Source organism: Celeribacter sp. ULVN23_4, assembly GCF_054788345.1.
The window spans coordinates 170,748-227,361 of sequence record NZ_JBTVYO010000004.1 but is presented as its reverse complement, the minus strand read 5'-3'; the positions used below and the strand labels follow the sequence as shown (position 1 = coordinate 227,361).

The following is a 56,614-nucleotide window of genomic DNA, read 5'->3' as shown; positions in this document are numbered from 1 at the left end:
ATCGTGCGGCGCGACATAGGGCGCGAATAGTGCGGCGGCGACAACGATTGTGATCCACACCAGCGGGAGCCAAAGTCGAAAGTTCGGCGCGTGCAATCTGCGGGAACGGGGGGCGGAAACAGAGGTGTCAGCCATGACGCAGCCTCGGGTTCAGAAGTGTGTAGGACAGATCAACCAAAAGGTTGATGACGATGAAGAGGGCCGCAAAGAGGATCACGATGCCCTGAATGAGAGGCAGGTCGCGGTTGATCACGGCGTCGATTGCCATGTTGCCGAGACCTTCGTAGGCAAAGATGCGCTCCACGATGACGGTGCCGCCGATCAGGAAGGTGAATTGGACTCCGATGAGCGTCAGCGTTGGCAAAGCGGCGTTTCGAAGCGCTTCGCGCAGGATCACGGCGGTTTCGGAGAAGCCACGGACACGCGCCAGCGTCGTGTAGTCGAGATGCAGAACTTCTTTGAGAGACTGTTTCAAAAGCTGTGCGATCATTGCGGCAAGGGGCAGGGCCAAAGACATGGCGGGCATCAGCATATGCGACAGGGTCGAGCCAATCACATCGAGGCGCCCGCGGAGAATGCCTTCGATCACATAGAAATTTGTGGAGAAGTCGAAATCTAGGCGTGGATCAATGCGACCGGAGATTGAAAGAACCGGCCAAAGCACGCCGAACAGCAGCACAAAGATCAGCCCCCAAAGGAAATCCGGGACAGAGAGCACGGCACCGTTGGCAAGATCGAGACCGACCTCCGTGCCTGTCCCGCGTTTGCGCGCGCCGATCACGGCGATTGCACCCCCGAGTGCCACGGCAATGATGAGCGCCAGGATCGAAAGCTCCAATGTTGCGGGAAGGCGCCCAAGCACCAACTCGACTACAGGCTGGCGCAACGTAATGGAGGTGCCGAAATCGCCCTGAATGATGCCGCCGATCCAGATGAAAAATTGTTCCGGTAGGCTTTTGTCAAAGCCATAAAGGCGGGTGAGATTGGCAATGTCTTCCTCGGTGGCACCGGGCGGCAGCATCATTGCGATCGGGTTGCCGGGGGCGACGCGCACAAGGGTGAACACCACGATCGCGACGCCAAAGAGCGTCACCAGCGTGGTCGCAAGCCGGGTCAGAACTGTCTTGAGAAGCATGGATGTCTCGCTGTCGGAAAAGCGTCCCGGCGCTCAGGGAACGAGAGCGCCGGAACAGGTGCGCGATCAGCTCGCGGGGGTCATGGCCTGCGGCAGAAGATCGCCGGAGGTATAGGGGGTCACTTCGATATCGCTCGAGAAAACGATGGGCATCACGTATTGCACAAGCGGGATGACATAGCCTTCTTCCGCGATGTAGCGGGAGACGTCTTTGTAGCCTTGAATGCGCGCCGCCTCGTCCGGCTCGGAGAAGAGCGGAGCGATTTTGGTGACGAGGTCTTCGCTGTCCCAGACTGCGTGCGGCGAGGGGCCGAACATGGAGAAACCGGTCGAGGTCGACGGGTCGCCGATCGAGTTGCCCCAGTTGTAAAAGGCCGCAGGCGCCAATTGGTCCGTCGCGCGCAATTCGTAGTGTTTGGCGATCTCGTAGACTTCGATCTCGGCTTCGATCCCGACTTTGCGCCACATGCCGACGATGGCCTGAACCATCTCGTAATCTTTCGGCTTCAGGCCGCGCGTGGTCTGGATTGTGAACTTCACCGGATTGTCGGTCGAGTAGCCAGAGGCGGCGAGCAATTCTTTCGACTTTTCAGGGTCATATTCCACGACGATACTGTCGTCATAGGCGGCGTAGCCCGGAGCTTCGAGGGTCGAGAGCGGCACGCCATAGCCGCGCAGAAGGTGGTCGATGATCAGTTGTTTGTCGATCGCGTGATGGGCTGCGAGGCGCACGTTCTTGTCGAGCATTACGTCGATGTCGTTCAGGAAGATCATGCCGATATCGGTGATCGGAACGGCCTCGCCGGAAAGACCATCTTTCGCAATCAGGCGGTCATATTCTTCGTAGGGGATGTTGACGGTGACATCGGAGTTGCCGCTTTCGACCTCTGCGACGCGGGACGCAGCATCCGTTACGAATTTAATCGTGACCGTCTCAAAAGCCGGGGCGCCGCCCCAGTAGTCAGGGAAGGCCTTCAGGCGGACATAGGCGCCTTGTTCGAAGGCGTCGACCATGTAGGGGCCGGTGCCGACGGGAGCTTTCTCAAAGCCTTCTGCGCCGACTTCTTCGTAATAGGCTTTCGGAAGAACGAAGGCGGTGAGGAACGCCATCCATTTGAACAGGGCTGGTTCGAATTCGAGGACATCTGCGGTGATGACCTGACCGTCGACGGAGAAATTGCCGATCTTACCCCAGACGAATTGCATCGGGTTGCCGGTGTCAGGGTTCGCCGCGCGCTCCAGCGACCAGACGATGTCTTCGGGTGTCAGTTCCGTTCCGATGTGCCATTTCACGCCCTCGCGGACGGTCATGGTAATTTTCGTCTTGTCTTCGCTAAATCCCCATTCGGTCAGAAGGCCCGGACCGAAGGACAGGTCCGGATTTTGGGCGATGTAACGGTCGAACACCGACAGGTACACGGCCTGAAGCACAGGGTTCACAGCGGCTGGACCGGTGGTCGGATCCCAGCTTTGAACAGGAATGTTGTATGCGATGGTCAGGCTGTTGACGTCTTGCGCCATCACGTCGGCGCCCGACGCGAGGAGCGTCGTGAGGGCCACAGAGGCTCCCATAAAACCGCGTCGTGTCAGATGTCCGTTTGCAGTCATTGTGTGTCTCTCCTGTTGACGATTTTTGACCCGATTTATGATCAGGGACTTTGTTGTTATCTTGAGTGTTATTATTTCATATTTAAAGCATTAAGGTGGGTGGTGGACAAGAGTCCTGACCTTTCGCCTGTTATTTGATCATTTTGGCGGCAAAATGGCCGGCAGCAGCACCCGTGCCTGCACCAGGCCATGCGGCAGCGCCGATCAGGGACAGTCCTTGGATCGGGGAGCGACCGTCTGCGAATCCGAGCACAGGTCGGAAGAGGAAATTCTGGGTGAGATGATGCGACCCACAAACCTGATCCCCGCCCACGAGATTGGGGTTTTCCGCTTCGAGATCGAGGGGGGAAACGATGCGACGGGCGAGAATGCGCGCGCGCAGGCCTGGTGCGTGTTCTTCGATCAGGTCGAGAACGCGTTCGGCCATGGCTTCTTTCACATCCTCCCAATTTTTTTCGGAAATTTTACCTTTTGCATCCCCCTTGATCTGAGCGGGGACGACCCGTGCCTGCACCCAAAGGGTGTGTTTCCCCTCCGGTGCGCGGCTCGGGTCAAAAAGGGAGGGCTGCCCCACAACGAGAAGGGGGGACTCTGGGAGCAGCCCTGCGACCGCTTGTGCGTAGGTCGCAGCAGCGGCATCCATGGACCGGCCAATGTGCACGTAGGCAAAGCCTTCGAGGGCGTCATTGAGCCAGGGCACCGGGGCGTCGAGGGCAAGGTGCACCATCATCGTGCCCGGTGCGTGTCTGAATTTTTCGAGGCCCCGATCATATCGCGGGTGGCCTGACGTTCCGCCAATCAAGCGTAGCAGGTGCTTCGGCGCGAGCGAAGCCATAATGGTTGAGGCTTCAATCTTATTTCCATTCGCGACGACGCCAGTGACACGGCCTTCGCTATGCAGGATTTCGGTCACTTCGGTGTCGCACTCGATGCGTCCTCCGTGGGCTTCGATCAAGGAAACGAGCGCGCGAGTCACCACGTCCGCGCCGCCTTTGCCGATGACCATTCCCATCGCTTGTCCGGCCATGCCTTCGAGATAGGGAAAGATCGCGCCGCCCGCGATGTCCGGCGCAAAGTCGATGTGGAGGCCCCATGTGGAGAGGGCGGTGCGAAGACGTGGGTCTTCGAATGTGTCCTCAAGCCACGCCCGTGGTGTCGAGAGCAGAAAGCGCGCAATCTCGAGCGATTTCGCGGTCCCAACGCGCCGCCATGTTTTCCAGAAGAATTTGAGCAGCGGACCTCGGCGCATCGGCGTGCCGAGAAGCCCGCCGATCACAGCGGCTTGCGCGGGAAACTCCGCGAGCATCTCTCTCCACGTCGCTTTGTCTGTGTCGGACGCGAATGTTGCAAGCGTCTCGTCGAGGTCTGTTGAAACCCCGACATAGTCGCCGGGTTCAAGCGCCTGTGCGAACGGGCGGGCGACCGGAACGAATTCCATGCCGTGTTCGGCCATCTCTGCGCCATGGGCGGCCATGAACGCAGATCCGGCAAACATCGAAAGGTTCATCGCGGCAACATCATGCCGGAAGCCGGGAAGGGTGAGTTCCTCGGTGCGCACGGCGCCACCGGGGGTCAGGCCACGTTCAAGAATGCGCACCTTTTTTCCGCGCAGGGACAGTTCCGCAGCTGCAACGAGACCGTTGATGCCGGCACCGATCAGGAGAATCTCACCCATAGGTTTAGCCTGCAAAGCTTTTGATGGTGGCCAGAGCCCCATCAAGCCCATCGCCCTTTTCATCATCGAGGGCGGCGGTGCGGAGGCGGCGCATCCAGTCGGCTGCGTCCTGACGGCCTTTCAACAGGTCGAGCGCGCCCATAACGCGGGCAAATTTCGACAGGCCGCGTGTGTGCGTATCGGAATAGCCTTTGATCAGGCGGTAGTTCGCGAGCAATTCGGACGCGAGCGCCGGATCGGCGGACGCAACGGATTTAACTGCGGAGAACCATGCCTCGACATGGGCCATTTCACTTTCGTGACGCAGCAATTTGCGGCGTATCGGGCGCAGGGACGAGACGATCCAGAGCATCATGAAGCCTTTGAGACTGTCCGTGCGGATGCGACGGCCTTTGTCGAAATACTTGGTGTAGAGGTTCTCGAAGCTTTTGCGTTTTTGAACCCACTTGCCCAAGCCTCTTGGAAGCGTGGTGGTGAATTCTTCAAAGCGCGGGTGTAAGTATTCGGTCAACATCATCAGCTGATCGTCTTTTACAACGACTTCGTCTTTGACGCGCGCCATGCGAGAGGCGCGCGTTTTGATGTCTGCGACACGCAGAAGATCATCATAGCAGAGGGCGCGCGCGACATACTTTGCGGCGTTCACGCTCATGTCAAAGGGGGCGCTATCGAGGGCAACAAGCTCTTCGACCATGTCGAGGTATTGCGCGCCGTAGTCGATGTCCTGATAGTCGACGACTTTTTTGAGGCCGAGACCTGCCATCTCCTGTACTTCGCTCGGGAGGGCGGTGAGGCGCGTTTCAAGGGACGCCCACTTGCTTTTAAGCTTCTCGGGGATGTGAAGCAGAGCAACCGGCGGCGCCGGTGTTTCTTCGAAAACGGGCGCGGGCTTTGTGCCTTTGGCAATGTCATAGGCCTCGCCGAAGGCGCGCAGGCTTGCCTCGACACCACGGCCGGATTTGCGAATGACCTCTTCATAGCTCTCGCGCGAAAACGGCAGGGCACCGGAGCCCGCGAGTGAGCCGAGAAGAGAGGACGAAATCACGGAGCCAGCCTTTTTTGCGACGGTTTCCATGTCGAATGCAACCACGTGGTCCGCTGCAATGCCCATGGCCTCAAGCACCTCGGGGCCATTCGCGCGGCCATCGCCGGGGACGATTTTTTCGGAAACAGCCGGAATGCGGTGGGTCGATGCGATGAGTGTCGTGCGCCCGGGGGTCACGAACCCGCGCATGATCGCGCGACCGCCTTCCATGAGCTCTGACGCCATCAGAATGTCAACGTCGCCAACGGCAGGTGACAGGGCGAAAACCGGTTGGCGACCCGTGTCGCGGCACATCTCGATGTAGTAGATCGTTGCGCCTGTCCTCTGGGCAACGCCTGCAACCGAGGTCGATTGAGCGTTGTATCCGTTGGACTCGGCGACATCGACGATCCAGTTTGTAAGAACGCCGCCACCTTGGCCACCCACAGCGAGGGCGGCGAGGGTGATAACCTTTTCCCCGTCAGGACCGGGAGAGCGGCGGGCAATAATCGGTTTGGCTTGCATGTTCATTGATTTTGTTCCTCGTATCCGGCTGCATCAGGCAAAGGCCACGCGTTTCGCGTCGCGGCGTGTTTGCAGCCAGGAGATGACTTTAGAAGCCCGTTTGGCGCGGCGTTTTTCGATCGAGGTCGGGTTGCTCACCACTTCGGCCTGATAGAAAGATGGGCAAAGCACGGCAGCATCCGCAACCTCGCCACAGTTGCCGCAGCCGACGCAGGTCTGGTCGATGGCAGCCACCGGGTCGTCGCGCAATGGATCGCCGGTGTCCTTTACAGACAGGGACGGGCAACCGGAGAGGCGCATACAGGCGTGATCCCCCGTGCAGACATCTTCGTCCACGCCAAAACGGGGTTTGACGACGCGCAGCCCTTCTTTTGCGGCTTTGGCCATCTCCGGTTTCACGCGGCGTTGTTTGTTGAGCATGCACTCGGACGAGGCAACGATGACCTTTGGCCCTTCCTCTTCCGTTGTCAGAGCTTCTTTGAGCGTGTCGCGCATTTTGGTGACGTCATAGGTGCGATCAATCTGGCGCACCCATTTCACCCCCATGCCTTTGCAGGCATCGACGATGGAGTTCTGTGTCTGCTTCGTCTTGTTGAAGGCGCGAGACGACAAGATGTCCTGACCGCCTGTCGCCGAGGAATAGAAGTTGTCCACGATGACGATAACATTGTCGGATTTGTTGAACACCGCATTGCCGACAGAAGACGTCAGGCCGTTGTGCCAGAATCCGCCATCACCCACGAAGGAGATCGAGCGGCGGCCTTTCTTGTTTTCGTTATGAAACGCTGCAGCCGAGGCCGGCCCAAGGCCATAACCCATAGTCGTCGCGCCAAGGTTGAACGGCGGCATGATGGAGAAAAGGTGACAGCCGATGTCCGAAGAAATGTGGTGCTCACCAAGTTCCTCTTCCACAAGTTTTGTTGCGGCAAAGATCGGGCGTTCCGGGCAGCCGGTGCAGAATCCCGGCGGACGAGCCGGGAGTGTTTTGGACAGATCGGGGATCGCGACCGGCTCTTCGTTGCTTGCCACTTTTGCCACCGGAAGCATGCCGGGGGCGTATTGGTTGAAGAAATCGCCGAGGCTGTCGACCATAACCTGACCGGTGTATTCCCCGCCCATGGGCAGGATGCCCTTGCCTTCGAGCTTGACCGTTTTGCTGCCCTTGTAGAGCATGGTGGCGATCTGTTGCTCGATGTAATTCGGATGGCCTTCTTCGATCACCAGAACGGCGTCTTTGCCCTCGCAGAAGTCCATGATCTGATCGTCAACCAGCGGGTAGATGCAGTTGAGCACCAGCATATCGACGTCTGTGTCGCCATAGAGATCGGCAAGGTCCAGACGGTTGAGGGCGCGGATGACCGTATTATAGCTACCGCCTTGCAGGATCAGGCCGACCTTGGCGTCTTTCTTGCCGAAACGCTCGTTGATCTCGCGGTCCATAATGAACTTTTGCGCGGCGGGCAGGCGTTTGGTGAGCTTTTCTTCTTCGTGCAGATAGGTGGCCGGTGGCAGAACGATCCGGCTGAGATCGCGTTTCGGATTTTCGAGCGCATCGGAGACAGTGACCGCGGGACGCTTGTTGTCCTTGGCGGTGAAGTGGCCATGGACGTGGCAGGAACGAATGCCGACCTGCAACATCACAGGTGTATTGGACGCCTCGGAAAGCTCGAAACCATCGCCGACTGCCTTGGTGATACAAGGGAGGTTCGGGCGCGGATCGAGCATCCAAACCTGCGATTTCATTGCAAATGCATAGGTGCGTTCCTGCATGATCGAGGAGCCTTCGCCGAAATCCTCGCCGACGATGATCAGCGCACCACCGGTCACGCCTCCCGAGGCGAGGTTGGACAAAGCGTCCGAGGCGACGTTGGTGCCGACCACGGATTTATAGGTCACAGCACCCCGGATCGGATAATGAACCGAAGCCGCGAGCATGGCCGTGGCGGTTGCTTCGTTGGCGGAGGCTTCAAAATGTACGCCGAGTTCGCCGAGGATCTCCTGTGCATCGGCCAGAACGTCCATGAGGTGCGAAATCGGCGAGCCTTGATAGCCGCCGACATAGCCGACGCCGTTTTCCAATAGCGCCTTGGTGATGCCGAGAATGCCTTCGCCGGTGAAGACCTCCCCGTCGCCTTTTTTGAGTTTCTGGACTTCCTTGGCGAAGGATCTTTCAGCCATGGGTGGTCTCCTTGGTGCGTGTGTCTGTGCTTTGCACAGGTGTTTTCAGAAATCGTGGTGGCGGATGTCGTGGAGCACCCGCGACAACAAAAGATTGAGGGTTGCGCGCTCTTCGTCTGAGAGCGTGGCCAGCATCGTGTCGCGCATACGTTCCATCGCCGGCCAGGCAACGGCGTGGGCTGCCTCGCCGGCCTCGCTCAGGGTGATCTTGCGGATGCGGTTGTCTGTCGTGTCGGCCTCTCTACGGATAAGCCCGGCGGCTTCCATCGCGTCCAATGTGCGCGAAAGCGTCGATTGCTTGATCACCGTCAACACCGACAACTCGTTGATCGTGCAGGGGCCGCCTTCTGCCAAAACGGTCAGGGCGCGCATCTGGGCAACCGAGACGCCGACCTCTTTGAGCGTCGTTTCGACACCCTTGTTGTAGCGCGCCATGATGCGGTTCATCAGGTAGGGGGTGAAATCCTCAAGTTCTTCCGGATTGTCGATCATGCGCCCAGCTCCTTCGCGGTGAGGAAGCCTGACCCGCCAGAAAGGCCGGGGCCGGGGTGGGTCGAGGCGCCGATGTGGTAGAGGTTCTTGATGCCGGTGTCGTGACGTTTGCTGTTGGCAAAAGGACGCCAGAGGAAGAACTGTTCGAGATTACAGGCCCCGCCATACGGATCTCCGCCCACGAGGTTCATGTTGTAGCCTTCGAGATCTGCGGGAGAGATCGCGCGGCGGGTCACGATCTGGTCGCTGAAACCTTCGATGTGGTCGGCGAGAATGGCGTCGACCCGATCGGCGTAGGCCTCGCGCAATGCTTCGGTCCATTGCCCGTCTGCGGGTGCCTCGATTTCACCTTTGGCGTCGCCTTTGACGATGCGAGGCGCTTCAGGGAGTTGCAGCCAGAGGACGGATTGTTCGGCGGGCGCGCGGGTCGGGTCTGCAACCGAGGGTTGGCCAACGCAGATGGTCGGAACTTCGGGCAATAGGCCGCGCTCGGCTTCGTTCCCGGCTTTCGACACCCCGTCGAGGCCGGGTGTGATGTGCAGAAGCTGGACGGCGTCGAGGCCTTCGGTTTTCCATTTTACCGGACCGTCGAGCAAATAGTGCAGCTGAAAGTTGCCCTTGCCGTAACGGTATTTGCGCAGGTCGTCCTTGCGCTCCGGCGCAGGGGCGAGTTTCTCGTAGAGTTGGTTGGGCGTGGTCGAGGCCAAAACTTTGCCGGCTTTTACAACGTCGCCCGACGTAAGCTTCACGCCTGTCGCCACGCCGTTCGCGACGACAATCTCGGCAACTTCGGCCCCGGTCGTGACCGTGCCGCCGTGCTCTTCTATGATAGCGATCAGCCCGCGAACCAGATTGGTTGATCCGCCTTTGATGACAGGCGCCCCGGCGAGTTCAAGCGCAAAACCGATCACCTGACCCATCTGGCCGGAAAAGGCAGCTTCGGGGCCGAGCCCGGCGTGCAGGCACCAAGGCGCCCAAAGCGCGCGGTTCAGATCACTTTCAAACGAGGTTTCCAGCCAGCTGCGCATGGATTGAAGGGCACCCCCCATGGTCGCGGCCAACCCGTGAGGTTTGCGTTTCCAGGCTTCTTTGGCGAGCAGTTTGGCGGTGGACTTGGACCAAGGGTCGCCGCCCATCAGGCCGAACAGCAGTTCGGCGTCGGCGGCAAACGCGTCCAGATCGGCGGCAAGTTGGTCGCCATCCCCGGAATGAGAGGCATTGAACGCAGCAACATTTGTCGCGCGGTCCATCTTGTAGGTGAGCGCCCTGCCATCAGGGAGCAGGACGCCCGTGGGGGTGTCGGTGGCGCAGAATTCGACGCCGTGCTTTGCAAGGTCCTCGCCCAAGGCCCCATGCGCTGCTCCGGTCACCCAAAGCACGAAAGTGGTGGCGAGGGGGTCGTATGTGACTCCCTCGGCCAATGTTTCCGTCCGCATGCAGCCACCCGCGACCGTTTCGCGCTCAAAGAGTTCGACTTTCTTGCCGGATTTGGCGAGCATCGCGCCTGCGGTCAGTGCGTTGATGCCAGAGCCAATGATCGCAATATCGAGGGGGGACGGCATGGGGCGTGCTCCTTATTCGGCCACGAGTGCGAGGGCGCGGACCGGCGAACCGGTTCCGTTCTCGATCTTCAGCGGTGCGGTGATCAGGATCGCGCCTTTCGGCGGCAACTTGTCGAGGTTGGTGAGAGAGGCCAGACCGTAACGGTTGTTCTTGTGCAGCAGGTTGTGTGCCGGGTAGGGCGGCTCAAAGCCGCCGGCTGCACCGGCGTCTGTGCCCACGCATTGTGTGCCCCAGCCAAGCGCCTTTTTCTCCATCAGATACTCGATGCAATCAACGGACGGCCCCGGCGTGTGGGGGCCGGTCTCATCGGCATTAAGGAACTTGTCAGTGTCGTTGTTATATTGGTCCCAATCGGTGCGCATCAGCACCCATTCGCCTTCCTTGATCTCGCCGTGTTCTTTTTCCCACGCGATCAACAAGTCTTTCGTCAAAAGGAAATCCACATCGGCGGCCGCCTCTTTCGAGCAGTCGATAACATTGGCGGGGGCGACGAAATATTGCGGATCGATCGTGTCGACGGCGCCGTCCGGGTAATCCTTGCCCGTGATCCAGTGGTGCGGTGCATCGTAATGTGTGCCGGAATGTTCGCCGAGTTTGAGCCAGTTCCATGCCCAGAACGGACCACGGTCACCATATTCGGAGATTTTGTGGATTTCGATCGGCGGTGTGTCGTCGGCGATCTCTGGCGGCAGTTTCAAAAGTGGGGTGTTCGGTCCGAGAACGGCCGCGCAGTCGATCACTTTGATCGATCCTGTGAGCAGGCCGGAGGCGAGTTGGGCGAGTGCATCCGTATTGGTCATCATGTGCTCCCTGTTGTTTTGGATTGGTTGCTACTTTCCAACATATGCAATCGCATATATTTTTTTGCTTCAAGGCTAAAGATTAATGAAGGTGCCATTTTTCTGAATTTAAATGATAAAACATATGCAAATGCATAAAAATGGGGCGACAGCCTAACGAAATCGCTTCATATTTTCGAGTATTATGGGAAACACTGGCCCTAAAACTGATTCTTTCCATCTTTCATTTTGTGGGGCCGTGTTCGGGCATGTCTCTGGAGGCTGCACAAAATGCTTGAGGTTTAAAATATAATGTGCATTCTCGACCTTGCGCTTCGCGTCTTGTTGGGCGCTTTTGTTACGACCGAACCTCAAAGGGAGGAATTTCCATGGCCGATCAAGTCGTCCCCGTTGTCACTCGGGCCGAAGAGCTCGACGACTCCACGCTGCAATCTGGTGAATGCGTCCGTAAGTCCGGCGTCAGCCCGCAGCATACGCCCGCAACTAAAATCTGGTTCGGTCGCGTCTCCAACGAACCCGGACATCGCTCGCCCCCGCACCACCACGAAGAATGTGAAACCGGCGGCTATGTTCTCAAAGGCCACGGTCGTATCTATTTTGGCGAAGGCTATAAGGAGTATATCGACATGTTCGCCGGCGATTTCGTTTTCGTGCCGCCTTTCATGCCCCATGTCGAAGTGAACATGTCGACCACCGAAGAACTCGTTTGGTTGACCTGCCGGACCCCGGACAACCTTGTGACCAATCTGCCCGATGTGCCGGACGAGTCTCTCGAAGGCTATCGGCGGGCCTGATCGATGAAACTAGTTCGATATGGTGCGGTCGGCTCCGAGAAGCCCGGCTTGATCGATGGGGAAGGCGCGATCCGCGACCTCTCCGCTCATGTGTCGGACATCGATGGGGCCGCGTTGGCGCCTGAGATGCTCGAAACTCTGGCAAAGCTTGACGCCTCCAGCCTGCAAAAGGTTGAAGGCACCCCGAGGATTGGCGCGGCGATCGCGCGTCCCGGTAAATTCATCTGCGTTGGTCTGAACTATGCCGATCATGCGAAAGAAACAGGCAAGGAACCTCCGGCGGAGCCGATCCTGTTCATGAAGGCACCGAATGCCATTTGCGGTCCGAATGATAATGTCGAAATTCCCCGCGGTTCGACGAAAGCCGACTGGGAAGTCGAACTGGGCGTCGTCATCGGTTCGCGGGCGAAATATGTTTCCGAGGACGAAGCGCTCGAATACGTCGCGGGCTACGCATTGGTCAACGATGTCTCTGAGCGTGCTTTCCAGTCGGAGCGCGGCGGTCAGTGGACCAAAGGTAAATCGCATGACACCTTTGGCCCTGTTGGCCCTTGGGTCGCAACCAAGGACGAGATCGCAGACATATCGAACATGGATATGTGGCTCGATGTCGATGGTGAACGTCGGCAAACGGGCAATACCAAAACGATGATCTTCGGTGTGGCCGAGCTGGTGAGCTATATCTCACAGTTCATGACCCTCGAACCCGGCGATATCATCGCGACAGGTACGCCTCCGGGCGTCGGGCTGGGGATGAAGCCTCCGACCTTCCTGAAAGAAGGTCAGGTGGTGACACTCGGGGTGACTGGCCTTGGGGAGCAACGTCAGCGGATGGTGCAAGCATGAGTGTGGATTTTGAAAAAGCAAAGAAGGCGCTGTCGGATTTGACAGGCAAGACGGCGATTGTCACAGGTGCAGCGCGTGGGCAAGGTGCCGTTGAGGCCGAAATGCTTGCCGTGGCCGGGGCGTCGGTCCTTCTGTGCGATGTGCTCGTTCCCGAAGGTGAAGCGCTGGTTGAACGACTTGCCGCCGAAGGTCATAACGTCCGATTCCTGGCGTTGGATGTGACCTCGGAAGCTGGTTGGAGTGAGGCCTTTTCCCTGATCCGGAGCTGGACGGGGCGCCTCGACATCCTTGTGAACAACGCTGGTATCATCAATCGGAAAACCATTTCTGATATGTCCGTGGATGAATGGAAGAGAGTGGTTGAGGTCAATGCGACCGGCTGCTTCATCGGTGTCAAACTCGCGGCTGAGATGATGGCGACAACCGGCGGTGGTTCGATCGTCAACATTTCGTCGAACAGTGGTTTTTCCGGTCACTATGATCCGGCCTATACCGCTTCGAAATGGGCGGTGCGCGGGCTGACGCGTACTGCGGCGATGGAATTCGCGGATGCCGGTATTCGCGTAAATGCGATCTGCCCGGGATTGATCGTGACAGATCTCAACCGAAATTCGCCGCATCTTGGGCCGATGATCGGAATGACCCCGATGCAGAGGGCTGGCGAAGCTGACGAAGTGGCGCAGCTCGTGCTGTTCTTGGCGTCAGATGCCTCGGGTTTCATTACGGGAGAAGACTTTGTCATCGATGGCGGCTTCACCGCCGGTGCCGGCTATCGGCGCGTGGCGAAGGAAACCGGGATTCTCTGAGAGCTTCAGAGTTGAAAGGAAAAATAAAGATGCTCTACGCGCCGATCCGGTGGTCGTGGGGCATGCTTATGATCAGCGGTTTGGCAGCCCCGGCCAGTTACTTTTAGCCGCGTGGCTTCCAATTTCTGACAGGACATGCTCGGCATTTTTCCATGACCGATCCACGCCAGATCCGCTTTGACCTGACCCTGATCAAGGTTTTTCTAACCATCTGGGATGTGCGCAGCCTTACAGTCGCGGCGAGGCGACTGGGGGCTTACACAATCGGCGATCAGCCTGCCCTCGATGCGAATAGGAGACGCGTTTCACGTAGTCCTCACACCGTTTGCGGCAAGACGCGGGCGAGGCATTGATCTATGCACATGCCCGCTTCCAACGGTTGCAGAGCGTCTTGGGTGGTCCGTGTTCCTTCGGTGCATCGCACCAGCGCAAGCCGATTAATGGGGCTTAAGCCTAGGGCTTATGACGAATGTCGAGCATGATCGAAATGCCGCGCGCAGCGTCGGCCTCGGACACGTTCTCGAACATGCCGTCGATCCAGTTCAAATGCTCTGCGGTCATCTCATCCATCAAGCGTTTGCCTGCATCGGTGATCCGGACTAGAAACGCACGACGGTCGGTTTCCATGGTTTGACGCTCTGCAAGGCCTTCGCTCACGAGCCGATCAACCACGCCTGTGACATTGCCGTTTGAGACAACGAGATGTTGGGAGAGTTCGCTCATTTTCATGCCCTCGGGCGTCGCGTGCAGGGCGGCGAGGACGTCAAAGCGTGGAAGTGTTGTGTCGTAGCCTTCGCGCAACCGCTCGCGCAGCGTGGCCTCGACATGGCGCACAGCCTTGAGCATTTGCAGCCAAAGCCGAAGTCTCTGACGGGCGAGGCTTTCGTTCTCTACTTTATGGATGTCTTCCGTCGGCATATGGCCTCCACTCGATAAGCTGATTATTTGTTTCATATATCGACTTTTCAGATTGACCGTAAAGCGGAAGCTTGACTGTCATGAAAAATCCCCCGCGCTCTGGTGCGGGGGGGACTCCTGTTTATGGGACAACAGGAATTGGATTATGTAACCAATTCAGGCAGCTTTCGGGGTTTTCCGGAGGCATCTACGGCGACCAGTGTCACATTGGCACGCATTACCGGGCGCGCCTCTGTGTGAGGTTCGGCAGTGGCGGATAGAGACAATGTAAAGGAGCTGTTGCCGCGCCGCGTGAGCTCTGCATGCATGACAAATTCCTCTCCGGGCGCCAGAGGGCCGAGGAAATCCATCTCCTTTACAGACACGATCATCACGTCGCCTTCGGCGATTTTGCGGCCAGCAAGCCCGGCTGCGTGGTCGATCTGTGCCATGATCCAGCCGCCAAAGATGTAACCGCGCGGGGTCACCTGATCGTAGGGGGCGACGGTAATGAGAACGGGAGGCTGTTCAGGAGATTTGGGCGTGTCACTCATGCGGGATCACGGCGGTGGCTTCGATTTCCACCTTTGCTTCGTCTTCCATCAGGGCGACGACCTGTACAACGGCCATCGATGGGAAGTGTCGACCGATCACGTCGCGATAGGCGGCGCCGAAGGCGCGCAGGTTCGAAACGTATTCTTGTTTGTCGGTGATGTACCACGTCAGTCGCACGAGGTGTTCGGGCTTTGCGCCGGCCTCGGCGAGCACGGCGACGATGTTTTCGAGCGTTTGGCGGAATTGACCCACCATGTCCTCATGTTCCCATTTCTGCTCGGCGTTCCAGCCAACGAGGCCGCCGGTGAAGATCAGTCGGCCTTCGGCAAGCATACCGTTGGCGTAGCCTTTTGCCGGAACCCATCCGTCGGGCTGCAAAAACATGTGAGGAGTGAGAGCAGTCATGCGCGTGTCTTTCGTTCTTCTTGGGAGGTCATAAGATATTTTGTCATTTTTGCGCGGACGCTGTCGGACCAGGGCAGGGAGCGTCCTTTGGGCACGGTGGCCTGAACGATGGTCGCCCGACAGGTAAAGCGGAGTTCATCGCCCTCGGTACAGGCGATCACAAGCGTGGCGGAGGCGCGTCCGATCCGCTGAACGCGCAAGGCAAAGGAGAGCCAGTCGCCAAGCCGCGAGGGCGCAGAAAACCGCACCTGAATATCACCCATCGGCGTGCCGATGCCCTGTTGGATCAAGTGGTCCCAGCTGGCCCCGAGCGCATCCGCAAAAAAGCGTTCCTGCACGGCAGAGATCATTTCGAAATAACGTGGGTAGAAGACAATGCCTGCGGGATCGCAATGGTTGAATTCAACCTGTCGCTTGAGCGTAAAAACTTCGCTCATGTTTCACCTCCGGAAATCGAAATAGATTGTCCGGTGACCATATCGGAGCCCTCACCGCAGAGCCAGAGTACGGCGCGGGCGACGTCTTCGGGTGGCACGAGGCGGTGCATCGGGTTCGTGGCCTCCAGAGAGGCGCGCGCCTCTTCGGGCGTGCGGCCGGTTTTTTCGACGATATTGGCGATGGAGCGTTCCGTCATCTCGGTGTCGAGAAAGCCGGGGCAGATAGCGTTGACGGTGATGCCCTTGCGCACCAGCTCGAGGGCGAGGGATTTCACCATGCCGACGACACCGTGTTTGGCGGCCGCGTATGGCGCGACATAGGGGTAGCCCTTGATCCCGGCGGTGGAGGCGATGGCGATCAGACGGCCCCATGGCTTGCCATGGAGTGCTTTCACACCTTCGCGCAGCGTCAGAAATGTGCCGGTCAGGTTTATATTCATCATGCGCTCGAAAGCGGCCAGTTCGGTTTTCGCAAACGGTGCGCTTTCGGATGCGCCTGCGTTGGCGACGACGATGTCGGGGGAGCAGGTCGCAATGGCGTCAGAGATCGCCGTCTCATCTGTGATGTCGGCGACGACAGCGGTGATATTCGGATGGGTGGCTGCGACAGCCTCCAGAGGTGCGCGGCGGCGGCCACAAATCGTGACCTCCGCTCCTGCGTCCGCAAGCATGGTGGCGATGACGGCCCCGACCCCGGAGCCGCCGCCCGTCACAAAGGCTTTTTTGCCCGCGAGGCTCATGAAGCCATCGCTTTCGCGCGTTCGGCCAAGGTGTTGGCCTGACGACGACCGCCCTCATAGGGGGCAGGCCATGCCTGTTCCTCGTCGCCCAGCTCGACCGCGGCGTGCAGGGTCCAGTAGGGATCGGCGAGGTGCGGGCGGGCAAGAAGGACAAGGTCCGCGCGCCCGGCCATCAGGATCGAGTTGACGTGATCGGGCTCGTAAATATTGCCAGCGACCAGTGTCGGCACATCAACGTCCTGACGAATGCGGTCGGCGAAGGGCACCTGGAACATGCGGCCATAGACCGGCTGTTCGGCCTTGTCGGTTTGTCCCGACGAGGTGTTGATTGCATCGGCGCCGGCGGCTTTGAACAGGGCCGCAATCTCGACGGCTTCCTCGGGGGTGATGCCCGCATCGCCCATCCAGTCGTGCGCGGAGATGCGGACGGTCATCGGTTTCTCGGCAGGCCAAGCCGCCCGCATCGCGTGGAACACTTCGAGCGGGTAGCGCATCCGGTTCTCAAGGCTGCCGCCATACTCATCGTCGCGCGTGTTCGTCACCGGAGAAATGAATGAGGCCAGGAGGTAGCCGTGAGCAGCGTGCATTTCGATCATGTCGAACCCGGCTTTGGCGGCGGCCTGCACGGCGTCAATGAACTGGGCTTTGACCATGTCCATATCGGCGCGGTCCATCGCCTTGGGCACCACGTTGCCCTCCATCAGCGGGATGGCGGAGGCGGAGAGAAGCGGCCAGTTTTCGCCCTCGGGCAGGGGTTTGTCGATGCCGTCCCAAGCGAGACGGGTGGAGCCTTTGCGGCCCGCGTGGCCAATCTGGGCGCAGAGTTTCGCGGGGGTTTCCGCGTGGATGAAATCCACGAGACGCGACCATGCCGGGACATGTTCCTCGCCGATGCAGGGGCAGCCGGGGGTGATCCGGCCTTCCATCGAGACGCAGAGCATTTCGGTGAACACGAGCCCGGCACCGCCCTTGGCGCGTTCCGCGTAATGGATCAGGTGCCAGTCGGTCGGCATTCCGCCTTTGGCCTTATATTGCGCCATAGGGGAGACGACGACGCGGTTCACCAGTTCCATGTCGCGCAGTTTGAACGGCGCGAACATCGGGCGGCGGGTGGAATTGCTTCCGGCCTGTTTCTGGAACCACGCTTCGGCGGAGCCCAGCCATTCGGGATCGCGCAGACGCAGGTTTTCATGGCTGATCCGCTGAGACCGGGTCAGAAGCGCATAGTTGAATTGCATGAGGTCGAGAGAGAGATAGCGTTCGACCTCCTCGAACCATGCGGTGGAGTTGCGTGCGGCGGAGGTGACGCGGATCACCTGCAATTTACGCTCGTCCTGATAGCTTTGAAGGGCCTCCTGCACCGGTTTGCCGGAGCTCAACTCGTCGGCCAGCATGATCGCGCTTTCCATCCCGAGCTTTGAGCCCGAACCGATGGAGAAGTGCGCGGTGGCCGAGGCATCGCCCAGAAGAACGACGTTGTCGAAATACCAGTTTTCACAGGTGACGCGTGGGAATTGAATCCAAGCCGAACCGCGAATGTGGTTGGCGTTGGTCATCAAGGGATGGCCGCCGAGATGTTTCGCAAAGATTTTCTCGCAGAGCGCGATGCTGTCCTGCTGTGACAGCGTGTCGAACCCGAAAGCTTTGTAGGTCTCCGGTCCGCACTCCACGATAAAGGTCGCGGTGTCATCGTCGAACTGATAGGCATGCGCCCAGATCCAGCCGTGTTCGGTTTCTTCAAAGATAAAGGTGAACGCGTCGTCAAATTTCTGATGCGTGCCGAGCCAGACGAAGTGGTTCTTGCGCATGTCGATCTCGGGCTGGAACTTGTCCTCGTAGATGCTGCGGGTTTTGGAGTTGAGACCGTCTGCGGCCACCAAAAGATCGTGGGAGGCTTTCAACTCTTCGATGCGCTCCGGGGTGATGTCCGATTCAAAGGCCAGATTTACGCCCAGCTCGCGAGCGCGATCCTGCAGCAGAAGCAACATTTGTTTGCGGCCGATCCCGCAGAAGCCGTGACCGCCGGAGGTCATGGCCTCATTGCCGCGGACGACTTTGACGTCATCCCAATAGGCAAAGTGATCGCGGATCATCTTTTCGGAAACAGGATCGTTGTCCTCGAAATTCGACATGGTTTCGTCTGACAGCACAACGCCCCAGCCGAAGGTGTCATCGAATTTGTTGCGTTCATAGACGGTGACGTCGTGCGATGCGTCGCGGAGTTTCATCGAGATGGCGAAGTAGAGGCCGGAGGGGCCGCCGCCGAGAATGGCGATTTTCATGGCGCAAACTTTCCCTGTTTGATTTCGGTTAGATTATCTAATCTCACAAATACTTCAAGCATAAAATAAATTCCCTTTCCAGAAGTTTTTCACATTAACGCCTTTAAAAGAATGAAAAAATCTACATTTATCGAAGTTTTACAAGAGCGCTTGACCGTATTTATACAAGCTTTATTGTTTATAGATGAAATAAATTTCGCGCACCGAATCGAGTTTGTGAGTGTGCGGAACTCATCTAAAGAGGACGACATCATGCCCTTCACTATTCAAAAACCTATGCGCTTTGGCGATTGTGATCTGACCGGCATTGCCTATCACCCGGCTTATCTTTCGATGCTCGTGGATGTGAACGAGGCGATGTTCGCCTCTTTTGGTGTCACATGGAAAGAGTTGATGTTCGAGCGCCATCTCGGTTTGCCGAGCGTCAAAATGAATATCGAATTCAAGAAGCCCGCCGTTTACGGCGATATTCTCGAATTCAACGTGCATGTTCGCAAAATCGGAAACGCGTCGCTCGATCTCTACACGGTGGTGACCGCCAACGGTGACGTGCTTTGGACCATTGAGCAGTTGATCGTGATGACCTCTACCAAGGATCATAAATCGCATCCCTGGCCCGATGACTGCCGCGCGGGACTTGAGCGGTATCTGCATCCCGAACTGGCCGCGTGATGACAGGACGAATGGAAAAAGGCCCCGAGCGGGGCCTTTTTTGTTTCAAGCTGTTTCAAGCCGTCTGAATTTCGACTGCGCATAGATGAGCGCCTCGCCCTCGCGGAGCGCCACATCTTCAAGCCGGCCGATGAACACCATGTGGCTGCCGTTTTCGCTTTGCGAGGTGACGCTGCAGGACAGGCTGACCAAGGCCGATTTCAGACGTGGCAAGCCGGCCGGACAATTTGTCCAATCCGCGGGATCGAATTTTTCGAGCCCCGTTGCGCCGCCCGCACCCGCGAAGCACAGCGCCAGATCGCTCTGATTGGCGTCGAGCAACTGAACTGAGAACCGGCCAGAGCGCATGATCTCCTGACAGGTGCCGGTCTTGCGGTTGACGCAGACCAGCAGCGAAGGCGGGCTATCCGTCACCGAACAGACGGCGGTTGCCGTGATCCCGCGCCGCAATTCACCTGTGCCGGTGGTGATCACTGTCACTGCGCCCGGGAAAAGCCCCATGGCTTGGCGGAAGGTGGTGACATCGACCATCTCAGGCCGCCTGCAAGCTTGAGAGATAGTCCTCTGCCGCATTCGGATCGGCAAACCACGGGAAAAAGTCGCGTGGATCGTCGAAGCCATTGGCAATGCGATGTGCGAGGCCGGGAAGAACCTGAGCGGATCCCATGATGTTGAGGACAAAGGGCGGTGGCGGCAGAAGCATCATATTGGTCCAGCGCACGACCCATTGAGCGTAGTCCCAGAACCGTTCGAACGTCGCAGTCATCCAAGCCTCGTCAAAGGGTTTGTCGCCCTGCGCGAGAATGGCGTCGAAATAGACCGCAGCGGCCTTGGCCGCATTGTTGGCCCCCTGTCCGGTGATCGGATCGTTGAGGCAGACGGCATCGCCCAAGCCCAGCACCTTGGCGCCGGAGGGCAGTGTGGCCACGGGTTTGCGCACGGTCGGGGGGAAGCGACCGGCCAGAATGCCGTTTTCGTCGGTCAGTTCGACGGTTTTGCAGCGCTCGTTTTCCCATGGGACGAATGTCTTGAGGAGATCGAGCGAGGTGTCGAGATGCGCCTGCGGGGTCGTGGCGTCTTTCCAGCAGTCCATCGGGCCACCCGGAACGCCTTCGAAGACCATGATCTCGCAGGGGCCGGTTTTGGTCAGGGCCGGGAAGACGAAATATTCGCCAACGCCGGGGATCAGGTTGAAATTCACCGCAGAGAAATTCTCGCGCGGGGTCATGCCGTGGACATAGGTGAGCGCCAAGGCCCGCTGCGGCGCATCAAAAGGCGATCTTTCGGCGTCACGGGTGAACAGCTTTCCGATCTCGCCCTTGCCCGAGGCAACGATGACGAGATCAGAGGTCTTTGCCTCGCGTTCGAGCATTGCGATATCTGCGGAGGCAATCACCAGATCACCGCCAAGGCGCGAGAATTCTTCGAGCCAGCGCGGCATTTTCACCCGCTGGTCAATGGATTGCCCCTTATCATCGAGCTTCGCGGCCCATTCGATCACTTTTCCGGGGCCTTCCGGGTTCGGCACGGAGAAGGAGATGCCTTCGACCGGCGGGCAGGCCTCTTCCCAGAAATTGATGCCAAGGGCGCGCTCGTGATCCAGAGCGGTGTCGAACTGGCATTGCGAAGACAGGACACGGCCTGCAGCGATCTGATCGCCGGTGCGGTCCTGAATGATTTTGACGTCATAGCCCTTTTGCAAAAGCCCAATCGCAAGTTGCAGGCCGGATTGGCCGCCGCCAATGATAGTGATGCGTTTCATGTGTTCTCTCCTGTTGTTTTTGTTTTTAAAGTTTGGTCAGTCCATGAGACGGGGAATTGCAGGGGCTTTGCCCTCGGGGCCCATCGCGGTGTAGCCGCCGTCGACGCGAATATCGGTGCCGGTGACAAAGGAGGCGTTGTCCGAGCACAGGAACATGATCGCCTCTGCCACTTCCTCGGGGTCGCCGACCCGTGGGAAAAGGTGGTAATCCGCGCCGACCATGTCGGTTTTTTCACGATCGCCACCCGTGAGGCTGTCCATGATGTTGGACCAGGTCCAGCCGGGGGAGACGGCGTTGACACGAATGCCGTCGGGGGCGAGATCCATCGCCTGATTGCGGGTCAGTTGTAGGATCGCCGCTTTTGACACCGGGTAGAGCCAGCGGCCGGTCTGCGCCACACGCGCCGAGATCGAGCCGAAATTGACGATCGCGCCCTTGTTTTTCGCAAGCTCTGCACGCGCCGCCTGCATTAGCATGACCGAGCCGACAATGTTCACATCCAAAGCTTCGAGCCATTCCGCTCGCGTGCTTTCCGCGCCGTTGTCGAGATAGGTGGCGGCGACATTCACCAGAAAGTCGATCCGGCCATAGGTCTCGATCGCCGCGGCAACAATTTTGGCGATGTCGTCATCGGAGCGAATGTCCGCTTTGACGAAGGTTACGCCATCTTCGACGAGGGCCTGACCGGATTCGGCGTCGATATCCGCGATCACCACCTTTGTGCCATTGTCGCGAAAGGTCTTGACCACAGCTGCGCCAATTTTTGTGGCTCCGCCGGGAACAATTGCGACTTTGTCCTTCAATCCACGCATGTGCGTCTCCCTGATTGTTATGAATTTGTAAAAAAATCTTGCCCAGCCCCCGATCCTTGGCGCTATCCTGTTTGCGTATGCGTTGTCCGAAATGCGCAAATATTGCTTTAAGTCCGAATGAATTTGGATGGCGATGTGGGGAAGGGCTGCGAGAGCAGAGCGAAAAAGATGATGGGCCAAATCCAGACACCGACCAGCACAGGGGCGCTACCGCTTGCGGCGCATCCGCTTTTTGCCAGCGATGATCTGGATGAGGCACGCAACGCCGTCGCGCGGGTCTATTGCGATCATCGGCTTGAAACCATCGGGTCGTCCCGCTTTGCTGCGCGGCACAATCGTCTGAGCGGGGGGTGCCTGTCGGTCAATGTGATGACCTACGGCACCAAGACCCTGATCGCCCCCGGTGCGCTTGAGCGTTTCTACCTATTTCAGTTTCCGTTGTCGGGACATGCCTCGGTCAGCAACGGGGACAACAGTCACGAGATCGGTGGCGGGCGCAGCGGGGTTTTGAACCCGGATGCGGAAACGCGGATGATCTGGGATGAAAACTGCGCGCAGCTTTTGGTTCAGATCGATCGCGATGCTCTGAATGCCGCCGCACAAGCGGAATATGGATTGCCAGCGGGCCATGTGTTGCGGTTTCAAGGCGCGAATGACATGCGTGGCTCTGAGGGGCGCGCGTTCTTGGGATTGCTTGATTTCGTGATGCGCGAGGCGGATCGGGGCGGGGTGATGCTCGGCTCGGAGACGCTTTTGGGCAAGCAGTTGGAGCGCACGCTCATGGTCGGGTTGCTTGAGACACAGGCCCACAATCTCTCACGTGCGTCCGATGATCAGACCGCGCCGATGCCACGTGTGATGCGTCTGGCGGAAAGCTATATGCGCGAAAACCTCTACGAGCCGATTATGATCGAAGATATCGCGCGGGCGGCGGGGACAAGTGTCCGTGGTCTCCAAGCGGCGTTTCGTGCACGTGGGCGTTCACCAATGTCGCGTTTGCGCGATCTGCGGCTTGAGCAGGCGTGGGAAGAGTTGTCGAACCCGGCACCAGAGACAAGCGTGACGGATGTTGCGACGGCACTTGGGTTTTTCCACCTTGGCCGTTTCGCCGAATACTATCGCAAGAAATTCGGCTGTAGCCCCGTCGAAACATTGCGCGTCGCGCGAAACTGAGGCGCGCGGCTCCCTTATAAAGGGTACAAAAGCAAGCGGCGCTGTCACGCGCGCCGCTTTCGAGAAGTATAGAGACATTCGGCCCTCATGCCGGATCGTGCATCGGGTGAAAGGCGCCGTCATGATAGGTGAGGACGCCCGCACCGGGCTGAGATTGCACTTCGGTGACCCGCCCAATCACGATGTCATGGCTGTCGCGCTCCACCATCTCGACGACCTCACAGGCAAGGGCCAACGGCGCATCTTCGAGCAGGAAGACACCTTCAGGCGTTTCGGTCCAAGAGGCACCAGTGAACCTGTCTGCACCCGTGATGCCACCAAACCCCGCAAAGCGACGCGCCACGTTTTCATGTGCCGCCCCGAGGGAGGACCAGCCAAAGGTGCCGCTGGAGCGCAGAACGGACCATGTCGATGATCCGCGATTTATGCAAAAGAGCACCTGAGGCGGCTCTGCGGTCAATGAGACGCCGGAGGTCACGACCATCCCGGTCTTGGCGCCCGCATGCGATGCCGTGATGACGGTGCAATGCCCCATCAGCCCCCGCATTGCCTGAGTAAACGCCTTCGGAGCGACGGCCATGGTCATTCCCGAATTCCGGCTTCGGTCAGAAGCGGCAGGACCGTATCGCGAAAATAGGGGAATTCCTCGACGTAATCGACGAAGGACAGCGTTGTCCCGGCAAAGCCTGTCTCATGGAGCGCAATGAGACCTTCGGCGACCTGTTCAGGTGTCCCGACCAGAGGGAAACCGCCATGGCCAAGCGCCATCAGGTTGCGGATTTGCGCCAGAAGATCATGCGGGAAAGATTGCGCATGGGCGAATTGGAGATTGACGAGATTGTCCACGGCGGGCCAGTCGATATTGGACATGATGTGATCGCGGACCTCGTTGGCTTCCTTTTCGGTCGGGCGGCAGATCACATGGCTGAAGGTGAGCACGCCTACATCGCGCCCCTTGCCTTCGGCTTTTGCCTTGAGCTCTTTGATTTCTTCGACAGACCGTGTGAGGTCAATCGCGGGGGTGAAAAGAAAGTTCGCATTCTGAGTGGCAAATTCGCGACCGAGCCCGGATCCGGCAGCGTTCAGGATCGGGACTTCGTCACGCAGCGGCCACGGATCGCCCTTGACGCCTTTGAGGTTGAAGTAGTCACCGGCCCAATCGAAATGCTCGCGGCTGGTCCAGAGCTTCTTGACGATGTCGAACCATTCCTGCGCATAGCCGTAGCGCGTTTCATGATCATCCGCCAGGGTCAGTCCGAGCGCTTCGTATTCGGGCTTGTTCCAACCAGCGACAATATTGAGCCCGGCGCGGCCTTCACCAATCTGATCCATGGTCGCGATCTGTTTCGCGATGACGACAGGATTGTTGGCGGCGGTGTGAACCGTGGCAAAGACGGAAATGTCCTTGGTGCGGGACAAAAGGGCCGTTGCCCATGTGACGGTTTCCAGGACACCGCCATGGAAATCCGTTTCACCGCCGTAGCCGATCCAGCGTGCAATCGGCAGCATAAAATCCATGCCCGCCGCATCGAGCATTTCGCCGAGCTTCAAATTGTTTTCCCAGCTATTTTCCCAGCGGTCGGGTAACGTGCTGACGGTCATGCCGGACGAGCAGTTGCTCGAAAACGTGCCGAGCTTGAAGCCTTTTTTCTCAAGCATCTTATTGGGTTTCATGCTTAGTCTCCTGTTGGTTATTTTAAATAGAATTTTAAGCTAAAAATGAGTTTTAAAATCTCATTGTGTCAAGAGAATTTTAAGTTCAAAATACTTTTTAAGTGAGGAGACGGGAGAGGTGGTGCAAATGGCCCAAGAGAAATCAGAACATCGGGCGCTTGATTTTAAATGGCATTTGGCGGGAGATGATCCGGCGGTGGCGACGACCGAGATGGAGTTCGCGCTGATGCGGACGTTCGAGAGCTTTGGGCGCTGGCAGTCCGAATGCCTCGTCGCTGCCTCGGGAATCACATTGAGCGGTCCGGAAAACGCGCTATTGCATGTGATCCGAATGAATGATCGCGCCAAGTCGATCAAAGAACTCGCACGATTGCTCAACCGCGATGACATCCCGAACATCCAGTATTCGCTGCGCAAGATGATCGCGGATGGATTTGTCGAAAAGCAAGGGAGCAGTCGGGCGGGCGTAACCTACGAAGCGACAGCTTTGGGGCGCGAAGTCACAGATCTCTATTCGGACATCCGGCGAAAGCTTTTAGTCGAAGAAATTCAGAGCCTTCCCGAATTCGTCGAGAGGCTGCAGTCTGCGGCCCGCACTTTGACGATCCTCTCGGGCATCTATGAAGAGGCGTCACGGATTGTCGCGACGCACAGATGAGGCTGTGAGCGCAAAGGTGAAGAGCGGCTCCTGTCGCTGTCGAGGGTAAGTGGGGCGTCCTATCCCCGCCAGCCTCCTCTCTCGGACGACCGCTGCGAGGGGCTTCCAGCCTAAGCATTTTCGGGACGTGTTGTTGGACTGGTTGCAAAGGGCTTGCAACTCGTAATCGGGAATCTTTGTGATTTCCCGCGTGTAGCATCCCGTTGCGGACGCGTCGGTTGGAGTTCTCGACGGTGTCTTTCAGCCAGGGCGAAGACGGGTAGCAGAACTATGTCTGGGTTCCAATCCGACATTTGTGGTCTGCCGGGGCCAACCTTGGCCCCGACATAAATTGGGGGAGTCGGATTATTCGGCCGTCAGTTTAGCCAGTTGTTCTGCGTAATAGGCAAGTGCAGCATCACCGTCGACACCGCGTTCCGCAGCCGCCTTGACCCAGTCCTCGCGCAGATAGGACAGCTTGTCTTTCAGTGTGAGAAGATCCTCGCCCTCAATGGTTTTCACGGTCATGCCTTGCTCGGCAAGGGTGGCGGAGCCTTCTTGCGCCTTGGCGTCCCAGACCTCGGCAAAATTACGCGATATGGTTTCGCCGGACAGGGCCTCGATCTTGGCCTGATCTTCAGGTGAAATCGCATCCCACTTGGCTTGGTTCATGATCAGCATCTGGCTGGAATGCGCGAAGCCACCCGGCACGTTGATCTGGGTTTTTACATAATCGGACAGACGGAAGGCGACGATGGAATCCGGTTGGAAGAAGGTGCCATCGACAGTCCCGCGCGACATCATTTCGTAGATATCAGAGGTCGATGCCGTGATCGGCGTGGTCCCGAGCGCGTCGGTGGCCGCTTCGAGGATCGGGCTGGTGATCCGGACTTTCTCGCCTTCGAGATCGGTCAGGTTGCTCACTTCGTTGGTCATGAAGAGTTGCTGCGGCGTGGTCGTCCAGAAGGACAAGAGCTTTACACCTTTGTGTTCATTCGCGCCCAGCATGAATTTCTGATAAGTGCGCCAATAGGCAACCGAGTTGGCCACGGCATCGTCAGAAGTGAACGGCAGCTCGCCCATTTCGGTCAGTTTGAACCGGGCGGGCGTGTAGCTGTGCGGCACAAAACCGAGATCGGCCACACCGGTGGATACCAGATCGAGATGCGCTGCGGGCGCGCCTAGGGCGGGCTGCATCTGGAAGGTCACCCGGCCGTCCGTGGCTTCCTCCACCTGATCCATCCACGGTTTGATCATTTCGGTGATGATGTAGTGGGTCGGAGGCAACCAGTTCGAAAACCGGATCGTGACATTCTCGGCAAAGGCCGATCCTGCGCTGAGACCGAAGGCCAGAACGGTGCCCGCGACGTGAGAGAGTTTCATGATAGTCTCCTTTCCCTGTTGGAGTTTTATGTTTTGGTTGGGGGTCAATAGAAGAGTTCGGGCAGGAAGGTTGCCAACCCAGGCAGCAAAATCACCAGTGCCAGACGCACGATATCGGCACCGACAAAGGGCAGTACGCCACGGAACATCGTCGAGAGTTTGATATCAGGGAATGCGGAATTCAGAACGAAGATGTTCAGGCCGACCGGCGGGGAAATCAGGCTGATTTCCACAAGGATGACGACGAAGATGCCGAACCAGACAAGGTCGAACCCAGCCCCTGCGATGATTGGATAGAACACCGGGATGGTGAGCAGGATCATCGACAGGCTTTCGAGAAAACAGCCGAGGATCAGATATACCACAACCAGCGCCAGAATGATCATCATCGGTGCGGGGTTGTACTGCGAGATCAGCGCGCTGATCGTCTGGGAAAATCCGGCGACGTTGATGAAATTGGTAAAGACGATGGCACCGATCACGAGAGTGAACATCACGCTGGTCGTCAGCACCGTGTCGATGACCGCGTCGCGGAACATTTTCCAGCTGAACTCTCCCGAGAACAGCGCGATGGCAAAGGCTCCGACCGCCCCGATCCCGGCGGCTTCGGTCGGAGTGAAAATCCCGCCATAGATGCCGACCATGATCACGGTGAACAACAGTCCGACGCCAAGCACTCCTTTGAGCGATTTGAACCGCACGGACCAGCTGCTGCGTTCGCCGGCCGGGGCTTTCTCCGGTACGATATGCGCGACGATCACAACTGCGGCACCATAAAGGAAAACGCCCAGAATACCCGGGACGATCCCGGCGGCGAACAGCGCGCCGATGTCCTGTTCGGTCAGCAGTCCGTAGACCACAAGCAACACGCTCGGCGGGATCAGAATGCCCAGCGTCCCGCCTGCTGCAACTGCGCCTGCGGCGATGCCGGGCGCGTAGCCATAGCTGCGCATGGTCGGAATGACGACCCGGCCCATGGTGGCTGCCGTTGCCATGCTGGACCCGCAGACCGCCGAAAACCCGCCGCAAGACAAAACAGAAGCCACCGCCAGCCCGCCCTTGAGATGGCCGACCCAGGCATAGGACGCTTCGAACAGCTTGCGCGACAGCCCCGCCTGCGACACGAAATGCCCCATCAGGATGAACAGCGGCAGGACCGAGAGATTGTAGCCGACGACCGCATCATAAGCCGTCTGGCTAAGCATGTTCAGCGCCGGATCGAGGCCGATCATCATGGCAAAGCCAATCGTTCCGACAAGGCCCATGCCGATGCCGATCGGCAGGCCGAGAAACAGCAGAAGAAACAGAACGGCAAAGGCGATCAGAGCGGAGGTCATGCCACGTCCTCCAGTTTGCCGGTCGCCATCTGATGCGGGGCGAGCACGATGCGTATGGCCCGGAACACACCTGCGACACCAGACGCAAGCGCCATAAAGCCGGCTACCGGGGCATAGGGAATGCCCGTATACATGGCGTAATCTCCATAAGAGGCCAGCCGCGCCGCATGATCGAAAAAGCGCCAGGCCAGAACGCAAAAGGCGATCGCTGTGACCACAGCCATGATGACGCGCAGGGCGCTCTGCACTGCCATCGGCAGGAATTTCATCAGCGACACCATGATATGTTCATTGCGCGCGGTGACTTCGGGCAGGGCTGCAAAGATCATCAGCGCCATTCCAATAGCCACCAGCTCGAACGCCCCACCCAGAGGCTTGTTAAAGACGTAGCGGCCGATCACGTCCACGAAGGTGATCAGAGCCATCGCGATCAGGATGGCGGCGGCCAGAAACAGGAACACCTGTTCGACCCTGTGCATGAGTTTCAAAAGGCGCAATGTGCGAATCTCCACTGTTGTATGTTGGCCCACCGCTCGTTGGTGTCGGAGGGTTCCAGTCGTTCAAAGGGCAGCGCTCTTGCGCGCTGCTCCGGGTCTTAGCCCGAGGCTTCAGAGGGCATATTCATTTCCTGCCATTGGGGGTCGTCCGTCGGGGCGTGATCCTTCGGTGCGGCATAGAGCACGGCTTGCCCGGCGCGGTCGAGACGCAGGGAGAGATCGACGGGCTGTCCAATGCCGGCCTTGGGGTGGGTGAATGCAAGAGCGGAGGGACCTGCCGCCATCGCAATCAATCCGACATGCCACTCAATTCCCGACTGACGAAAATAGGGCGCGACAGGGGCCATGACCGCGGTTTTGGCGAGAAGCCTACCTGCGCGCGGTGCCTCCGCAAGATCCAGATCGCCAAGGCAGTAGGGGCAAAGCTCGTGAACTGGCCATGAAAACCGGCCACAGTCCGCACAGCGCGGCAAGTCGAACGCACAGGCTTTCGCAACCGGGATCAGAGACCGGGCCGCGAGGCTGCGTGCGTGGGGCGGCAATTCGGCATATTCCATCATGCAGTCTCCAGAATGGCGGCGCCCGATCCGAGCCCGCGGTCGAAATTGATCATGCCGAACCCGGAGACCAGAGCCCGTTTTGCTCCTTCGACCTGCCCTGTCCCAGCGGTTCCGGTCAGTTGGCGCAGGGCTTCGACCATCCCGAGATGACCGCCCGCGCAGCCAGCTTGTCCAACAGAAAGTTGTCCGCCCGAGGTGTTATGTGGCAGGTCGCCCCCGGTGGTGAAATCGTGGTCGCTCAGGAAATCCGGCAATTCCTTTGGCGCGCAAAAGCCGAGATCGGCGAATTGCATTGCGGAAATGATCGGATAGTCGTCATAGGTTTCAATCAAATCTATCGCATCGGGGCGACAGCCTGCCATCTGCCAAAGCATCTCAACATCCCGCACCCAACCGCCCCGCAACATGACCGGATCCTCGGGAAACCCGTTATGCCGTTCGATCATCGAACTGATCCGCACATAGCGCAGCCCCTGTGCTCTGGCGGTGTCTTCGCGCATCACAAGAAATCCTTCGGCCCCGGCGCAGGGCATGACGCAGTCGAACAGGTGAATGGGCGGCGCAATCGGTCGGGCAGAAAGATAGTCCGCCTCCGTCAACGGCTTTTTCATCATCGCCCAGGGCGTTTGCAACGCGTTTTGACGCTGCGAGACCGCCAGATGCGCAAGATCCGCACGCGTCACCCCGGTCTCGGCCATATACGCTTGGGCAATGAGCGAAAAACTTACATTCGGGCCGCCTGTGCCGTAGGGGTAAACGGCATCCTGCGAAAAGCGCGAGAAATTTTCCAGTGCAGCGCGAAACCCGTCCGGCGCATTCGCATCAGCGGCAATACAGGCGACGACATCGACATCCCCCGCCTGAACCGCCCGCGCGGCGCGGCGTAGCGAGACGATCGCCGCTACACCGCCCAGAGGCACGAAATCGAGATGCCGAGGCGAGAGGCCGAAATGCTGCGTCAGGCCGATGGCGCTGTCGGGAGCGAGCGTAAAGCTGGCCACCGACAGGCCGTCGATCTCGCGATGATCGCAGCCTGCCGCTTGTGCCAGCGCCTTGAGCGCTTGCCCGGCCCACCATTGGGCGGGGCGCTCAGAATAGCGTGTGTAGGGTACGGTGACCGGCGCGGCGATCACCACATCGTCATATCCGCGCGGCGCGGCGACCGATGCAAAGCCCCCCGTCGTCATTGCGCCACCGCCTTACGCAGCCGTGATTTGAGAGCGCGCAAATCTTCCGCTCGGCCAAGCCTGACCGCAGCTTCGGCATCCGCCTTGATCTGGCCGCGTTGCAGTTTTTGCGTCGAGCTGACTGGCAGCGCCTCGCAGAATTGCAAGAAGCCCGGCAGCTTGTGATAGGACAGCCGCTCCGCCAGTCGGTGCATCAGCGCCAGGCTGTCGGCCTGACCTGGTTTGGCAACCACGAAGGCAAAGACCTCTTCTTCGCGGATCGTATCGGGCACCGGCGTCACGGCCACCTCCGCCACGGCGGGGTCCGCTCCAAGCACCGCTTCGACCTCCAGAGCAGAGATATTTTCACCTGAGCGGCGAATAATGCTTTTCTTGCGATCGAGGAAATAGAGCAGCCCGTCTGCATCGGCGCTCAGGATATCTCCGGTATGGAACCAGCCGTCTTGCCAAGCCGCTTCGGTGGCGGCGGCGTCGCCGAGATAGCCCGAAAAGAAGCCCTTGCGCGGATCATCGCCCGCGGCGCGGACCAAAAGCTCGCCCGCTTGCCCTGTCGGCACCGTTTGGCCCGCGTCATCGACCAGACGCCACTCCGTGCCCGCGCGCGGCCGCCCGACACAACGGCTTTCCACAGCGCCGCCCAATTCTGCCGTATCGGTAACACCCGACCCGCCGGTTTCTGTCATGGCCCAACCTTCGATGATCGGCAGGTTGAACCGTTCTTCGAACTGGCGTTTGTGATCGACGTCGACACCGGGGCCAAAGGTGAAACGCGCCTTGTGCCCCCTGTCATAAGGGGTTTCGGGCCGTTTGAGCAGAATGGCCGGGATGACGCCCAGAGAATGCACGATGGTCGCCCCGCTATCCGCAATGGTCTGCCACCAGCTGTCGGGATGGAAGCGGTCGAGCGGAACGATCGTCCCGCCGATCAGCATCATGCCGACGGCGGTGCAGCCCAACGCGTTCATGTGGAAAAATGGCAGAGGCGTCAGGGACACTTCCTCGAAAGGCGTCATCTTTGCCACCCCGCCCATGGACACGTACCACTCCGCCACGTTCATGAAATAGTAGTTCGACAAAATACAGGCTTTGGGCTTGCCGGAACTGCCGGACGTGAACAACAGGGCCGCCTCGTCATCGGGATGGCCACCGTCCGGAGCGCGGTGAATTTTGGCTTCGGGAATATCTGTGCCGAGTTCCGCAATCGAGATGCCGTCATGGGGCACCTTGCTAAGAAGGTCGCGGAAATTCTCAGCCGCGATCACGGTTTCGACCCCTGAAGTCACAAGCTGATGCTGTAGCTCTTCCGGGCGCATATCGCCATTCAAAGGGGCAATCGACGCACCGATGGCATTCAGTGCCAGCCAGTGCAGGATGAAGTCCGGTCGGTTTTCCAAAAGCAAGGCCACGCGGGACCCGCGTCCGTATCCGGCCCGGCCATAGTCATTGATCAGAGCCTCGATCCGTTGCGCCGCTTCGGCATAGCTAATTGCAAACCCCTCGGGCGCCCAAGGCAAATGGGCGCAGGTCGGAGCCTGCAGAAACAGCTGGTCAGGCTTTTGCGCAACAGCGGCGGAGAAGGCGAGAAAAGGCGTCGTGATATTGGTCATTGTCAGTCTTATTGGTTCATGTCCTGTCGAGGCTACGATCGAAAAAACGACAGTTCCAATTCAAACGGTTGCAGTTTTTGATAGCAAAGTGTTATCAGTCAGCATGGAGTTAAGACAGATCAGGTATTTTATAGCGATTGCCGAAGATGAGCATTTCGGACGCGCCGCCGAGAGGCTGCGGATCGCGCAACCGGCGCTGAGCCGACAGATGAAGCTGCTCGAAACCGAGCTGGGATTTGATCTTTTCGAACGTCTGCCGCGCGGCGTCAGGCTCACGGAAGCGGGCCGTGTGTTCTTACGTGAAATGAAGGAAATGGAGCGTCACCTGCAACGCGGTGTGTCGCGCAGCGCTGCGGCCGCCAGAGGGGCGTTCGGCACGCTGAGTCTAAGTATGATCGAAAGCGTCGCCTGGCACGGTTTAATTCCTGATGCGCTTCGAACCTATCGCGTGAACTTCCCGGACGTCGAAATTTTGCTCTCGACCATGCCCACAGAACAGCAATTCTCCCGGCTGCGACAACGCCATACGGATGCGGCACTGGTCTACAATCCCTCCGCCACACAACTCGCGGGTCTCAATGCGATCGAACTCGCACGCCAGCCGATGATGCTCGCGATGCCTTTCGATTGCCCTTTGGCGGAAAAATCCGACATTCGCATCCGCGACCTGCGCGGCTATACGTTGATCGGGTTTCAAAGGGCTGCCAGCCCCAAGCTTTACGATGATCTGCAAGCCGCACTTTCGCTTATGGAGTTCTCTCCGAATTATATTTCCGACCCGGTCAACGAGACCGAAATTCTTGCGCTCGTCAGTGCGGGCGCGGGGTTGGCATTTGCAAACGCCTCTCAAATCTGGCGCAAACCGCATGGCGTCTTGTTTGCCCCTGTCGCGGATCTCGACGTGACAATGAGCCTGCAGATTGTCCATCGACCAGAAGATTGCTCACCGGCACTCGCAGAATTTCTCAAAATTATACAAGCCGACTTTGAGCACTCGGGATGCGTTGGGCGTCTGTGAAATCCGTAACCGCGCAGGGGCCGACTAAGGGTCGTCGCGGAAATGTTCCGTCTGCGTGAAGCCTTCAGATCTGTAGATTGCTGGCTTTCCCATTCCCGCCGGCATAGCGACACGACCTAAAGCGTTCGACTTTAACTTGATCTATCACATAAAGTCGAAACGCCCGCTCCGCTTGGGTGTTGCACCGCGTTTCTGCTCAAACCCTGATTCAGGTTTAAGTAGAAACGCTTTAGGTCACAGGTGATCTTCGATCCAGTCAAAAAGCATCTCGGTGCCGGTGGCGTAGCCGCCGATCTGGCAGTGCGACTGTGCGGTCGTGGTTTCGTCGAACAGCATGTAGTGCTTGGGGCAGGTCAGCGCATCGTAGAGAATTTTGGCCTTGCCGGGGATGATTTCTCCGGTGCCATCCATCACCAGCGTTTCGCACTCGATCCTGCCCGCGATATCGGTGTTGTCGTATGCCAGCAGCGTCTTGAAGACCTCGCGGACAGGCACGCCGTGTTTCCAGGCATAGTCCTTGATCAACCAGCCGACAGGCGAGCGCTCCAGCCCCCACGAAACCAGGCCCTGGATCGTCTTGCCGCGCCGTTCGAGCAGCGCATCGGCGATGAAGCCGGGGAAATGGCCAATGATCGATTGCCCCCAGCTGATGTTGCCGGGGTCCATGATGCAGATCTTAACGCGCTTTTCGAATGCTGCAGCGCGGGTGACGAGGAACCCGCCGAAGCTCAACCCCATCAGGCCAATTCTGGATTTGTCGATGCCAGGTAGTGCGAGGGCGAAGTCGACCACTGGGCCGATGACGTTCTCCCAGTCGGGGCGGAACTTCATGTCATACAGCCGCAAGGCATATCCTTGACCGGGGCCGTCATACACCAGACAATGAATCCCGCGCTTCATCGCCCCATCGATAACCCAACGAGTGTCTTCGGCCCAAGTGTCACGCCCCGGCGTGATGATGAGCAATGGCGCATTTTCCGCAGCGAGTGGCGAGCGGTGGACGTGTCCCGGTAGGAAGCTGTCTTCGTATGGAATCTCGACATATTCGCCAGGGTAGCCGGATAGCTTGAGTGAGCGCTCGTAACAATGTGCACTGGCCAGCGCGTAGTCGCACAGGCGAGGATCGCCCGGCGTGCTGAAATTCAACAGCGAGGCGCGCCAATAGGTGGAGGCCCGAAGGTAGGCGGATCCGGCGCTGACGGTTTTGCCGGCTCGCTCGGACGCCTCCGCGCGGGTCTGAAGCCTTTGGGCCATGGCGCCCCAAGTGCTGATCCAGCGCTCCTCGTCCCCTGGCCTCAGCAAGCCGACGACTTCGAGAACTTCCCCGATATCTGTCATACCATAGGGCATCAGGCTGAGGATGTGCTTCACGAGGGCATCCATCAGCATGTGTTTGCTGTATTTCGTTGAAGTCCAATGCGTCTCGGATATGAGATGCTGCGAGAGATCAGGGATTGGACGCTCGGCGTTCATGTTTTTGTTCCTTCTTTCGAGTGACCGTCCTGGACGCGTCCTGACAGTTCATGGTTTAGCGGTGCTGCCGTCAGTTCATGGCGACGAAGTCAGCCAGTGGCCCGAGACCTTCCAGAACTCCGGAGTGCGAGAAGGTCAGGTAATGTGCTTGGGTCGATGCCGCATCACTCCCTGCGTCAATCATCACAGCCGCTCCCGAGCGGTGCGTTTCAGTCACGCAAGGTGACCGACTGACATTGCATACAAGGATGATCGCTTGTCGCTTGAATTTCGTGAGACCCATGCGCATCAGAACGGACGCTCAATGGTACCCGTGTAGAACAGCATTCCCGTCCCGACCGTGAACAGGATGTTGCCGGCAACTGCATGCAAGGCAACAGCGAGCGGGAACGAGCGTTTGACCTGGTAGGCCCATGCGAAGGCCAGTCCACCGGCGAAGGTCATCGCGGCGACGACCCAGTTCCAGTAGAGCAAGTGCGCGAGTGAGAAGACCCCTGCATTCAGGAAAAGTGCCGCGGTTCCTTGGGGGAGAATCGAAGCATACCGGCGGAAGAAGAGCGGTCTGAACAAGAACTCTTGCGGTAGCGCCGAAAGCACTGGATAAAGTGCCATCACCACCAGCCAAGCGACAGGATTGAGACGCCAGAGCACCAGAAAGGCCTCCGGAACCACGAGCGCCACGATAGCGAAACTCACCGCTGCTGTGACCAGAGCAAAAAAGGCGACAATCCGCCATTCGATCTGTCGCCAGCCAACGGTCAGATCACGCCAGTGAAAATCCGGCGTGCGGTGCAGCAGGAGCAGGCCCACTACCGTAAAAAGGAGCAGAACGAGGAGCATCGCCGATGGTGGCAGGTATATCGCCACCACGATGGGTGTCGAGACGAACAGGCCAATAAACTCGAGCCAAAGACGTTGTCTCTCCGCAGGTTGTGGTCCTGAGTCAGTCACTGAAGCCATTATCTATTTCCCTTCTTCAGTGCACGGCAAGGCCGAGAGATGATGGCCTTTACGTTGCGGGTGAGGATAACAGAGCGAAGGTTATATGGGATCAAGATGAGGTAAAGTTAGGTAAAATCCACCGCCCTATTGGCCGCCTTTATACTTGCAGACTGGATCTTGATACTGGAAGGCGTACGAGTTGTGGATGATCAACCTGCCTAAAGCGTTTCGACTTTAACTTGATCTATCACATAAAGTCGAAACGCCCGCTCCGCTTGGACGTTGCACCGCGTTTCTGCTCAAACCCTGATTCAGGTTTAAGTAGAAACGCTTTAGGTCGCCGAAAACCTTTGAACCCAAACTTGCGGATCACATCGAGACCCCACGCTTCATAGGCAGCATGCCCGATCAAATGACACAGGTCGGACACGTGGAACCTGCGGTTCGCAGTCGGCGCGGCTTGCATCTGTCTCAACAATACGCGCGCTTTGGGGGCCTGCCGCTGCATGTAGCGCGCCATCTGCTGAGATCCGTACCACGGCGGTTCCAAGAATGGCTTGTCTCCTTTCGGCGGATTTGTGTTACAAATCGCCTGCTGGGCAATGGAGGAGCTCCATGAACCTCAGTTTCTCGACCTCGGATGCGCGCGCCTCATTGGATTTACCCAGATCGAAAGTCTGCGCCATGTTGTCAATCGCCGCACACTTTCAGCCGTTGATCATGTTCGGGTGATCGCCGTACGTCTTCGACAGGTCGGCCAGCGTCATCTCCTCGCGGGTCGTTTCCAATGCGATCTACCTTAAGCTCTAGTCCGAATTCCCGCGGCCACCTCGCATTGTGTCAGGAAAACCCAAAACGCGCATGAGAAGAGGGGGGCATTCTGCCCTTAGGCGGAATAGGCTCCAATATGAGGAACATCTCCCCATGGAGTGAAGTGTTTTGCCCTTCTGTGGCGCATCAATCGCTTTTCGAACACAACATAAGACGAATTCATAATGTCACCGTGTCAGGCTCAGACCATTCGTCTGCGCTATACGCACCGCATCACGACGAAACTTTGACGATCTCCACTTGCCATAGTTTGCCTTCTCAGAAGATTGCTCATTATACCGTTTCGCCGTAGCAGACCTCGAAGGCGCGGATGACCACTGCATCGTACGTGGGCCGCTGCGACTGCAAGGTGCCAACAATGATCCGGCGTGAGAGCCAAGCCCAAGGCCCCTCCGGAGCCACGACTGAGATGTTAGAGATAGCATAGCGCTGGGGGGACGAATGGTCGTCAATGATCACCCGATTACGCAGTGTTAGGATCGTGCCGTCCTCGATCTCTATATCATAGAGCGCGTCTAGCTCACGCGTGCCGTCCAAGCGGTCGAGTTGTCGGTCAGCACCACCCGCCAGAACGCGGCCACTCAAATTCGGAAACTCCGGACCACCGCGAAAGCTGCCGCCAAGGATATCGATCCGGCGACGATTCCCATGCGGTCCACGGCCGAGCTCGATCCGAGGACCGATCTGGATCGCAGCTTCCCACAGGAGGCGATGCCCAAGCGGCTGAACCGGTGTTGTTTCGAGAATCTGCATCTGCTGAGCAAAATCCGGGGTCATTTAAGATTTCCTTCTGCAAGCGGTGCAAGGCAGGCCAGCACGTCGTCGGCTTCCGAAAGGCTCGTGAGCGCGGACGAGAATTCGATCTTACGGTCTGATAGCCCGCCCCAGTCAAGGCAATCGGCAAACTTCGTGTCCATTTGGTGCTGGTTCAGAGGAAGAGCAATGGTGCCCGCCAGAGCCACTTGCTCGTGGCGCAATATCCGGCCATCAGTCAGCGTGGCTTCGACAACGTACACGCCCTGAATGCCCTTTGGCCCAAGGGGCACGGGCTTGCGAATAATCCGAGCCAGCGCTTCACGGTCGGCAAGGGAGGCGACCGCGTTTGTGGTAAAGTGAAACAGGGATACCTTGCCCTCTTTAAGCAATTGCACCACCGGGTAGGATAGGCTGAAGCGCGCTTCAGACGCGCTTTCGGGCGCGTCGAAGCGCAGGTTTCGGGCTAGAACATCAGGCATCTCGACCTCGATCCGCTCGATGTCGTTCAAGGTGATGCCATGAGTTTGCATCAGCGTTTCGACCCCATCCAGCGCGCGATGTGATGCGGCGCAGCAGGGGAAACGCTTGACCATTAACCCGTCTGTTAACAGGGCCCAGCTGGAGCCAAGGTCCGCCAGATCCATATTGCGATCATTGCCCGCAAAGAGGTCCGCGAGCCCCCATGGGCCGGTGACAAACTCGGCTTTGGCGCCCAGTCCGGCCTCGGCGAGTGCGGCGGCTGTCACGGCGGCGCGAGCGGCAAGGCCTGAATGGGTAGGCTTGGCCTCGGATCCGAATTGCAGCTTCGAACCGGAGGACTGCGAGAAGGCAAGGCTCATGGCGCAGGCCATGGAGTCGGCATCTGCACCGATGAGGCGGGCACAGGCCGCCGCGGCACCAATGGCGCCCAGCGTCGCGGTGGAATGCCAGCCAGCGCCATAGTGCTCTGGGTGCATAACCGCGCCGATACGGGCTTGGACTTCAAGCCCCACTGCGTAAGCCTGCATAAGAGCGCTCCCGGCGATGGCCGGACGCCCTGCCGCCATGGCCAGCAACGCGGGCACCATCACGGCGCTCGCATGGGTCATCGCTGGGGCGAAGTTATCATCGTAGTCCAGAGCATGGGCAGCAGTACCTGTCACTAGCGCCGCACCAGCGGGTGACAGAGATTGCCCCTGCCCCCAGATGGCAGCAGGGCCCGACCCATGGGTGGCTTTTGCGGCCTTCAGAACGGCCTGTGTCGCGTGGTCGCCGCGCGCGGCGAGAATGCAGGCCAGCGTATCCGTAAAGGCTGCAGCAGCGTGAGTGGTGTCAAGGGCAGGGGCGGAGGCATCTGTAGTCGCCGCCCATGCGGCCAGCCGCATGACTGAGGGATCACTCTGCTCCATGAGACATCTCTTCAGCGACGACGTTCAGCCAGTAGGCGACGCCATAGGGGATCACCTCATCGTTAAAATCGTACATCGGCGTGTGCACGAAGGCGCTGTCTGCACCGTTGCCTACATTTGCAAAGCAGCCGGGGACCTTTTCCAACATGAAGGAGAAGTCCTCGCTGGCTCCGACGCGGGCGGCATCGCCATCCACCAGGTCTGGATTGACCGTGGCCCGCGCGGCGGCCACGGCGCGCTCGGTTTCCTTGGGCCAGTTCACCAGCGGCGGATAGCGGCGGATGAAGTTCGGTTCAGCCTCGCAGTTGTGCATGGCAGCGGCGGCCTGAGCGAGCTCCGCCAAACGACGTTCCACCAGATCGCGGGTCTCGGGCAGGAAGGTCCGCGCGGTGCCGCGCAAGCGCACTTCGGCGGGAATGATGTTGGGGCTGTTGAAATCACCGGCGGCGACATGGCCGACCGAAATCACCGCACTGTCGAAGCTTTCGACATTGCGTGCCACTATAGAAGATAGGCCGGACAGAAAGCTGGCCAGCGCCATGGTCGGATCGGTGCCCTTGTGCGGGATCGCGCCGTGGCCGCCGGTGCCGCGTAAAGTCAGTTCCCAAGTGTCACCTGCCGACATCATCGCGCCGGGCCGGGTGCGGAATTCGCCCACAGGCGTGCCGGGCATGTTGTGCAGACCGTAAACCGCATCTGAGGGGTGCTGCTCGAACAGACCTTCCTCAATCATGACCCGTGCACCGCCGAGACCTTCTTCGGCGGGTTGGAAGATGAACTGTACCGTGCCCGCGAAATCGGGATCGGCGGCTAGCTTTTCGGCCGCTCCTAGCAGCATGGCGGTATGGCCGTCATGGCCGCAGGCATGCATTTTGCCCGGCACGGTTGACGCATGGGGCTTGCCGGTCTTCTCTTCGATATGCAACGCATCCATGTCGGCGCGCAGGGAAATGCGACGGTTGCCTGGGTGGCGTCCCTTCAGCACGCCCACCACACCGGTGCGCGCTAGGCCACGATGCACCTCGATGCCCCGCGCCTCCAGAAAGGATGCCACCAGTTCGGAGGTCCGCACCTCCTCGAAGGCGGTTTCGGGATGGCGATGGATGTCGTGCCTGATCTCGGTCAAACGCGAGATGAACGCGCTGTCCGCAGCAACAGTTGTGGCGTCGATGGTTTTCATTTTTGGGCCTTTTCGTCAGTCGTCATGTCGGCGTCTTCGGTGCCCGCTAGGGTACTGAAGGTGCGGGCTAATCCGTGCAGGAAGGTAATCGCGATGAAGACGGGCACTGCCAGCGCAACCCAGATCATCGGCAGCGGCACGGTTTCCGCCATCATGGTCATGTTGCGGTTCAGAAAGCCACGCGTGAAATTCATCCCCGGCCCGAAGAAGCAATGCCACAGGATCGGCACTAGGAAGAGCAGCAGTGCCACCGCCCGCACCGCCGATGTCGCCAGCTTCAGCCAGCGCGGTGCGCTGGCAGGAATGTTCACTAGAGCCGGATCGAAGCGTTCGTAGAAGGACGCGCTCGCGCCTAGCAGGCCGACCCAGACCATCGCGTAGCGGGCCAGTTCCTCGGTCCAGGCAGGGGGCGAGGCAAAGCCGTAGCGCGCCACCACCTGAAGGCAGATCAGCACGACCATAGCCAGCAGAAAGCCACAGCCGCAGCCTAGCACTATGATGTTGAGGCGGCGGCTGATGCCGCTTAGCTTTCTGGAGGTAGAGGTTAGCATGGAGAATCCTTTCGCTGGCACGCCTGCGAAGCGTGATGCGAGCTTGAATGGGGGCGAGAACTGACGCGCCCGGCGGTGTGATCTGTGTTTGCAAGTTCTGGTGCGTGCCGAAACACGCACCAGGGGATCACTTCAGATAGCCTTCCAGCTCCTGAATGATCTCCGGATCGGCCGCCTTGTCCCAGACTGCCTTGGACGCATCGACGAACTTGTCGCGCTCGCCCGGTTCCAGAGTTGTCACGGTGACACCCAGATCGCTCAGATCGTCGATCAACATGGCACCATAGCTTGCGGACCAGGCGCGGTTGGCAGCGATCCCGTCCTTGACAGCCGCATCGACCCAGCCCTGCTCCTCGTTGCTCAGGCCATCGTACCAGTCCGCCGACAGCATGATCACGCGGGCCACCGGCATGGCGTCCAGCGGCACAAAGTCCTTCAACATGTCGGTATGACGTGCCTTGATGGCCGTGGAAGCCGGGTTGAAGTATCCCTGTGCCACGCCGGTCTGCAGCGCGTTCGGCACTTCGGCAAAGCTGACCACGGTGCCTTTGGCTCCCCAACTTTCGAAGAATTTGATTTGCTCGCCGTTCTGGGCCCGTAGGCGGACTCCTTTGAGGTCGGACATCTTCGTGACCGGGATATCTGTGGTGAAGACGCCGACAAGGCCTCCGCGCATATTGAAGCCCGGGATCATCACGCCATAATCGGTGGTCTGTTCATTGATCTGGTCGAGGATACCGCTTTCGGCGACCACATCATCCATCTGCGCTTCGCTGTCGAACATGAAGGGTAAGTACAGTGCCGAGGAGATCGGAGACACTTTGAAAAGCATCGCCGGATTGCCGAGGTTCACCTCGATCAGACCGGTGGACACCTGGTCCAGACGCTCGTCTTCCTTGCCCATAGTGTCGTTGGGGTTGATCACGACATCGACATCATGCGCCGCCAGGCTGTCACGGAAGGCTGCGGCGAAAACGTATTCGCCGTCGACCTTGGCGTCTTCGGGGCCGGCGAAGGCCAAGTTGACCGGATCCATGGCGAAGGCGGGTGCCGTCAGTGTGGCCAGCGTCGCGGCTGAGGCAAGCAGGGTTTTGAAAGTCATCGGATGTTCTTTCCTGTCGAGAGGTTCTGGTTATCTAAGGGGGCGGGTCAGTTGATCAACCCGAGGAAGCGCGGCAGGGTCAGCGTCACTTCGGGGAAGAGGATCAGTACGGCCAGCAGGATCAGCTCGGCCACGAGGAAGGGCAATACCGCGCGGACAAGGCGCCAGTAGTTCATCTTCAGAACTGTAGAGAGAATCAGCAGCACGCCCCCCAGCGGCGGGGTCAGTAGGCCCACGGTCAGATTGAAACCAATCAGGATGCCCATGTGGGTCGGATCGACACCCAGCAGGATCGCCGGTGGGATCAGCAACGGGCCCAGAAGCGCCAGCGCAGCCTTCACGTCCATCAGCATGCCGGCGATCAGGAAGATCACATTCAGCAGCAGCAGGTATTCCATCTTGCCCAGGTGCATCGCTTCGACCCAGGCGACCATGGCCTGCGGGATGCGCTCAATCGACATCAGGTAGCCGAAGGTGGCGATGGCTACGAGAATAATGAAGACCGCTCCGGTCAACACCACGGTCCGCTGCAGCGAGATCAGCACGTCACGCATCCCTAGCTTGCCGTAGAAGCGTCCCACCATCAGCGCCGCGACAGAGGCCACGCCCGCCGCTTCAGCGGGGGTCATGATGCCCAGTAGGATACCTGACATGATGATGATAGGCAGCGACAGCGCAGGGAGCGCCTGCAACAGCGCGGGGAGGAAGGCCGGAAGCTCTGCGCTGCGGCCGCCGGGATGGCCATCCCGGTGCGCGATTACTGCATTGATCACCATGAGCACGGCGGCCAGCAGCAGGCCGGGTACGATGCCGCCGGCAAACAGTGCCACGACCGAGGTATTCATGAGCGCGCCGTAGAAAATCAGGATGACCGAGGGCGGGATGATTGGTCCGATAATCGAGGAGGCAGCGGTAATGGCTGCGGCGTAGTCGCGTGTGTAACCCTCCTTCTCCATCGCAGGGACCAGAGTGTTGCCCAGAGCTGCGGCGTCTGCCGTGGCCGAGCCGGAGACGCCCGCGAAGAAGACGGAGGTCAGTACATTCACATGGCCAAGCCCGCCCTTGAAACGCCCCATGATCGACATAGAGAACTTGATCAATGCCTCGGTGACGCCGCCTCGGTTCATCAACTCGCCTGTCAGGATGAACAGCGGCATAGCCAAGAAGGCGAAAACATTCAGCTGCCCCATGACCCGTTGCGGCAGGGCGGCAAGAAAACGGGCGTGATCCTCAGTGACAAAGGCCAGCACCGTGGCGCTACCGACAAAATAGGCAATCCCGCCACCCGACAGGACGGTCAGAATCAGGAATAAGAGGGGCAATGCAGGCATGGGGGTCTCCTTTGGATTCACCAAAGGGGATCGGAGATATATATCACAATGTAAATATTTTAATTAAGCCATAGCTATTAGCTATGGAGTGTACGATAATTAAAGGTGTTTATAGTTTCTCGGGCTTTCAGAAAATTATTCTTGATCAGCCCGCCTGCGCAAAAAAACAGCAAAAATCCGGAAAGGTTAGCCATGAGTCGTCTCTCCCGAGGTGGGTTGAACATCCATCGGCTTCAAATTTTTCGCACGATCATGGAAACTGGCAGTATTTCTGCCGCCGCCAAACGACTCAGGATGGCGCAACCGACCGTCAGTCGCCATCTGGCTGTGCTGGAGGATGAATTGGGGTTTACCCTCTTCACGCGTGAACCGGGGAGGATAGATCCGACGTGGGAGGCTAATCGCCTATACGCCGAATCCGCAGGTCTAGCCGAGCGCCTCAGCTATGTTGAGCAGAGCATCGCGACAATCCTGGCTGGGGAGGCAGAACCTCTGCGGATTATGGCGGCCCCCTCGATGTGTTTCGACTTGTTGCCTAGGACGTTGGCGCGCTGGCGAAACGAGGTGCCAATGACGGAGGCGACACTTGATAGTGGGCGCGCCGTTGAACAAATCCGGGCAATCCGGGCCGGAGAGATCGACATCGGTGTCGCTGGCGCCCTCGGAGCGCTTCCCGGCCTGAAGGTGACGCCGATGCACCGGAACAGGTTGGTTGCGGTCATGCCGCAGGACCATCCTCTGACAGCACGCGACAAGGTGGCGCTGGAAGATTTTGCCGATCATTCTTGTATTTTGCCAAGCCCTTCTGCCCCAATAGGGGGGATGATCCTCAAGGCTTTCGAAGACGCAGGCATCCGACCCGCGCGGGTTATGACCTCTTTCACGCCCTCATTTTCGGTTGGACTTGCCAGAGCGCTCGATTGTGTGGCCATTACGGACGAGTTGGTCTTCCAGGCCCTCGGAACCGATAATATCGTTATGCGAAATGTTTTGGGCCTGCCCGATATTGAGTTGGTCTGCCTTGAACAGGAAAACAATCCGCAGCGTAGGGTCGTCGAGGTCTTTAAGGAGTCATTGCGACTAACCCTACAGGACCTCTTTCCAGAGGGGTAATTCTTATGGCTCTGAGCCAAGGGTAAAGCTAAAGCGTTTCGGCTTAAACCTGAATCAGGGTTTGAGCAGAAACGCGGAGCAACGTCCAAGCGGAGCGGGCGTTTCGACTTTATGTGATAGATCAAGTTAAAGTCGAAACGCTTTAGGTCGCGTCAAGAGTGGTTCTCAATTTGCCAAACACATCCTCGACGCATTCTTTGAGAGGTTCTTTTCCATCGTTTTCGGCCCAGATATCGATGGCCAAGCGCAAAGCCCCCACTGAGATCATAGCGACAATCTGCAACTCTGTGCGTCTTTCCTCGTCAGGCCAGCGTTCACGAAGGGCGGAGAAGGCTGCTTCTTCCAGACGTAGGTATTTCGTCTTGTTGCTCTCCCGAAGCTTTTCGTCCGAGCGGATGATCTGGTCGATTATCCGCGCCTGTGCGGGATCAAACAGCGCCATTTTACTCGTCAGAACGCGCTGCAAGAGTTCTAGCGGAGGCCGGTCGGAGGGATGCTGAAGGATGGCTTCATGCAGTGCTTCAGGCAATCCCGTCTGCCATGCTCCCAATATCTCTTCTTTCGAGCGGAAGTAATAGAAGAACGTCCTCCGTGAGATTCCCGCCGCTTCGGCGATTGCATCAAGGGTTGTCGCCTCGAAGCCGTCTGAAGCGAACAGCTCAAGTGCCTTCTCCGTGATCCGCGCAAGCGTCTCACGTCGTTTGGTTTCTCGCCAGGATTCTTGTCGTTTTTGCGTCATGGCCTTGCTCTATCGCAATCTGCACAGCTTGTAAATTTGCACCTATTGCAAAATTACACTTAGTGCAATATTTGTGAGTCGTGAAATTGAAGATGCAGAGAGGAGCCTTCATGAAGATCGCAGTCATTGGTGCTACGCGTGGGATTGGCCTCGCACTTGTTCGTGCCGCGCTCGCAGACGGGCATGAAGTGTCAGTTCTGGCGCGGGATCCGTCCGCGATGCCCATGAGCGCTCCCAACCTGCGCGTGGTAAAGGGTGATGCCACGCAGGCTAAGGATGTCGCGGATTTCGTTCGCGGTCAGGAGGTCGTATGTGACTGTCTGGGCACCAAGAATGTCACCCGAGAAGTGACTATGTTCTCGCGCTCGGCGAAGAACCTGGCGGCCGCTCTCGGGCCGGAGCAATTGCTGATTGCCGTTACCGGGATCGGTTCTGGCGACAGCAAAGGCTCTGGCGGTTTCCTCTATGACCGGGTGTTCATGCCTCTGGTTCTGAAACGGCAGTATGCCGACAAAACGGTTCAGGAGCGCATCATCAAGGAGGGCATCGCCCGGTGGATCATCGTGCGCCCCGGCTTCCTGAACAATGGACCGCATACCGGAAAATACCGCGCGCTCACCGACCTCCGGGGCATCAAGGGCGGCAAGATTTCCCGCGAAGATGTCGCCGATTTCATCCTCAAGCAGGCGAAATCGCCCGACTTTCTCAATCAAACACCGCTGCTCATTTACTGAGCGGCCCGGCAACAAGGAAAAAGCAATGACGGATACTTCAAACGCTGGGACGTTCCGACTTGGCGACCGTTCCGTGACCCGCTTGGGTTATGGGACGATGCAACTTCCCGGCAAGGGCGCGTTTGGTCCACCGAAGGACCGAGACGCGGCGCTCGCGGTTTTGCGCACTGCCGTCGAGGCCGGTGTCACTCACATCGACACCGCCGATTTCTACGGCCCGCATGTGTCGAACGAACTGATCCGGGAAGCGCTGCATCCCTATCCCGACGATCTGGTCATTGTCACCAAGGTCGGTGCGCTGCGAGGGGCGGACGGATCGTGGGAACACGCGCAGGAGCCTGAGAAGCTGGTTCAGGCCGTTCACGACAATCTGAAAAGCCTCGGCGTCGATGTCCTTGATGTGGTGAACCTGCGCATCATCGAGGGCGAAGGCATGGCACCGGCCGAAGGATTGATCGAAGCGCGCTATACTGCCCTGGCGGAGTTGCAGCAACAGGGGCTGATCCGGCATCTGGGCCTGAGCAACGCCACCGAAGCGCAGATTGAGGAGGCGCAGCGTATCGCGCCTGTGGTCTGCGTGCAGAACCATTACAATCTGGTCAGCCGCGCCGATGACGCCCTGATCGACATTCTGTCGAAGCAGGGCATCGCCTATGTGCCTTTCTTTCCGTTGGGCGGGTTCAACCAAATTCAATCGGACAGGCTTTCCGCCATTGCCGCACGGCTTGAGGCCTCGCCCTTGCAAGTGGCTCTCGCATGGCTCCTGGCGCGTGCTCCGAACATCCTGCTGATCCCAGGAACCTCGCAGGTCGTGCATCTGAAGGAAAACCTGGCGGCAGGAGAGCTGGTGTTGCCTGACGCAACACTTGCCGAACTGGATCAACTCGACTGACCCGCGCCACCGTAATATCTGAACAGGAGATACCAATGACAGCTGATAGCACCCCCCGACCGGGGCCGCGCATTCCCGGCGCAGCCGCCGAAGCCCCCACATTTGGCGGCAAACACTGGACGGCGCCGGATTTTTTCAATTCGAACGTCCTGATCGACGCGCTGACCAAGCATATCCTAAGCCTCATGTCCTATGGCATGACCGATCTCGGCGAGGTGCTTGAGGTCATCGGTCAGCTCAAGGGTAGCGATGAAGCGATCTGGATGGACGCTTGGGGCGAGTTGGCGCAACGCTTGCAGGAACGGGCCGAGGCGGCAGACGCCAAGGGCAACACGATCTCTGCGTCCACCGGATATCTGAGGGCATCGACCTACTGGCGCTGCGCGCTGCTCTATTACAGCGATTTCGAGGACCCGCGGATGAAGGACTACGCGGTCGCCAGCATGAAGTGCTACAAGCGCTACCTCGACCTTTCCGGCTATCCCGGCGAATACGTGGAATTCCCCTATGGCGACAGCTTCCTTCCCGGCTATTTCTACCGCTCGCCTGTGGCGGGTGAAAAGGCACCGCTGCTGATCATCACGCCCGGACGTGACACATTCGCGGACGATACCCGCTGGGTCTATGAGGGCGCGTTGCAACGCGGCATCCATTGCCTGGTCTATGACGGGCCGGGGCAGGGGTTTGCCCTGCGTTTGAACGGTCTCACCTTCCGTCCGGATTGGGAAAACGTCGTCACGCCGATGCTCGACCTCGCTCTTGAGAAATTCCCCGAGATCGACGCCGACCGTATCGGTGCAATGGGGCTGAGCTTTGGCGGGTTCCTGACGCCGCGCGTGGCAGCCTTCGACAAGCGCATTAAGGTCTGCGTCGCCGACCCCGGCAATATCAGCTGGGGCAGCGGTATCGTCGAGCGGTTAAAGATGGTCGCGGACAAGCCGCTGGCGGCCATGCCGGAACAGATGCGCAACTTGGTGAAGGACTACGCCTGGAAGCACGGTGTGCCGAACACCATCCAGGATGTGATCGAGGTTCTGGCGGACTATGACAACTCCGCGATCCTCGATCAGGTGACCTGCGAAACCCTGGTCCTCGACGGCACGGCCGAGGTGTTCAAGGGCGCCCCGGCGTTCTTCGAGGCACTGAGCTGCCCGAAGGAATACATGTTGTTCGATGAGACCTCGACCGCGCAGTCCCACTGCCAGATCGGTGGTTACGCTCGCGCGACCGAGGACATCTTTGACTGGCTGGCCGAACGGCTCTAACTGAAGTCGAAACTAAAGCGTTTTTCGTTTAATCTGAATTAGATTGAGCGAAAAACGTTGCCACACTGAATTGATATTGCTGCGTTTCTCAAAAATTGAGTGCCTCAAGTTTTTTGAAAAACGCTTTAAGGGGGATATCCGAAAATTGGATCATCCCCCTTATTATCACTGCCGCTGGCTGTAATACGAATTTGGCGGTGTCCGGTGTCCGGTGTTTGAGTGAATGCCTCTTACGACGTCATAGCGCGCAGTAGCTATGCAAGCTATGTGGCACTCACACTGAACAGGGGGGCGTGTTGGCGAGTTAGCTCCGGTGAAAGACAAGACCGAGCCAGTCGAAAACGAAAACTCCTGACGTTTGCAGGCCGGTTTCCGAAGCCCGCACTCTTCGCGCCTCGTTACTCGACACCAGCCCGACATACCGGCTGTGCGCGATCTCATCGCTTGGCTGCGAGGTTATGTCGATGACGCGAAGACCGAGACGAAGAGCCATGGCTTGAACCGAGGGATCGGTTACATCAAGTTGCCCGACCCGTGGACGCCCCGCAGAAAGACGCGAGGATAGCCCCAAGAGCTGGTCGTCGGACGAAACGAAAATCGAGACAGGATAGCGGGTTTTGCCGATCACCGACATCTGTTCCTGAAACAGATCAAGGTCGATATCGGGGGCTGCCAGGACAACCTCGAGCCGATCGATGACATCTTTGCGGCCTGTCAGGCTTAGCTGGCGCAACGCCTCCATCGTCAGTCGTGCGCCCATGCTATGAGCCAGAACGGGCAAGGGCTCGCTGGAGGCTCTGGCATCCACGAGCTGGATCATAAGCTCCGCAAGCGCATCTCTGGAGAAATCCGCAGCATCCCTGTCGGCAAGGTATGCCGTCGCTTGCCCTTCGGATGGCCATGCGAACAGCACCAGATCGCCGTCGATATCCATATCGGCTGATAACTGAGCAGCACGATAGAGAGCTTCCTGAAAGTTCGTGTTGAACCCATGGACATAGAGCCCCTCGGCATCGGGTGCGTGCGTGGAAGAGAATGATCTGCGATCCAGATCCATTCGTGCTAGCGTTACGAACGTGTCGCTCGGATCCGCCCGCTCCCCGGAACGCGCCCATTCGATAGCGCCAGTCTTATGGCCGGGGGGGATTGCGATATCAAACGACGCATAGGTGGCTACTATATTCCTGTCCGCGCTATAGGCGTATAGCGCATCTACGGGCTTGTCGCGATTGGTGACCGTGTCCACCGTCACCACTTTGGCACCGGCCGGAAGCGCGACATTCTGTGGCAAAAGAAAATCTGGCCCGGGTCGTGACGTACATGCCGCCAACGTACCGGTACTGATCCAAATCAGCAGCAGGTATCTGAGACGGGCGGGCCGAATGAAGCGAGCTAGCCTGCGGAAACTGTACCCATCGCTTGGCAGCTCATGTTGCAAAGTTGAACAGGCGGAAGGTGCCTGAACTTGGTTCAATATACACCTCACCGGCCCACATCCGTAGTTTTCGAAACTGGTAGGAAAATGACGAGCAGTATCGCTCACGCGCGACGCATCATCTCTTACTCTCTTGTTGTCCACGACGCCCCGACCTTGCATTTTGTTTGCGCGGCTCCTGAATATTGGACGACTGAACCCTAGGCATTTCTGGTCGTGATTGCGCCGACTGCCTGCGCGGCCACGCTGAGCTGGCACCTGCACCCCGCTAACTCGCCCTATGATGGAACAGTGTCTCATTTGGCCGTTGCAATCGATTGTCTGAAAAGAAGCAGGCTAGCGGCGAGGAACACGGCTCCCATTCCAAACATGGTCGCGACTTCGCGCCACACAAGTTCAATTCCTGCTCCCCTGAACGCGACAGCTTGCATCAGCGCTACATAGTGACGCGACGGCAAGAGCCAGGTTATGTATTGCAGCCACTGCGGCTGGCTTTCGACCGGCAGCATGCCCCCTGACAAGATCATCATAGGGAAGATGGCCATCAACATCAGCAGAGCGAACTGCGCCATGGTGCGTGCGAGCGTTCCGAGCAGCATGCCGATTGCCGCCGCAGCAAAGACGTAGATCATGCTGCCCAGAATGATCAAACCGCGTGAGCCGGCAATGGGAACCTCGAGCACACCCTCTACGACGAACAGCAGAGAGCATGTGAAGGCGACGATGATGACCAAGCCGTTCGCCCAGACTTTGGCAAGCGCGATTTCGAAGGCCGTGAGCGGCATCACCATGAGGTGTTCGATCGTACCGTGCTCTCGCTCGCGCAGTAGAGCAGCCCCGGTCAGGATGATCATAAGCATAGAAAGCTGATCGGCGAGACTGACGACCGACCTGAACCAGGCCTGAGTTCCATTTGGATTGAACGCCCGTCGAACCACGAGCTCTGACCCAGAACTGGTGTCTTGTGCGCCGCCGTTCAGGGTGCGCGCTATTTCGTTTGCCACGATGTTCTGGATATAGCCCGCGCCCAGAGACGCCTGCTGCGAGGCAGTGGCGTCCATGCTGAGTTGGATTTCCGTATCCCGCCCCCGCTTTATATCCTGCTCGAAACGAGGAGGGATGACGACGATGAATGTGTAGCGACCTTCGTCCATGGCGCTGTCCATTTCGGCGGCATCTATGGTTTCGACGGTTTGGAAATACGGCGGATAAAACTGCGCTGCTAATGAGCGGGAGAGCGTCGAGCGGTCTTCGTCGACGATTGCGATGGCGGCATTGTTGACGGTTTCTCCGCCGCCAGTCGCCTGCGTGTATATGCTGAGGCCAAACGACCAGATGATGAAGAGGATCATCATCATGTCCTTTGCAAGCGACCGAAGTTCCTTTGTGCCGAGCCAGAATATGTTGGAGAGGCTGGGCATCATCGTTCCTGTTTTCTCAAAAAGAGCACCGAAAGCACGAGAAAGGCCACAGGAAACAGCGCGAGAGCCATGAGATCCATCGCCATGTCGCCGAAGCCGAGCCCTTTGGTGAACGCCCCGACGCTTATCTCCCGATAGTAGGTCGTCGGCCAAAGCGCGCCCATGGAGCGTGCTGCACCTTCCAGCGAGGAGACTGGCTGTGTCATGCCCGAGAATTGCATGGTCGGAAGCAACGACAAGACCGCGCCGGCGAACACTGCTGCCACCTGGCTTTTCGTTACAGTTGAAATGAAGAGCCCATAGCCGGTTGCTCCGGCCGTATAGAGCAAAGCCGCGCAGACCAGCATCGCGCCGCTGCCCTTGAGGGGAACGCCAAAGATGAACAACACAGTCGCCGTCATGATGACGAAGTTGATCATTCCGACGCCGAGATAGGGCAACTGCTTGCCGACTAGGAATTCGAGCCGGGTCGTCGGTGTCACGTAGAAGTTGGTGATCGTACCGATTTCCTTTTCTCGAGCGACACTGACCGCAACCAGGATCGCGAGGAACATAATCAGCAGCATGGCAGGAACGGACGGTCCGAAAGAATAGATGCTCTCGTCCGTCGGATTGTAGCGGTACCGGATCTGGAATTCAGCAGATGACTGCGAAATACCTGCAGAGCCCATTTCCAGACTTCTTTGCTGAAAGAAGTGTTGGTGCGCCGCGCTTACGTACGCTTCAATGGTGCCTGCCCGTGTGGTGTTCGCGCCATCGATCCAGGCAGAGACCTCTACCTCAGAGCCTCGTTGCAGCATACGACCGAAATTCGGTGGAATTTCGAGGACGAGGCTGACGTCACTTGCCTGCAATTGGTGTTCCATTTCCGCCAAGCTGTGGACCGCCGGGCGCTCCGTAAAATAGCGCGAGCTCGAAAAACCTGAGAGGTAAGCGCGGCTTTCGGGCGTGTTATCATGATCGAAGGCGGCATAGGCCAGGTTCGTTACGTCGGCGGACATGCCGAAACCGAAGAGCAACATCATGATGAAGGAACCAACAAACGCGAAGGCAAGCCGAACGGGATCGCGTATCAGCGATAGCGTTTCGCACTGCGCGTAGGCGAGCAGGCGCTGCAATGGTTGGAAACGTCGGTGCCCGGGGGATTCGAGCGCCTCCCCCTGCGCAACGGGCGTCTGGACGCTTGGCGCGGTTTCAGACGCTCCGGCTTCCTCAATGTAAGCGATAAATGCCGCTTCGAGATCCGGAGCGCTTTTTGAAGCAATCACGTTCGTGGGGGCGTCGCAGACGAGCACACGACCGGCGTGCATCAGTGAGATGCGGTCGCAACGCATTGCCTCACTCATGAAATGCGTGGAGACGAAGACGGTCACCTTGCGATTGCGCGACAGGTCTACAAGCAGCCGCCAGAACTCGTCGCGGGCCTGTGGATCGACGCCGGAGGTCGGTTCGTCAAGGATAAGAAGCTCGGGGTCATGGACGATGGCGACCGCCAACGAAAGCCGCTGACGCACGCCGAGCGGGAGGGAACCAGCGTCGGCATCTGCGTAGTCGTCAAGTCCGATTTCCCTTATGAGCCTTTCGCTGCGGTCGGCAGCCTCGGCTTCGCCCAGATGAAACAAGCGGGCGTGCAGAAGAAGATTCTGACGAACCGTGAGCTCGCTGTAGAGCGAAAAGGATTGCGTCATAAAGCCGACACGTCGGCGAACCGACAGATCATTGGCATCGACCGGACTGCCGCATACCCGGGCTTCGCCTTCCGTTGGTGCGAGCAGACCGGTCAGCATTTTCATGGTCGTGGTCTTGCCGCAGCCATTGGAGCCGAGAAAACCGAAAATCTCGCCTTTCTCGATGGTGAAGCTGACCTTATCGACCGCGGTGAACTTACCGAAACGGCAGGTTAGATCGTTTGCGACTATGACCGGTTCTTCTCCGCTCGGCTTCAGTGGCGGAATGACAAGGCGCTCAAGCTTGCTTCTCTGTCCTGGCTGCAATGCAGAGAAGACCGCTTCAAGATCCTGCTCGCCGGTGGATTCGCGCAGCTCGTCGGCGGAACCCGACGCGAGAACTTTTCCGCGGTCCACTGCGACCAGCCAATCGCAGTGGTTTGCTTCATCCATATAGGCGGTCGAGACGATAACGCTCATGTTAGGCCGGTCGCGGCGCAGTTCGGCGATGAGTGTCCAGAACTGTCGACGTGACAACGGGTCTACGCCGGTGGTCGGTTCATCAAGTATGAGAAGATCAGGATCGTGGATGAGGGCGCAGCACAGCCCCAGCTTTTGCTTCATGCCCCCCGACAGTTTTCCCACAGGTCGATCGAGAAAGGGAAGCAGCCCCGTCGCCGCCGTGAGCTGTTCAATGCGTTGCTGGCGTTCGCTTGCCGAAAGGCCGAAGAGTGTTCCGAAGAACGTGAGGTTTTCGGCGACGCTGATCTCCTGGTAGAGGTTCTTGCCAAGCCCTTGCGGCATATAGGCGATGCGCGTGCAAACCGCCCGGCGATGCCCGGGATCAGCCATCTCCCCATCCAAGACCTCGACGGAGCCGTCCTGCAACTTACGCGCGCCGGCAATCAAGCTGAGTAGGGTCGACTTGCCAGCGCCATCGGGACCAATGAGGCCTGTCATCTGGCCAGCCGTCAGGTCCAGAGATACATCGTCGAGCGCCAAAACACTGCCGTAGGAATGAGACACACTGCGAATGCGTGCGATCGGACCAGCGAGAGCCTTCATGGCTAGTCCTCTGCATCGACGGGATCACCCGGGAAACGCGCTTGCAGGAACTCAGGCCAATCCGGAGGATTTGAGCCGAGCCGGACATAGCCCATGCCTCTTGTGCCGGTTTTTGCTTGCTCGACATGTTGCTCGATGAGATTTGCAGGGACACGCAGCTTGACCCGGAACATCAGATTGTCGCGTTCATCCTGCGTCTCGACTTGTTTCGGAGTGAATTGGGCCTCTGGCGAGACGAAGCTCACAATTGCCGGTATGGCAAAGTCGGCACCATCGAATTGGATACGGGCTTGCGATCCGACAGGAACCAGCATCGCCTGTCGGGCCGGAAGATAGATTTCCATGTAGATCTCTGAGAGATCGATGATCGTCAGAACCTTGCCGCCGGCGCTGACGACCTCACCTGGATTAGCAAGACGATAGAGAACGCGCCCCCTGACCGGAGCAGTCAGAGTCATGTCTGCAATCTGAACGTCAATCTGATCCACAAGTGCTTTTGCGGCCTCGATTGAACGCTCTCTGACTGCCACACTTCGTTCCGCTGCATCAAGAATAGCCCGCGCGGCATCGTGCTCGCTCTGTGCCTCATCTCGCTTTTGCTGACTGATAGCGTCTCTTTCGGCGAGCTCCAGCGCACGACGGAGAGTGGCTTCTTTCAGCGCGAGTTCAGCTTGACGCTGCACGACTGTTGCCTGCGCCTCCAGCAATGAGGCCTCTTCGGCCGTTTGGTCGGCGACATATTTGGCGCGTTGGGCTTGAAGCTCTGCCGCATCGATGCGTGCAAGAACCTCTCCAGCAGAAACGAGGGCGCCTTCTTGGACGAGTACGTCCTGCAAGCGTCCGGCGGATTTGGCGGATATATCGATCTGATCGGCTTCGAGCCGACCATTCCCCGACGCGAGACCGTCAGGAAGGCCTTCCTGCTGGCTTTGCCACCAGTACCAGCCTGCGCCAGCGGTCGCTGCAACAAATACGAAAATGATCAATATGCGTGTCATGGCGCTGCGGCGGGGCTTCACAAAGGATACTCCTCTTTCGAATTCATCCTCCATAGACTCCACGATAACTCAAATTCTTGATCCACCTCAAATGAGAAGCAAACTATTCTTTGATACCGCGAGCAATACGATGGTTCGCTATTTTAGTAGTCCCGAAAGCATGCTCTGGTGGTCCACGCAGGGGTCGTGTGGTGAAGGGTTAGCAGGCTGAGCGTTAATGGCGGTTAAAGGATTGTAAAGTTATGTAAAATCCTCGTTTGGCTCGTGCGCCGATGAACTGCTTCCCCCTCGGTCTTGCTCCGATAGCAGGAAGTCAGCGGTTTCGGCGCGTGAAATGCTCCCGTCCTGAATGCCATGTTCCAAATCGCTCACCCAGCATCAGCATCGCCGGTGTCACGATCAGAGTGAGGACCGTGGCAAACATCAATCCCCCTGCAATCGCTGTGCTCAGTTCGATCCACATTTGCGTAGACGGCGCGCCATAAACAACCTCACGCCGGTAAAAGTCGATACTCAGACCAATAACCATCGGAGCAAGACCGAGGGCCGTTGTTCCAGACGTCAATATCACCGGTCGCAGTCGTTGTGCCCCGGAACGCAGTGCGGCCTCCATCACCGGCATCCCCGAACGCTTCAGATGATTATAGGTGTCGATGAGGACGATGTTGTTGTTCACGACAATGCCCGCCAATGCGATTACGCCAATGCCCCCCATCACGACGCCGAATGGTCGCCCTGTCACCATCAGACCGATGAGTACCCCGGAAATTGAAAAGACGATTGCTATCATGATGATCAACGCCTGGTAAAAGCTGTTGAACTGCACGAGCAGAACCATGACCATGAGGCCGATCGCGGCCACAAATGCACTGACCAGAAAGATCATCGCGTCTTGCTGATCTTCCGCTTCTCCCGCGAAGGACCATGAGATGTTTTCTGGCAGCCCCACGCTTTCAATGGCTTTTCGGAGTGCCGTGATTTGATCATTCGCGAGCAAGCCAGGCGCGACATCGGCAGACAATGTGGTCACACGTTGCTGATCTATGCGTTTGATCGTCCCGCTACGTGGCGCGGGGGAAAAGCTCACAAAGTTCGTGATGGGTATGAGCCCTTTGTCTGTCGGCACGCGAAGACTTTCCAATTCGGCCAATGACCGCTCTCCGGCTGGAAAACGTACGCGGATGTCCACGGCATCCTCGACATTGTCTGGACGATAATCCGCGATCGCAATCCCTTGGGTCAACAATTGCACAGCCTGACCCAGCAGGGCGACATCCGCGCCAAAGCGTGCCGCCTCAGAGCGGTCAAGCCGGATTTCCCACTCTACACCTGGCAAAGGCGTCGTGTCCGTGATGTCGGTGAAACCTCCTATCCGATCCATCATCTCCCTAACTTGACGGATCGCCGCGAAGCGCGCTGTACTGTCTTGGGAGACAAGTTCCAGATTGACAGGTTTCCCCTGAGAAGGTCCTCCGGACTGCACCTGCACCTGAACATTCACGCCCGGAATTCGGGCCATGTCCGCACGGATTTGCTCAACGATCTCGACAGCGGGACGGCGCGTATCCCATTCTGTCAGCTCTAGCTGAACCGTGCCGATTACCTCTTCATCCGATTGGCGGTCGGCTCCGGTCCTTGCATATACGCTCGCAAGCTCGCCGTAACCCAACAGGCGCGTCTCGACCTGGCGGACCAGTTCATCTTGCTCATAGATCGAAAAATTGTCGCGAGCGCGCACCTCCACCTGCACGAAATCGGGTTCTGAATCAGGAAAGAACGAAATGCCGTTCCCGAAATGCCCATAGGCGACAAAGGATGAAACCAACGCAAGAATTGCGAAAATTACTGTCATTCCCGGGCGCAGAATGGCCCATTCAAGGGCGCGGATATAGATCCCTGCTGCCCCGTGCATGTTTCTGGGATCACCATTTTCGGAGACCATGATCTGAAACTTCTGTTTGGCGCTCTGTGGTTGGCGGCGCCCGATCAGCCCGCCCATGACCGGGATGACGATCAGCGCCATGAACAAGGAAGCCGCGAGTGTGAAGATCACCGTGATGGGAAGAAAGATCATGAACTTTCCGACCGTCGAATCCCAAAACAGGAGCGGGAAGAACACGCATAGCGTTGTTGCTGTTGAAGCGATGATTGGCCATGCCATCCTTTTGGCCGCCGTAGCGTAGGCCTCACGCGGTGTTTTGCCTTCATGCAAAAGCCGATCGGCCAATTCGACCGTCACGATGGCGCCATCGACCAACATGCCCACGACAAGGATCAAGCTGAATAGCACGACCATGTTCATCGTGTATCCCATGAAGAACAAGCCGGAGACACCTGCAAGAAAGGCGCCGGGAATGGCCAAGCCCACCAAGATCGACGACCGCAAACCGAGTGACCAGACAATCACGATCATGACCAGCAAGACAGCCGCGATGACATTTGATTCCAGATCTGCCAGCATCGTCTGGACCTGTTTGCTTTCGTCTTGCATGTAATCGACACGAATGCTGTCAGGCCAAGCTTTCTGCGCCTCGGCAATCAACGCCTTCACGTCATCGACGGTCTCAATGATGTTGGCGCCGCTCCGTTTGCTGACTTCCAATGCGAGAGCGGGCTGACCGTTGATCCGTGCGAAGCTGCTCGGATCTT

At 58.3% G+C, this 56,614-nt stretch carries 52 protein-coding genes (2 of these 52 only partly in view); 11 read left to right on the top strand and 41 right to left on the bottom strand.

All coding sequences use genetic code 11. The features are described 5' to 3' along the window. The 9 genes from ACYBHZ_RS11785 to ACYBHZ_RS11745 all read right to left on the bottom strand — a co-directional run. Positions 1 to 135, bottom strand: the start of a protein-coding gene (locus tag ACYBHZ_RS11785; RefSeq protein WP_460274478.1) for an ABC transporter permease. 732 nt of this gene lie to the left of the window's left edge; the window shows 135 of its 867 coding nt (coding positions 1–135); the start codon lies at positions 133 to 135; the stop codon falls past the left edge of the window. Then, positions 128 to 1,135, bottom strand: coding sequence for an ABC transporter permease (locus tag ACYBHZ_RS11780; protein ID WP_460274477.1), 1,008 nt, complete (start codon positions 1,133 to 1,135; stop codon positions 128 to 130). The genes ACYBHZ_RS11785 and ACYBHZ_RS11780 overlap by 8 nt, the downstream gene beginning before the upstream one ends. 66 nt (positions 1,136 to 1,201) lie before the next feature. Continuing rightward, the gene (locus ACYBHZ_RS11775; protein ID WP_460274476.1) at positions 1,202 to 2,743 is read right to left on the bottom strand and encodes an ABC transporter substrate-binding protein; all 1,542 of its coding nucleotides are present in this window, start codon (positions 2,741 to 2,743) and stop codon (positions 1,202 to 1,204) included. 130 nt (positions 2,744 to 2,873) lie between these two features. Continuing rightward, complete coding sequence (locus ACYBHZ_RS11770) at positions 2,874 to 4,418, bottom strand: phytoene desaturase family protein (protein ID WP_460274475.1); 1,545 nt, start codon at positions 4,416 to 4,418, stop codon at positions 2,874 to 2,876. Between the two features lie 4 nt (positions 4,419 to 4,422). After that, positions 4,423 to 5,973: an indolepyruvate oxidoreductase subunit beta family protein gene (locus ACYBHZ_RS11765; RefSeq protein ID WP_460274474.1), complete on the bottom strand. Its 1,551-nt coding sequence runs from the start codon at positions 5,971 to 5,973 to the stop codon at positions 4,423 to 4,425. Positions 5,974 to 6,000: 27 nt separating this feature from the next. Beyond that, the gene (locus ACYBHZ_RS11760; protein WP_460274502.1) at positions 6,001 to 7,014 is read right to left on the bottom strand and encodes a thiamine pyrophosphate-dependent enzyme; all 1,014 of its coding nucleotides are present in this window, start codon (positions 7,012 to 7,014) and stop codon (positions 6,001 to 6,003) included. Positions 7,015 to 8,190: 1,176 nt separating this feature from the next. After that, the gene (locus tag ACYBHZ_RS11755; RefSeq protein WP_460274473.1) at positions 8,191 to 8,637 is read right to left on the bottom strand and encodes a MarR family winged helix-turn-helix transcriptional regulator; all 447 of its coding nucleotides are present in this window, start codon (positions 8,635 to 8,637) and stop codon (positions 8,191 to 8,193) included. Continuing rightward, positions 8,634 to 10,199, bottom strand: coding sequence for a phytoene desaturase family protein (locus ACYBHZ_RS11750; RefSeq protein ID WP_460274472.1), 1,566 nt, complete (start codon positions 10,197 to 10,199; stop codon positions 8,634 to 8,636). The genes ACYBHZ_RS11755 and ACYBHZ_RS11750 overlap by 4 nt, the downstream gene beginning before the upstream one ends. Positions 10,200 to 10,211: 12 nt before the next feature. Beyond that, positions 10,212 to 11,003, bottom strand: a complete 792-nt coding sequence (locus ACYBHZ_RS11745; RefSeq protein ID WP_460274471.1) for a cyclase family protein — start codon at positions 11,001 to 11,003, stop codon at positions 10,212 to 10,214. 365 nt (positions 11,004 to 11,368) lie between these two features. Between ACYBHZ_RS11745 and ACYBHZ_RS11740 the strand changes: the two genes are divergently transcribed. Genes ACYBHZ_RS11740 through ACYBHZ_RS11730 form a run of 3 tightly spaced genes read left to right on the top strand, consistent with a single transcriptional unit; the run spans position 11,369 to position 13,446 of the window. Next, on the top strand, positions 11,369 to 11,794 hold the full coding sequence (locus ACYBHZ_RS11740) for a cupin domain-containing protein (protein WP_460274470.1): 426 nt from the start codon (positions 11,369 to 11,371) through the stop codon (positions 11,792 to 11,794). A 3-nt stretch (positions 11,795 to 11,797) separates the two neighbouring features. Next, positions 11,798 to 12,640 carry a fumarylacetoacetate hydrolase family protein gene (locus ACYBHZ_RS11735; RefSeq protein ID WP_460274469.1) on the top strand — a complete coding sequence of 281 codons (843 nt, stop codon included), beginning with the start codon at positions 11,798 to 11,800 and terminating at the stop codon, positions 12,638 to 12,640. Then, entirely contained in the window at positions 12,637 to 13,446 is an 810-nt protein-coding gene (locus ACYBHZ_RS11730; RefSeq protein WP_460274468.1) for an SDR family NAD(P)-dependent oxidoreductase, read from the top strand. Before ACYBHZ_RS11735 ends, ACYBHZ_RS11730 begins: the two co-directional genes overlap by 4 nt. Before the next feature lie 453 nt (positions 13,447 to 13,899). On the opposite strand, the gene ACYBHZ_RS11725 is transcribed toward ACYBHZ_RS11730, so the two are convergent. From ACYBHZ_RS11725 to ACYBHZ_RS11700, 6 genes are all read right to left on the bottom strand, one after another. Next, positions 13,900 to 14,364, bottom strand: a complete 465-nt coding sequence (locus tag ACYBHZ_RS11725) for a MarR family winged helix-turn-helix transcriptional regulator (protein ID WP_460274467.1) — start codon at positions 14,362 to 14,364, stop codon at positions 13,900 to 13,902. A gap of 143 nt (positions 14,365 to 14,507) precedes the next feature. Further along, the gene (locus tag ACYBHZ_RS11720; protein ID WP_460274466.1) at positions 14,508 to 14,897 is read right to left on the bottom strand and encodes an acyl-CoA thioesterase; all 390 of its coding nucleotides are present in this window, start codon (positions 14,895 to 14,897) and stop codon (positions 14,508 to 14,510) included. After that, positions 14,890 to 15,303 (bottom strand): RidA family protein, encoded by a 414-nt coding sequence (locus tag ACYBHZ_RS11715; protein ID WP_460274465.1) that lies wholly within the window; start codon positions 15,301 to 15,303, stop codon positions 14,890 to 14,892. Before ACYBHZ_RS11715 ends, ACYBHZ_RS11720 begins: the two co-directional genes overlap by 8 nt. Continuing rightward, entirely contained in the window at positions 15,300 to 15,740 is a 441-nt protein-coding gene (locus ACYBHZ_RS11710) for an acyl-CoA thioesterase (RefSeq protein ID WP_460274464.1), read from the bottom strand. Before ACYBHZ_RS11710 ends, ACYBHZ_RS11715 begins: the two co-directional genes overlap by 4 nt. Beyond that, positions 15,737 to 16,480 (bottom strand): SDR family NAD(P)-dependent oxidoreductase, encoded by a 744-nt coding sequence (locus ACYBHZ_RS11705; protein ID WP_460274463.1) that lies wholly within the window; start codon positions 16,478 to 16,480, stop codon positions 15,737 to 15,739. The genes ACYBHZ_RS11710 and ACYBHZ_RS11705 overlap by 4 nt, the downstream gene beginning before the upstream one ends. Next, positions 16,477 to 18,762 (bottom strand): bifunctional salicylyl-CoA 5-hydroxylase/oxidoreductase, encoded by a 2,286-nt coding sequence (locus tag ACYBHZ_RS11700; protein ID WP_460274462.1) that lies wholly within the window; start codon positions 18,760 to 18,762, stop codon positions 16,477 to 16,479. Before ACYBHZ_RS11700 ends, ACYBHZ_RS11705 begins: the two co-directional genes overlap by 4 nt. Before the next feature lie 252 nt (positions 18,763 to 19,014). Here ACYBHZ_RS11700 and ACYBHZ_RS11695 point away from each other — a divergent pair, with 252 nt between their 5' ends. Then, entirely contained in the window at positions 19,015 to 19,434 is a 420-nt protein-coding gene (locus ACYBHZ_RS11695) for an acyl-CoA thioesterase (protein WP_460274461.1), read from the top strand. A gap of 45 nt (positions 19,435 to 19,479) precedes the next feature. Here ACYBHZ_RS11695 and ACYBHZ_RS11690 read toward each other — a convergent pair whose 3' ends face one another. From ACYBHZ_RS11690 to ACYBHZ_RS11680, 3 genes are read right to left on the bottom strand one after another with little or no spacing between them, the layout of a single operon-like run. Beyond that, positions 19,480 to 19,965, bottom strand: a complete 486-nt coding sequence (locus tag ACYBHZ_RS11690; protein WP_460274460.1) for a flavin reductase family protein — start codon at positions 19,963 to 19,965, stop codon at positions 19,480 to 19,482. 1 nt (position 19,966) lies between these two features. After that, complete coding sequence (locus ACYBHZ_RS11685) at positions 19,967 to 21,196, bottom strand: styrene monooxygenase/indole monooxygenase family protein (protein ID WP_460274459.1); 1,230 nt, start codon at positions 21,194 to 21,196, stop codon at positions 19,967 to 19,969. A 36-nt stretch (positions 21,197 to 21,232) separates the two neighbouring features. Continuing rightward, on the bottom strand, positions 21,233 to 22,009 hold the full coding sequence (locus ACYBHZ_RS11680) for an SDR family oxidoreductase (RefSeq protein ID WP_460274458.1): 777 nt from the start codon (positions 22,007 to 22,009) through the stop codon (positions 21,233 to 21,235). 168 nt (positions 22,010 to 22,177) lie between these two features. Between ACYBHZ_RS11680 and ACYBHZ_RS11675 the strand changes: the two genes are divergently transcribed. Beyond that, positions 22,178 to 23,182 (top strand): AraC family transcriptional regulator, encoded by a 1,005-nt coding sequence (locus ACYBHZ_RS11675; RefSeq protein ID WP_460274457.1) that lies wholly within the window; start codon positions 22,178 to 22,180, stop codon positions 23,180 to 23,182. Positions 23,183 to 23,267: 85 nt separating this feature from the next. Here ACYBHZ_RS11675 and ACYBHZ_RS11670 read toward each other — a convergent pair whose 3' ends face one another. Together ACYBHZ_RS11670 and ACYBHZ_RS11665 are read right to left on the bottom strand one after the other, a co-directional pair. Next, the gene (locus ACYBHZ_RS11670) at positions 23,268 to 23,768 is read right to left on the bottom strand and encodes a flavin reductase family protein (RefSeq protein ID WP_460274456.1); all 501 of its coding nucleotides are present in this window, start codon (positions 23,766 to 23,768) and stop codon (positions 23,268 to 23,270) included. Further along, positions 23,765 to 24,856: an LLM class flavin-dependent oxidoreductase gene (locus ACYBHZ_RS11665; RefSeq protein WP_460274455.1), complete on the bottom strand. Its 1,092-nt coding sequence runs from the start codon at positions 24,854 to 24,856 to the stop codon at positions 23,765 to 23,767. Before ACYBHZ_RS11665 ends, ACYBHZ_RS11670 begins: the two co-directional genes overlap by 4 nt. Positions 24,857 to 24,983: 127 nt before the next feature. On the opposite strand from ACYBHZ_RS11665, the gene ACYBHZ_RS11660 reads away from it, so the two are divergent. Continuing rightward, positions 24,984 to 25,514: a winged helix DNA-binding protein gene (locus tag ACYBHZ_RS11660; RefSeq protein WP_460274454.1), complete on the top strand. Its 531-nt coding sequence runs from the start codon at positions 24,984 to 24,986 to the stop codon at positions 25,512 to 25,514. 345 nt (positions 25,515 to 25,859) lie between these two features. Here the strand turns inward: ACYBHZ_RS11660 and ACYBHZ_RS11655 are convergent, their stop codons facing one another. From ACYBHZ_RS11655 to ACYBHZ_RS11630, 6 genes are all read right to left on the bottom strand, one after another. Continuing rightward, positions 25,860 to 26,876, bottom strand: a complete 1,017-nt coding sequence (locus tag ACYBHZ_RS11655) for a TRAP transporter substrate-binding protein (RefSeq protein WP_460274453.1) — start codon at positions 26,874 to 26,876, stop codon at positions 25,860 to 25,862. 44 nt (positions 26,877 to 26,920) lie between these two features. Further along, a complete protein-coding gene (locus tag ACYBHZ_RS11650) occupies positions 26,921 to 28,213 on the bottom strand; it encodes a TRAP transporter large permease (RefSeq protein WP_460274452.1) in 1,293 nt (430 codons plus the stop codon). Further along, on the bottom strand, positions 28,210 to 28,710 hold the full coding sequence (locus ACYBHZ_RS11645) for a TRAP transporter small permease (protein WP_460274451.1): 501 nt from the start codon (positions 28,708 to 28,710) through the stop codon (positions 28,210 to 28,212). The genes ACYBHZ_RS11650 and ACYBHZ_RS11645 overlap by 4 nt, the downstream gene beginning before the upstream one ends. Positions 28,711 to 28,808: 98 nt before the next feature. Then, positions 28,809 to 29,270, bottom strand: a complete 462-nt coding sequence (locus ACYBHZ_RS11640) for a Zn-ribbon domain-containing OB-fold protein (protein ID WP_460274450.1) — start codon at positions 29,268 to 29,270, stop codon at positions 28,809 to 28,811. Next, complete coding sequence (locus tag ACYBHZ_RS11635) at positions 29,267 to 30,457, bottom strand: thiolase family protein (RefSeq protein ID WP_460274449.1); 1,191 nt, start codon at positions 30,455 to 30,457, stop codon at positions 29,267 to 29,269. The genes ACYBHZ_RS11640 and ACYBHZ_RS11635 overlap by 4 nt, the downstream gene beginning before the upstream one ends. Beyond that, positions 30,454 to 32,064 (bottom strand): AMP-binding protein, encoded by a 1,611-nt coding sequence (locus ACYBHZ_RS11630; RefSeq protein WP_460274448.1) that lies wholly within the window; start codon positions 32,062 to 32,064, stop codon positions 30,454 to 30,456. Before ACYBHZ_RS11630 ends, ACYBHZ_RS11635 begins: the two co-directional genes overlap by 4 nt. On the opposite strand from ACYBHZ_RS11630, the gene ACYBHZ_RS11625 reads away from it, so the two are divergent. Continuing rightward, positions 32,057 to 33,082 carry a LysR family transcriptional regulator gene (locus ACYBHZ_RS11625; protein WP_460274447.1) on the top strand — a complete coding sequence of 342 codons (1,026 nt, stop codon included), beginning with the start codon at positions 32,057 to 32,059 and terminating at the stop codon, positions 33,080 to 33,082. The two genes, ACYBHZ_RS11630 and ACYBHZ_RS11625, sit on opposite strands and share 8 nt — an antisense overlap. Positions 33,083 to 33,316: 234 nt before the next feature. Here ACYBHZ_RS11625 and ACYBHZ_RS11620 read toward each other — a convergent pair whose 3' ends face one another. From ACYBHZ_RS11620 to ACYBHZ_RS11580, 9 genes are all read right to left on the bottom strand, one after another. Next, positions 33,317 to 34,555: an alpha/beta hydrolase family protein gene (locus ACYBHZ_RS11620; protein WP_460274446.1), complete on the bottom strand. Its 1,239-nt coding sequence runs from the start codon at positions 34,553 to 34,555 to the stop codon at positions 33,317 to 33,319. Positions 34,556 to 34,843: 288 nt separating this feature from the next. Beyond that, positions 34,844 to 35,515, bottom strand: coding sequence for a CPBP family glutamic-type intramembrane protease (locus ACYBHZ_RS11615; protein WP_460274445.1), 672 nt, complete (start codon positions 35,513 to 35,515; stop codon positions 34,844 to 34,846). Between the two features lie 229 nt (positions 35,516 to 35,744). Further along, positions 35,745 to 36,017, bottom strand: a complete 273-nt coding sequence (locus ACYBHZ_RS11610) for a hypothetical protein (protein WP_460274444.1) — start codon at positions 36,015 to 36,017, stop codon at positions 35,745 to 35,747. A 584-nt stretch (positions 36,018 to 36,601) separates the two neighbouring features. Then, complete coding sequence (locus tag ACYBHZ_RS11605; protein WP_460274443.1) at positions 36,602 to 37,105, bottom strand: DUF3237 domain-containing protein; 504 nt, start codon at positions 37,103 to 37,105, stop codon at positions 36,602 to 36,604. Next, on the bottom strand, positions 37,102 to 38,472 hold the full coding sequence (locus ACYBHZ_RS11600) for an MmgE/PrpD family protein (protein ID WP_460274442.1): 1,371 nt from the start codon (positions 38,470 to 38,472) through the stop codon (positions 37,102 to 37,104). The genes ACYBHZ_RS11605 and ACYBHZ_RS11600 overlap by 4 nt, the downstream gene beginning before the upstream one ends. Continuing rightward, positions 38,459 to 39,652, bottom strand: coding sequence for a M20 aminoacylase family protein (locus tag ACYBHZ_RS11595; RefSeq protein WP_460274441.1), 1,194 nt, complete (start codon positions 39,650 to 39,652; stop codon positions 38,459 to 38,461). Before ACYBHZ_RS11595 ends, ACYBHZ_RS11600 begins: the two co-directional genes overlap by 14 nt. After that, the gene (locus ACYBHZ_RS11590; protein WP_460274440.1) at positions 39,649 to 40,203 is read right to left on the bottom strand and encodes a TRAP transporter small permease; all 555 of its coding nucleotides are present in this window, start codon (positions 40,201 to 40,203) and stop codon (positions 39,649 to 39,651) included. The genes ACYBHZ_RS11595 and ACYBHZ_RS11590 overlap by 4 nt, the downstream gene beginning before the upstream one ends. A 127-nt stretch (positions 40,204 to 40,330) precedes the next feature. Continuing rightward, complete coding sequence (locus ACYBHZ_RS11585) at positions 40,331 to 41,305, bottom strand: TRAP transporter substrate-binding protein (RefSeq protein WP_460274439.1); 975 nt, start codon at positions 41,303 to 41,305, stop codon at positions 40,331 to 40,333. A 47-nt stretch (positions 41,306 to 41,352) separates the two neighbouring features. Further along, the gene (locus ACYBHZ_RS11580) at positions 41,353 to 42,636 is read right to left on the bottom strand and encodes a TRAP transporter large permease (protein WP_460274438.1); all 1,284 of its coding nucleotides are present in this window, start codon (positions 42,634 to 42,636) and stop codon (positions 41,353 to 41,355) included. Positions 42,637 to 42,777: 141 nt separating this feature from the next. On the opposite strand from ACYBHZ_RS11580, the gene ACYBHZ_RS11575 reads away from it, so the two are divergent. Beyond that, complete coding sequence (locus ACYBHZ_RS11575; protein ID WP_460274437.1) at positions 42,778 to 43,749, top strand: LysR family transcriptional regulator; 972 nt, start codon at positions 42,778 to 42,780, stop codon at positions 43,747 to 43,749. Positions 43,750 to 43,891: 142 nt separating this feature from the next. Here ACYBHZ_RS11575 and ACYBHZ_RS11570 read toward each other — a convergent pair whose 3' ends face one another. Next, entirely contained in the window at positions 43,892 to 44,488 is a 597-nt protein-coding gene (locus ACYBHZ_RS11570; RefSeq protein WP_460274436.1) for a TetR/AcrR family transcriptional regulator, read from the bottom strand. A gap of 110 nt (positions 44,489 to 44,598) precedes the next feature. Between ACYBHZ_RS11570 and ACYBHZ_RS11565 the strand changes: the two genes are divergently transcribed. From ACYBHZ_RS11565 to ACYBHZ_RS11555, 3 genes are read left to right on the top strand one after another with little or no spacing between them, the layout of a single operon-like run. Beyond that, a complete protein-coding gene (locus ACYBHZ_RS11565) occupies positions 44,599 to 45,222 on the top strand; it encodes an NAD(P)-dependent oxidoreductase (protein ID WP_460274435.1) in 624 nt (207 codons plus the stop codon). 25 nt (positions 45,223 to 45,247) lie between these two features. Continuing rightward, entirely contained in the window at positions 45,248 to 46,114 is an 867-nt protein-coding gene (locus ACYBHZ_RS11560; protein ID WP_460274434.1) for an aldo/keto reductase family oxidoreductase, read from the top strand. Positions 46,115 to 46,149: 35 nt separating this feature from the next. Continuing rightward, positions 46,150 to 47,379, top strand: coding sequence for an alpha/beta hydrolase family protein (locus ACYBHZ_RS11555; protein ID WP_460274433.1), 1,230 nt, complete (start codon positions 46,150 to 46,152; stop codon positions 47,377 to 47,379). A 304-nt stretch (positions 47,380 to 47,683) separates the two neighbouring features. Here ACYBHZ_RS11555 and ACYBHZ_RS11550 read toward each other — a convergent pair whose 3' ends face one another. The 5 genes from ACYBHZ_RS11550 to ACYBHZ_RS11530 all read right to left on the bottom strand — a co-directional run. Further along, positions 47,684 to 48,670: an alpha/beta hydrolase gene (locus ACYBHZ_RS11550; RefSeq protein ID WP_460274432.1), complete on the bottom strand. Its 987-nt coding sequence runs from the start codon at positions 48,668 to 48,670 to the stop codon at positions 47,684 to 47,686. Positions 48,671 to 49,110: 440 nt separating this feature from the next. After that, positions 49,111 to 50,238, bottom strand: coding sequence for an ABC transporter permease (locus ACYBHZ_RS11545; RefSeq protein WP_460274431.1), 1,128 nt, complete (start codon positions 50,236 to 50,238; stop codon positions 49,111 to 49,113). Further along, positions 50,235 to 52,967 (bottom strand): ribosome-associated ATPase/putative transporter RbbA, encoded by a 2,733-nt coding sequence (gene rbbA, locus ACYBHZ_RS11540; protein WP_460274430.1) that lies wholly within the window; start codon positions 52,965 to 52,967, stop codon positions 50,235 to 50,237. The genes ACYBHZ_RS11545 and rbbA overlap by 4 nt, the downstream gene beginning before the upstream one ends. A 2-nt stretch (positions 52,968 to 52,969) precedes the next feature. Continuing rightward, on the bottom strand, positions 52,970 to 54,019 hold the full coding sequence (locus ACYBHZ_RS11535; protein WP_460274429.1) for an HlyD family secretion protein: 1,050 nt from the start codon (positions 54,017 to 54,019) through the stop codon (positions 52,970 to 52,972). A gap of 259 nt (positions 54,020 to 54,278) precedes the next feature. Then, positions 54,279 to 56,614 carry the 3' portion of an efflux RND transporter permease subunit gene (locus tag ACYBHZ_RS11530; protein WP_460274428.1) on the bottom strand. It continues 793 nt past the right edge of the window, so only the last 2,336 of its 3,129 coding nucleotides appear in the window; its start codon lies beyond the right edge, outside the window — the gene reads right to left on this strand; its stop codon occupies positions 54,279 to 54,281.

Coding starts and splice junctions, on each gene's coding strand:
- ACYBHZ_RS11780 (WP_460274477.1), bottom strand. CDS start 1,135: ATGCTTCTCAAGACAGTTCTGACCCGGCTTGCGACCACGCTGGTGACG.
- ACYBHZ_RS11775 (WP_460274476.1), bottom strand. CDS start 2,743: ATGACTGCAAACGGACATCTGACACGACGCGGTTTTATGGGAGCCTCT.
- ACYBHZ_RS11770 (WP_460274475.1), bottom strand. CDS start 4,418: ATGGGTGAGATTCTCCTGATCGGTGCCGGCATCAACGGTCTCGTTGCA.
- ACYBHZ_RS11765 (WP_460274474.1), bottom strand. CDS start 5,973: ATGAACATGCAAGCCAAACCGATTATTGCCCGCCGCTCTCCCGGTCCT.
- ACYBHZ_RS11760 (WP_460274502.1), bottom strand. CDS start 7,014: ATGCTTCCGGTGGCAAAAGTGGCAAGCAACGAAGAGCCGGTCGCGATC.
- ACYBHZ_RS11755 (WP_460274473.1), bottom strand. CDS start 8,637: ATGATCGACAATCCGGAAGAACTTGAGGATTTCACCCCCTACCTGATG.
- ACYBHZ_RS11750 (WP_460274472.1), bottom strand. CDS start 10,199: ATGCCGTCCCCCCTCGATATTGCGATCATTGGCTCTGGCATCAACGCA.
- ACYBHZ_RS11745 (WP_460274471.1), bottom strand. CDS start 11,003: ATGATGACCAATACGGATGCACTCGCCCAACTCGCCTCCGGCCTGCTC.
- ACYBHZ_RS11740 (WP_460274470.1), top strand. CDS start 11,369: ATGGCCGATCAAGTCGTCCCCGTTGTCACTCGGGCCGAAGAGCTCGAC.
- ACYBHZ_RS11735 (WP_460274469.1), top strand. CDS start 11,798: ATGAAACTAGTTCGATATGGTGCGGTCGGCTCCGAGAAGCCCGGCTTG.
- ACYBHZ_RS11730 (WP_460274468.1), top strand. CDS start 12,637: ATGAGTGTGGATTTTGAAAAAGCAAAGAAGGCGCTGTCGGATTTGACA.
- ACYBHZ_RS11725 (WP_460274467.1), bottom strand. CDS start 14,364: ATGCCGACGGAAGACATCCATAAAGTAGAGAACGAAAGCCTCGCCCGT.
- ACYBHZ_RS11720 (WP_460274466.1), bottom strand. CDS start 14,897: ATGAGTGACACGCCCAAATCTCCTGAACAGCCTCCCGTTCTCATTACC.
- ACYBHZ_RS11715 (WP_460274465.1), bottom strand. CDS start 15,303: ATGACTGCTCTCACTCCTCACATGTTTTTGCAGCCCGACGGATGGGTT.
- ACYBHZ_RS11710 (WP_460274464.1), bottom strand. CDS start 15,740: ATGAGCGAAGTTTTTACGCTCAAGCGACAGGTTGAATTCAACCATTGC.
- ACYBHZ_RS11705 (WP_460274463.1), bottom strand. CDS start 16,480: ATGAGCCTCGCGGGCAAAAAAGCCTTTGTGACGGGCGGCGGCTCCGGG.
- ACYBHZ_RS11700 (WP_460274462.1), bottom strand. CDS start 18,762: ATGAAAATCGCCATTCTCGGCGGCGGCCCCTCCGGCCTCTACTTCGCC.
- ACYBHZ_RS11695 (WP_460274461.1), top strand. CDS start 19,015: ATGCCCTTCACTATTCAAAAACCTATGCGCTTTGGCGATTGTGATCTG.
- ACYBHZ_RS11690 (WP_460274460.1), bottom strand. CDS start 19,965: ATGGTCGATGTCACCACCTTCCGCCAAGCCATGGGGCTTTTCCCGGGC.
- ACYBHZ_RS11685 (WP_460274459.1), bottom strand. CDS start 21,196: ATGAAACGCATCACTATCATTGGCGGCGGCCAATCCGGCCTGCAACTT.
- ACYBHZ_RS11680 (WP_460274458.1), bottom strand. CDS start 22,009: ATGCGTGGATTGAAGGACAAAGTCGCAATTGTTCCCGGCGGAGCCACA.
- ACYBHZ_RS11675 (WP_460274457.1), top strand. CDS start 22,178: ATGATGGGCCAAATCCAGACACCGACCAGCACAGGGGCGCTACCGCTT.
- ACYBHZ_RS11670 (WP_460274456.1), bottom strand. CDS start 23,768: ATGACCATGGCCGTCGCTCCGAAGGCGTTTACTCAGGCAATGCGGGGG.
- ACYBHZ_RS11665 (WP_460274455.1), bottom strand. CDS start 24,856: ATGAAACCCAATAAGATGCTTGAGAAAAAAGGCTTCAAGCTCGGCACG.
- ACYBHZ_RS11660 (WP_460274454.1), top strand. CDS start 24,984: ATGGCCCAAGAGAAATCAGAACATCGGGCGCTTGATTTTAAATGGCAT.
- ACYBHZ_RS11655 (WP_460274453.1), bottom strand. CDS start 26,876: ATGAAACTCTCTCACGTCGCGGGCACCGTTCTGGCCTTCGGTCTCAGC.
- ACYBHZ_RS11650 (WP_460274452.1), bottom strand. CDS start 28,213: ATGACCTCCGCTCTGATCGCCTTTGCCGTTCTGTTTCTTCTGCTGTTT.
- ACYBHZ_RS11640 (WP_460274450.1), bottom strand. CDS start 29,270: ATGATGGAATATGCCGAATTGCCGCCCCACGCACGCAGCCTCGCGGCC.
- ACYBHZ_RS11635 (WP_460274449.1), bottom strand. CDS start 30,457: ATGACGACGGGGGGCTTTGCATCGGTCGCCGCGCCGCGCGGATATGAC.
- ACYBHZ_RS11630 (WP_460274448.1), bottom strand. CDS start 32,064: ATGACCAATATCACGACGCCTTTTCTCGCCTTCTCCGCCGCTGTTGCG.
- ACYBHZ_RS11620 (WP_460274446.1), bottom strand. CDS start 34,555: ATGAACGCCGAGCGTCCAATCCCTGATCTCTCGCAGCATCTCATATCC.
- ACYBHZ_RS11615 (WP_460274445.1), bottom strand. CDS start 35,515: ATGGCTTCAGTGACTGACTCAGGACCACAACCTGCGGAGAGACAACGT.
- ACYBHZ_RS11610 (WP_460274444.1), bottom strand. CDS start 36,017: ATGGCGCGCTACATGCAGCGGCAGGCCCCCAAAGCGCGCGTATTGTTG.
- ACYBHZ_RS11605 (WP_460274443.1), bottom strand. CDS start 37,105: ATGACCCCGGATTTTGCTCAGCAGATGCAGATTCTCGAAACAACACCG.
- ACYBHZ_RS11600 (WP_460274442.1), bottom strand. CDS start 38,472: ATGGAGCAGAGTGATCCCTCAGTCATGCGGCTGGCCGCATGGGCGGCG.
- ACYBHZ_RS11595 (WP_460274441.1), bottom strand. CDS start 39,652: ATGAAAACCATCGACGCCACAACTGTTGCTGCGGACAGCGCGTTCATC.
- ACYBHZ_RS11590 (WP_460274440.1), bottom strand. CDS start 40,203: ATGCTAACCTCTACCTCCAGAAAGCTAAGCGGCATCAGCCGCCGCCTC.
- ACYBHZ_RS11585 (WP_460274439.1), bottom strand. CDS start 41,305: ATGACTTTCAAAACCCTGCTTGCCTCAGCCGCGACGCTGGCCACACTG.
- ACYBHZ_RS11580 (WP_460274438.1), bottom strand. CDS start 42,636: ATGCCTGCATTGCCCCTCTTATTCCTGATTCTGACCGTCCTGTCGGGT.
- ACYBHZ_RS11570 (WP_460274436.1), bottom strand. CDS start 44,488: ATGACGCAAAAACGACAAGAATCCTGGCGAGAAACCAAACGACGTGAG.
- ACYBHZ_RS11565 (WP_460274435.1), top strand. CDS start 44,599: ATGAAGATCGCAGTCATTGGTGCTACGCGTGGGATTGGCCTCGCACTT.
- ACYBHZ_RS11560 (WP_460274434.1), top strand. CDS start 45,248: ATGACGGATACTTCAAACGCTGGGACGTTCCGACTTGGCGACCGTTCC.
- ACYBHZ_RS11555 (WP_460274433.1), top strand. CDS start 46,150: ATGACAGCTGATAGCACCCCCCGACCGGGGCCGCGCATTCCCGGCGCA.
- ACYBHZ_RS11545 (WP_460274431.1), bottom strand. CDS start 50,238: ATGATGCCCAGCCTCTCCAACATATTCTGGCTCGGCACAAAGGAACTT.
- rbbA (WP_460274430.1), bottom strand. CDS start 52,967: ATGAAGGCTCTCGCTGGTCCGATCGCACGCATTCGCAGTGTGTCTCAT.
- ACYBHZ_RS11535 (WP_460274429.1), bottom strand. CDS start 54,019: ATGGAGGATGAATTCGAAAGAGGAGTATCCTTTGTGAAGCCCCGCCGC.